This is a genomic window from Halobellus sp. MBLA0158, assembly GCF_041477585.1.
Classification (GTDB): domain Archaea; phylum Halobacteriota; class Halobacteria; order Halobacteriales; family Haloferacaceae; genus Haloquadratum; species Haloquadratum rubicundus.
The window spans coordinates 114103-171423 of sequence record NZ_JBGNYA010000002.1; the positions used below are offsets into that span (position 1 = coordinate 114103).

The following is a 57321-nucleotide window of genomic DNA, read 5'->3' on the forward strand; positions in this document are numbered from 1 at the left end:
CATTTTTGACAAAGAGCATCGCTCCACAGTTCAGTCCAGAGGCAGTGTTGAGTTCCGTCTGAACCTGCGCGTGAAATTCGATATTGAAAAAAATCCCACCATAGGGAAGCGTTATATGATTGTGTTCAGGATCTTGTTTTGCAAACCGAAATGAGGCTCGTTCACACATGCCTTACCACAACACCGATCATCGACTCGACGAAATCGACAGGCGCGTTCTCCACGCGCTCATGGACGATGCCCGTAACACGTCCGCAAGCACACTCGCCGCAGAGGCCGGCGTCTCCGGAGCAACCATTCGGAACCGCATCCACAAACTTGAGGATGCTGGAATCATCCGCGGCTACACCGCTCAGGTCGATTTCGAGCTAGCCGGCGGCAAGCTCACTAACCTCTACCTCTGTGACGTCCCCGTCACCGATCGTGAGGCACTCGCCTACGAAGCACGGGCGATTCCGGGTGTGATCAACGTTCGGACGTTGATGACCGGTCGGCGCAACCTTCACGTCCTCGCCGTCGGCGACAACACCAGTGATCTCCGACGGGTCGCGCGGCGGCTCACGGACATCGGGATCCACATCGAAGACGAAGATCTCGTCGAAGAGGAACTGTTCTCCCCATACGGCCCGTTCGACCCCGACGACGGCGAGCAGACACCCGAAGCGAACGACTTCATCAGTCTCACCGGCAACGCGAGCGTGGTAGAGGTCACGGTCAAGGCCGACGCTCCCATCGCAAACCTCACACTCGAAGATGCGTCTCAGCAGGGTATTCTGGACGAAGAAACGCTCGTCATCGCCATCGAGCGAGACGATCTCGAACTCACTCCCCACGGCGACACCGTCGTCCAACCCGACGACATCGTGACCGTCCTCTCACGAGCCGGTGGCGACGCGGCTGCCCTGTCGGCGTTTCGCAAATCCCGGTCGGAACCAAATACACAGTGAGATGACAGAGTATGCCTGCACTGAGAACGCTGCTCCGACACGTGTTCGGCTCCGAGACTGTCCTGTACGAATGCCGAAACTGTGGTACGTCCCTCGAAGAAGACGCCGAACAGTGCCCCGAGTGTGGCGCGGCAGATATCGCAACGTACCAACTCACGTAATAAATCCATGACAACTCACGTCACCAGTCACGTTCTTGTTCCCGTCGCCAACCCCGAGGATGCACGCGCGACAGCCCTCGCGCTCGAACCGTACGCTCCCGACCGCGTCACGGTCTTGCACGTCATTGAGAAGGGAGAAGGCGTCCCGGACAAGACGCCTGTCGATCAGTCCGAGCAGCTCGCGGACGAGGCGTTTACAGCGTTCCAAAAGATCATCCCCAATGCCGAGACCGCGACGAACTACCGCCGCGACGTCGTGGACGGAATCATCGAAGTGGCCGACGAACTGGACGTAAGCGCCATTATGTTCCGGCCACGCGGTGGCTCTCGAATCGTTCAGTTCCTTGCTGGGGACCGTTCACTCAAACTGATTAGCGAGGCCAACCGCCCAGTCATCGCCTTGCCAGACCCGGACGGCCAAGAGGAGTGAACGCAAACGATAACGAGGGCGTTGTAGATTTCGGCGTGTCGTCAAGACGGCGTATCCGTGTTGAAACGACGAGTGGTAGAAAAAGAGTGTCTGACGGGGAGAGACAGTCTTGGAGCTGGCTCCGCATTCGAGACCACTCTCTACCGGTGGGGATCGACAGCCCAACCTACGAGTACGTTTCTACAGTCTGCGAAAGGTGGTAACGCGACGCTAGCGTCGCCAGAACGACGGTGTGAGAACAATAAGCACAGAGAATACTTCGAGACGGCCGATCCACATGAGGAATATCATATAGAGCTTTGCCTCCGGCGTGAACGAAAGAAAGCTGTTCATCGGTCCGACAATGCCGAATCCGGGGCCGATGTTCCCGAGCGTGGCGATGGCAACACTCATCGCTTCCAGTCCGGACATCGTAACCTCGGGTGTTCGAAAGCTATCGAGGTAGAGGAACATCGTCGAGACCGAAAACAGTCCTAAAAAGAGTAACACGAACACGAAGACGTCGCGAACAGTGTTTTCATCGACCGCCTTCTGATCCAGTCGGATCGGTCTGACCGCTTCGGGATGGATAGACGTGAAAAACGATCGATCGATAGCTTTCTTGACAAGCACCCAGCGAACGATTTTGACCGAACCGGCTGCCGATCCCGCGGAACCGCCGAGAAAGAACGCAAACAGCAGGATCGTCTGTGCAGACGCGTCCCATGTGTTGAAATCCATACTGGCGTATCCCGTCGTCGTCACGATCGCAATCACCTGAAACAGTCCCTGTCGAAGTGCGTTCTCCGGGTTGCCAGGAATCACGCCGACGTTCGCGGGCGTCTGAGCGAGCCCGACGCCCGCAAAGAGCGTCGCCGTGATGAGAAGGCCGAATCCCCCCATTGCGAGGAGATACGAGCGAAATTCCGAGTTCTCGACGAGACGTTGAGGCTCACCTTTGAGGACGTACCAGAACAGTGCGAAATTGGTCCCTGCGATGATCATAAAGAACATTACTGCCCACTGAACAGCGGGTGAGAAAGCTTCGACACTGCGCGCTTCTGGTGAAAACCCTCCGGTGGGCAGCGTCGTAAGTGCGTGGGCAATTGCGTTGTAGAGATCCATGTTCGGCGCGAGGCCGAACAGGTGAAGCGCGTAATACACGACTGCAGCCAAGAGGGTAAACACCGCGTAGATCGCCCAGAGCGCGCGTGCGGTTTCCCGTATTCGTGGTGTGAGCTTCTCGAGAGCGAGCCCAGGAGCCTCTTGATTGATCACCTGGGCACCCCCAACAGAGAGCTCCGGGAGTATCGCGACCATCAAGACGAGGATTCCCATCCCGCCGAGCCACTGGGTGAGTTGTCGCCACATCAGCATCGCGTGCCCATGCGTGTCGACGGATATCTCACCAAGAACAGTCGCTCCGGTCGTGGTGAAACCGCTCATGCTCTCGAACAGCGCGTTGACCGGCTGAGCAACCGTCCCAGTACCCGCAACGAGATACGGCACGGTCCCCGCGATGGGAACAACGAGCCACGCCAGACTCACGAGGAGGAATGCCTCTCGCTTCCCTAGTTCACCACCGCTGTCGATCCGTTCCAGTAGAAAACCACTCCCGACCATGACGACGCTCGTCACCACGAACGGGATCGGATCCTCCCCGTAGTAGAGTGACAACAGCAGTGGAAACGTCGGTGTAATCCCAAGGTACTTGAGTACAGCACCGACGTAGGCCACACTCACCCTGTAATCGACGTGTGTGTTCAGCATCCGGACCAACTTATGGTAGGGATATCAAACGGCGACATATTGTGGTTTCGACATACGGTGGTTGGTCATTTCGTCGGCCGATTCGTCTCATAAGTTGGTGTTTCTTTTCTTGTTTCCTTCCACAGTACCTACTACAAACGGCGATCAACGAGCAAGCGATACTAAGACCATACGAACTACCGTGCTCACAGCCGTGGATTAGAAAATCGTCGATATCGGGAAGTGAGAGCTCATAGATATTCCTTGTATATTGATACGAAAGGGAAGAAACACAGTTTTTTGTACGTCTTAGTACCGGCATGTGTATGGAGCAATTTAGTGATGTCTTCTGAGATTTCGTAGAGAACGACTCAGGAAGGAAGGCGATATGGCTCGAAAGTTAGATTTCAATCAGTACAACCGTATCAGTTACCTCTACGATTACGGCGATGAGTAGCGCTTAGACGCTATCCTGAAAACAGTCCTCAGCGACAGTCAATTGATCTCAAACTCCATCGGTGAGTATAGCCTCTTGAGAGAGAGAGGCGTTTTTGAGCGAGTCGTGTTCAGCGTCTCGTAGTGGCACCAACTCGTGAGTCTCGCCGGAGTGTCTTTCAACGGATTGCTAACCGACCACACGCTGATTGGCCAGTCTACGATGCGACGCCGCTGTACGAACGAAGCTCGCTTGACGGCTTAGAATCAGATATCAGGATCGTCTCGCAGACCTGGTTCAGACACGACCGCCACGAGTCAGTCGAGAACTTCATCTGCGCACTTCCGCTGGCGTATTTCGAATTCGACGCGCATGATCGATACGAAGGGTCGACTCACTACGAGATGGACACGCTCTTTCGCGTCTTCATCCTGAAAGAATGCCATGGGTGGGATCACGAAACAGCGCTGGTCGAGTATCTCGAGTGTTGCCCAGCACTCTGCAAACAGTTGGGCTTAGAAAGTGTACCGGACCAGTCGACGCTGTGGCGCAGCTGGCACAAACGGTTCGCTGCCGAGCTTCGCAGTACAGTTGAGACAGCCGCCCGGACGATTCTGATCAAAGCCCAGAACGCGGGTGTTGCAGTTCCGCGCGAACCAGAACGGCGTCATCCATCCTACAGTGACGAAGAGAACGAATCGGACTCACACGATCAAGCTGTCCTTGACAAAGCGGAAACAATTACGGACCACGTTAGCCGCGTAATCTTCCCGGCATTCTCGCTGGATCGAGGTGAGGGCTGTGAGATCCACGAGAACGCCTACTGGGACTTACAGACGTACCTGGGGCTTCGCGAGAAATTGGCTGCTAATGAAGGGGCTCGCAGTTTCGTCTACGAATCGACTCGGGATCGAACGCCGTTGGGCCACGCCCACCGAGAGCATATTCGTGACCTTTCAGTATCAGGGATTCGAGAGATGTACCGACAGGCCGTTAATAAGCTCCTGAACGAGGTAGCGGAGACAGAGCAGTTCTTTCGGGCTGGCATCGTCGCAATCGACATCACCGAAGCCGATCCCTTCACCGGCGACAGGACCGGGCACGAGGTCGAGATCATCGGGACGAAAGAGAAGACCGACGAATACGCCTACCAGTGGGCCACCGTCCAATTAGTCGGCAACGCCGTCCCGATCGTCCTTGACACGCGGCCAGTTCGGAAGGGTGAGTCCCGCTTAGAAATCGTCGAGGACCTCTTGGATTCTGCCGAGGGGATGGTTCACGTCGATAACGTACTGATGGATCGGGAGTTCGACAGTCAGCACGTCTTGGAGATGCTCAGCCAACGTGGGCTCTCATACGTCGTCCCCAAACGAATGCAAACGAGCGAGAAAGCCCAAGCCAAGCGATTGCTCCAACGAGATCGGGATCGATACGAGACCGACCGCGGGCTCCACCTCGGGAGGAACGATTGGCACGAGACGACGCTGATCTACCGACGGAAAGAGGACTCCGAGCACGACGACCACCGGCAGTACTCAGTGTTCATGACGAATTGTGGGAGTGGGCACCTCACTGAGTACGGGTATCGGTGGGAAATCGAGAGCGGGTACAGATCGATAAAGCGGTTCATGGCTGCTACCACGTCGAAGAATTTCGGGCTTCGTTTCTTCTACTTCGCGTTCGCGTGCCTGCTGTACTCGATCTGGCGAGCCGTCGACTTGCTCGTCCAGGTCGCGTTGACCGGTGAGTACGAGCACTCGCCGATGGTGACGGCAGATAACACACTGACGCTGCTGAAGAAGGAGACTGGAATCGGATAGAGAGATACTCAGTCTGGGTTAGCGCGCAGTCTGAGTGGCTACACTGTTGGATGTCTCGAAAATTCGCCCTTACCATTGGAAGTGTGACAAGAATGGCCGCTTGGAGAGAGAATTGAGGTCGTTTCCGCTGACCAAATCGGCAAAATCCACGCATTACAGCCCTGCTATACCCGTTGTAGTCTCAACTTCCACGGCCCGAGATTTTGTATAGCGATATACGATATACAATTTCCTGTAGTGCGGAATTCCGAGGGCAAGAGACTCTAGACTCCCGAATTCTCCCGATGGGTCGAATACCGAATGTGGTCCTGATTACCCCAATAATCACGACCACTTTGAAGTACCCCGCCGCCGTTGGTGAAGCACGAATGCTGTAATCGCCTCACGACGGCGCTTCCCCTAGGTAGCGTCGCCAATAACGGGGTCCGAGATCTCTTGGGTCTCTTCGGCCGAGCCGACCTCGCCGGCGTGGACAGCCTTCGTGATCGATCAGACGCCTCTGACGGAACGTAGTGAGGCCCGGAGTTGACGGATATCTTTCTCCGCACGTCCCCTTGCTGTTAGAGCAGATATTTAGGATAACTCCAGATCACGTATAATGTTTTTATAGTAGTGGTCCGTGATACGGCATATGAACCGTGAGGCGGATACCAAGAATTCGTCTGGAGTCGCTATTTCTCTTTCAATACCACCTTCAGACCCAGATTTATTCAAACACAAAGCGACGAGCGACGTCCTTCTCTTTTTGATAAACCACCGATTCAGTGACTTCTCACTGCGAGAGCTCGCGACACAGATCGGCCACTCACATCAGTCCGTCCGACGGGCAGTGAACGTTCTCAGCGCGAACGACTTGGTGGTGGAGTCTCCCGAAAGCAACCAGCGACTCGTCCAGATCAACAGACAGCGTCTGTCCATCCCGAACGATCCAATCCTCCGCATACCCCAATCAGAATATCACCAACCGGTCAAAGCTGCGGTCACGGAGCTCCGTGAGAACATCGACGACGTCGTCGGCATCATCCTCTATGGGAGTGTGGCTCGGGGCGAGGCTGACCGACGGAGCGATATCGATCTCTGGGTCCTAACCCGATCTGGACGAGCTGAAAGCCAACGAGAGGCGAACGCGATTGCCCGTGACCTCGAAGACACGGAGTTCGACGGTGACCGATACGCCTACGATATCGATGTCGAGGCCGTCCAGGCGATCCCGGCGTACACCGAGGACATCCGGGAGATCGTCGTGTCAGGCATTCCGGTCTACAAGACGAGTGACTTCGAAACCGTCGAAAACCTCCTCTTGGAGGAAGGGGCCACCGATGAGTAACGGCTCGGATCCGACCGCTGTACTCGCAGCACTCGACCGCGCACAGGATGCCTTCGAGATGGTGGGACGCGGTCGGATAGCGTTCGAGGAGGGGATCAGTGCCGATGAAGACTGGAAGACACAGCTGACGAAAGCGTGTCGCCTCCTCGAAGTCGTTGACACCCTCCAAGCACAGGACGGGTACTATACGGCCGTTATCGAGGTCTGTTTCGGCGCTATCGAACGGTCGATCGAGGCGTACGCGCTCGCGATGACGAACGATACGCTTCAGGACTTTCAGGACCACCAGTTCAGCTACGAGCGTGCCCACCAGATTGGGCTATTTGAGCGCGAGACCGCAGAGGCGATGAAGGACCTCTACAGCGAGAACCGGACAGAGAGTTATTACGGCGGTGGGCGTCCAACCCAAGAACAGGCGGAAGCAATGACTGACCTCGCCAGCGCCGTCCATCAGTTCGCAGTGAGCCAGATCCGGGAAGGCGGCGTCTGTCTATGTGACTGACTACGTTCCTTACTCCACAAGACTATGGACCGGAATTCATCGACGGAACGGACGCCACTGACCTCTCTCACGGAGTCTTTCGAGCGCTACCTCCTGGACAAGGGGAAAGGTCGCGGAGGCGATGGTGGGAACTACCGACGCAACGCAGCCCGCGAACTCAAACGATTCGCCGAGTGGGCCGCCGGCGACCGCGGCGGCGACGACTGGACCGGGATCGTCCCCGACGATGTCGACCGCGAGCCGACCTTCGAGGACCTCGACGAACGCGTCTTCCGCGAGTACGCCCGGCACCTCGGTGGAGATCGGGGACTCAAGCAGAACACGGTACAAACCTATTACCGCTATATCTCTGCCTGGTGTGGCTGGTGCGTCAACGAAGGGTATCTCGAGGCGCATTACGCGCAGCGGGCGAGTGCGATGGCGCCGCTGCCGGAGGACGACGGCCGCAAGCCCGGTGACCAGCAGGCTTGGACGTCTGAACAGCGCCACGCCCTCACCCGCCACGTCGACGAACAGGCTCGCGAGGCCATCGAGCCGTACACGACACTCCCGGAGGATACTGACCCTCTCGACACGCAGCGAGCACGCTACGCGGCGTTGAAGGCGGCTCGTGACCGGGCTCTGGTGTTCGTCCTCGCGTATACCGCCGTTCGGGTCGGGGAACTACTCCGGGACCCGAACGACCCGCGCCGACGCGGTGTTCGCTGGGAGGACCTCTCTCTCGACGACGGGAGTATGGACGTCTACCGGAAGAAACAGCAATGGGACGCTGCGAGTCTTCCCGACCCAGTGATCTCGCCGCTGCGAAGCTATCACCAGTTGATGGACCCGCCGACGGAGCGCTGGCCCGTGTTTCCGACGTTCGACCAACGGACGCTCGCGGAGCTAGTCCGGGAAGAGCTAGCCGAACGAGGAGAACGCCCAGAGGCAATTACTGAGCAGCGAGATGAGTACGCTCGCGACCTCCTGCTGGCGCTCGATGAGGATATTCGGCCGCCATCGATTACAACGGACGGCGCACGGTCGATTCTCCAGCGACTCTCAGAGGCTGCTGAGATCGACATCGACCATCCGAAACACGACTATCTCGCGCCTCACGGCGGTCGACGTGGGATGGGCGAGGTCCTCGTTCGTGCGTTCGGGTATACGGTTGCAGCCCGATATCTCGACAATTCGGAGGAGATGGTTCGCGAGCGGTATTCCCATATTGAGGCCGGGGAACTCGGCGACGTTGCCACAGAAGCGCTCTCAGAAGTCGATGGTTCGGTAAACGACCGCCACGAGTAGCCGATTAGAGAGGGCTCGTCACAACATGGGAGTCGACGGCTTTAGATGCCCCATATGGCGGCGATGCCGGCTGTGGCGACGATAGCAAGCAGTAACTGGAGCGGGCCGCCGACCCGTAGGAAGTCTGTGAATTCGTAGTCGCCGGGGCCGTACACCATGAGATTCGTCTGGTAGCCCACCGGCGTCATAAACGATGTCGCGGACGCAAACATCACCGCGAGCAGGAACGCGAACTCGTTGGCGCCGAGCCGGGCGGCCGCGTCGACGCCAACGGGGATCATCAGCACTGCCGTTGCCACTGGCGTGATGACGCTCGCCAGTACGCCGGCGACGGCGTACAGCACGAACAGGACGCCGATCGGCGGGAGGATGGCGCTGGTGGCGACGATGAACTCCGCGACGACGGCTGCGCCACCCGTAGATTCCAGCGCGATGCCCAGCGGGATGACGCCCGCCAGCAGGAAGATCACGTTCCACGAGACGGCGTCGTAGGCGTCAGCGGTCGTGAGACAGCCCGTGACTACCATTGCGACGACGCCTGCGAGCGCTGCGATCACGATCGGGAGGACGTTCAGTGCGGCGAGACCGACGACGCTCGCGAGGATTCCCACGGCGAGAGGCGTCTTCGACGAGAGGGGGGTGATCTCGTCGATGTCCGCGGTCGCCAGGTGCTCGAGAGCCTGCTCGTCAGCGACCACGAGGTCGCCGGTGTCCGTGAAGTACCGGATCGCCGTCGGTGTCGTCCGCACCAGCAGTAGATCCCCCGCCTGGAGCGTACAGTCGTCGATGTTCGACCGGAGCAGGTCGCCGCCGCGGCGCACGGCGAGAACGCTCGTCTCGTGGTAGTCGTGGAGGCCAGTCTCGGCGACGGTCTCGCCCACGTACGGGGAGTATTCGGGGACGACCGCTTTCGCGAGCGTGCCGTCGGTGGCTGCCGACTCGAACGTCTCTCCGCTCACCGTCTCGCGGGCTCGCTGTCCGAGATCCGCGTCCTCGCGAAGCTGATTGACTGCCTGCAGGGAGCCGTGTACGACCAGAATGTCACCCGCTTCGACGACGCGGTCGGAGTGTGGACCGGCGTAGGCGTCGCCGTCACGGCGTGCTTGGAGGATTCGGATCTCGGGGTGCGCGCTGTCGAACGTCTCGACGGACAGGCCGACGGCAGCGGACTCCGGTCGGACGTGCATAAACGTGAGGTAGTCGTCGAGGTCGAACTCCGCGACCGGGTCGCTGTCCACGGGGACGCGAGCGGGGGTGAGCCGCCAGCCGACGGTCAGCAGATACGTGAGGCCAACCGCGAGCAAGATGGCGCCGAGACCGGTGAACTCGAATATGCCGATGCCGTCGCGGCCATCGATGAGCAGGCGCGCGAAGTCGCTGGCGAGGATGTTCGTCGACGTTCCGACGAGCGTGAGCGTGCCGCCGAGAATGGCGGCGTACGACAGCGGGAGTAGGAGTTTCGACGGGCTCAACCCGGTTTTCTCGGCGAGCCCCGTGACCATCGGGATGAAGACGGCGACGACAGGCGTATTGTTCACGAATCCAGCGATGGGACCGGTCGTACAGACCGTGGCGATGAGCGCGCGGTACTTCCGACCGGCGGTGAACGCCGCAAGGTAGACGCCGAGTCGTTCAACGACGCCCGTGTTCTGGATGCCGGCACTGAGTATGTACATCGCGATGATGGTGACCGTCGCGGGATTTGCAAAGCCCGAGATAGCGGCCCGTGTTCCGACGCTGGTCCACGGTTCGAGGATGACGAGCGCGGCGACGACGCTGATCGCGGTGACGTCGTTGGGTACGACTTCGGTGACGAACGCTATCAGCACGGCCAGGATGAGCAGGAAGACGACCATAACGCCCGACACCTCGAGAATCGGCATACGCGGGACGACTCACGTTGATCCCTTCACTGTTCCCCTCGGCCGGACACTGTCGATCGGAGCATAATTTATGGATCAGTTGGTCGATACAGCTACCAGCGCCGTTCTCGATATTACGGGACGTCACTCCAGAAGCACGATACCTAGATCGCGCTACAGGATGTAAAACGGAACGTATCACTATTTCTGTATGACTCGGCGGCAGGGGATATGATGATCAGAAGCTCGGCGGTTCGCCCGTGACTACGGTATTCGGCCACTCATCAAGTATCGGGAGTTCACATTCCTCTACAAGGCGTGGAATACACGGCTGGATAGCGACCTCTACCATCGATGCAACACGAACGAGACGGTCAATGCAGCACTCAAACAGAAGTTCGGTGCCTTCGTCCGGTCACGTCGGTGGTGGAAGCAATTCCGCGAACTCGTCATCAAGTATGTCGTTTACAACGTGGAGCGAAGCCTCGTTATCTCGCGCGAGGAGTGAGAATATCTCTAATGCTGAGAGGAATGGACTGCTGAATACAGAGGATGTATGCAGCACTTGAATCACCGTTTCGGCCCCTCTGAGTCGAAACCGGGGGGCTACAGCTACACCGCCCCCCAGAGAGCCAGTATTCCGAACCCGACGATGATGAGACCAGCCAGTTGACTCACCCGCCGCATCACAGTCCGGGTGAATCGTGTCCGGAACAGACTCACACCGACGCTCAGCGTGAGCCACCAGAGAGCCGAACCAAGGAAGACACCACCGACCAGTGCGGCGGCGTCGGCGTACGCACCTGAAGTCCCGATTCCGAGCCCAGCGAAGATGCCAACGAAGGCGAGAATCGTCACTGGGTTGGTGATCGTCAGCAGAAACGTCGAGCCGTAGTCTCTGGTAAGTTCACTCGTGTTGGTGGCTGCGGTTGAGTCGTTTGTCGGCTCGGTACGGAAGGACTGGACGCCAAGGTACAACAGCAGTGCCCCGCCGATGATCCGAATCGTCGTCTGGTGCTCCAACAGGAGTGACGAGACGAGTGTGACACCGAAGCCCGCGATAGCACCATACACGGCGTCCGCAGACGCGGCTCCGAGTCCACTGACGAACCCCGAGAGCCGGCCCTTAGAAAGCGTTCGCTGGATACACAGGACGCCAATCGGGCCAACCGGTGCGGCGATGGAGAACCCGAGGACGATGCCCTGTAGCAGAATGTTGATTGTCGCTGTCGTTAATACGCATCACCTCACAGTCGCCTGAACACCGGGGGTGGATAAGTACGTTCTGAATGTCTGCTCCCTCGACAATCGAATCATTGAGGACTCTCGCCTGACTGCTGGATACGCGCTATGTATTCAGCAGGTTTGCTGAAACCTATCACTAATTGAGGATTTCAACAAGGCCCGGATAGTCTTTTCGAGGGGATGCTGGCATAGGATTTCATTCCGACAGCATCACTCCAAACAGTGTTGAACCCGATGCCGTGTTGTGTCGCCCAGCCGAGCACCGCAGAAATGAAGGCCCCGGATTGGCTCATGAACGAGATAGACTCCTCTCGGGGGGTCTCATAGAGAAACGTCGCATTAAGCCTCTTCGACGTATTGATGGTGCCGACACAGTTTGGGCCGATCAAATTGAGAGACCTGGGAACCGGCGCATAACTGATCTCTGCGTAGCACTCTTTTCCGAGTACCGTTTCCCGGTTCGGGTTGATCGGGACCACCTTCCCGTTGATTCGGATAACGTTTTAACAGACAGACAAGTACAGTTAACACCGATGCAGGCAGCACGTTGGTCATCTCAGGCCGGCTTTCTTCTCGCGACGGTTGGCGCCGCCGTCGGGTTAGGTAACATCTGGCGGTTCTCCGCAGTCGTCGGCCAGAATGGCGGCGGTGCCTACCTCGTTCCCTACTTGCTTGCAGCTTTCGTTTGTGCTGTACCGATGCTAGTCTTAGAGCTCGCCATCGGACGCCGCCTTCGGACGGACGTGGTTTCTGCATTCCGTTCTGTGAAGACCGAGTATACGGCGCTCGGCTGGCTTATCCTCGGTGGTGTGCTCCTTATTCTGAGCTACTATCTTGTCCTCACCGGATGGGTACTCGGGTTCTTCGTCTCGTGGCTTGCCGGGTCACAGACGACGTTTGCGCTGTTCACGGCGAGCTGGCTCCCCGTTGCGTACTTCGTCATCGCGACGGCGGTGACTGGTGGTGTCGTCTCGATGGGGGTTCGCGGCGGAATCGAACGAATGTCTAAAATCGTGATGCCGACCGTGTTTGCTATTCTCATCGCACTTGCGCTGTACGCAGTCACGTTATCGGAGTGGGAGCAGGCCACCGCCTTTCTGTTCACTCCCGAGCTTTCGGTACTCACGGACCTTGGAATCTGGAGTGCGGCGTTCGGACAGGTCTTTTTCTCGCTCTCTGTCGGTCAGGGTATTATGCTCACTTACGGGAGTTACGTGGATGAGGAGACGGATCTATTCAGATCGTCGTTAGTGATCACGATCGCCGATATCGCGGCAGCTGTCGTTGCCGGCCTCGTCATCTTCCCGATCGTGTTCAGTTTCGGCCTCCAGCCAACCCTCGGGACGGAACTCGCGTTTACGACGCTGCCGACCGCCTTCGCGACGATGCCGTTCGGGCGAGTAATCGCCATCGCGTTTTTCGGACTGCTATTTTTCGCCGCGTTGTCGTCCGCCGTGGCGCTCCTTGAGGTCGGCGTCGCAGCCGCAGAGAACACGACGCGGTTCTCTCGCCAACGTGCGACGCTACTATTGACAGGTGGGGTGTTCGTGGCTGGGATCCCTTCGGCATTGAGTTATAGTCCCGTAAACCTTGCCGTCGCAGGGCGGCCGATTCTGGACTTGGTTGACGAATCAGTCGGAACATTCGCACTGCCCATCTCGGCACTCTGTATTGTAGTCGTCTTCGTCTGGGTCGCAGATCTCGAGACCGTTCCCGAGGAACTCGGACGCGCCTTCCCCGTGGTTCGCTATCTGCTTCCAGCTGTCCTCCTCACCGTCACCGCCGCTCGGGCTCTTGGAATCGTTCGCCCGGCATGGCGACTCCTCGTCGATCACACGCGAAACGACCCGCTCGGCCTGTTCGTCGCTGCCGCTCTCCTCCTCATCTTTGCAGTGGTTGGGTGGAAACTCCGGGACCGACTCCCTGCGCCTCCCTGTCTCCAGGGCCGACGACGGTAAGCCGAACTAGCGAAAATAATCCGTCCGAACCAAGCTTCCAAGTCAAATGACGAACATCCACGAATTCCTCGATGTCGGGACTATCCAGGTCAGCGCACTCTTTCTGCACGATGCGAAGTGCAGTACCACGCTATTTATGGAGGGTGTGTAGCGTGGCAGTCTCTCGGTCGACGGCGTTCCTCGCTGCCGCAGTTGCGGCAATTGTTTTGGTCGTCGCTATACCGATCCCGGGCTTGTCCGGGGCTGGATCGTTCGCAATCGCGACGATGGCATTCGCCGCCGTGCTGTGGGTAACCGAGGGGCTACCGCTGCCCGTGACTGCGCTCTGTGTGCCGATCCTCCTGACGGTGTTCGGCGTGTTTCCGACGATGGCCGGCGCGCTCCAGGGATTCGCCGATCCCATCATCTTCCTGCTGCTGGCGGGGTTCGTGCTTGCGGAAGCCCTCCAGAAGCACGGCGTCGACCGCCGCATCGCGTACCATCTGATCGCCACGCTCGGCACGTCACCGCGCCGACTCGTACTCGCTATTATGGCCGCGACGGCGGGCCTCTCGATGGTTGTCTCGAACTCCGCAACCACCGCGATGATGGTCCCCATCGCCCTGGGTGTTGCTCGCGAAATCAGTGGTGGACCGATCGTAGACGACTCCGATGACCGCACTCCCACTAACCTTGAGATCTCGCTGTTGCTGGGGACGGCGTATGCGGCGAGCCTCGGCGGCGTCGGTACACTTATCGGGACCCCAGCCAACGCCATCGTCGTCTCTCAACTTGACGCCCACCTCGGATACACCGTCGGCTTCCTTGAGTGGCTTGCCGTCGGGCTGCCGCTGGTCGCTATCAGTCTACCCGTCGCGTGGTACCTGCTCGTCCGCCTGTTCCCCCCCAAGACGACAGACGTCGCAGCCGCGCGCCGTCATGCCGAACAGATGCTTGATGAGTTGGGACCGCTGTCGCCGGCCGGTAGGCGGACACTCGCCGTCACCGCGGCGACAGCCGGCCTCTGGATCCTCGGCGGCCTCGACTTCGCGTTTGAGGGCGTGCTTCCATCAGTGTACTATGATACACTGTTCGGTGGTGCCGGCAGTATCGTCGGTGCTCCTCACCAGGGCGTGCTCTACTACGTGCTCGTCGGCCTCGTTGCCGTCCCTGCGCTGATCGTGGGGGGCTGCGTCGACTGGGAGGATGTACACAGCATCGACTGGGGCACGCTCGTCCTCTTGGGCGGCGGACTCGCGCTTGCGGATGGGCTCGCAGAGACGGACGCGACGCGGTGGCTCGCTGACGCCACGTTCGGGGACCTCGCCGGCGCGTCGATCCTCCTCGTGGTCGTCGCGGTAGTCGCGGTTACGGTGTTGTTGAGCGAGCTCGCATCGAACACGGCGGTGGTCGCTATCTTTGCGCCCGTGCTCATCACCATCGGCCCGCAGTACGCTGGCGCGCTCGGCACGACCGGCGAGGGCGCAGCGGTGTTCCTCGCAATTACGGGTGCGGTCGCGGCGAGCTTCGGGTTTGCACTCCCGGTTGCGACGCCCCCGAACGCCATCGCGTTCGGCACCGGCGCAGTCGGCCGCAAACATATGCTCCGCGCTGGCTGGCGGCTTGACGTGGTGATGGTTATGCTCGCAACCGCTGCGATGCTCGTGACGTTCCGGGTTGCGTGGCCGCTCGTGTTCTGACCGTCAGTGCGCGGTCCAGCCACCATCCACCGGGATGTTCGCGCCAGTGAATTTCACGACGCCACCCTTCGCGGAATCGATTCAGCAGTCTCGTCTCGTGCACTGGCAGGGTCGCAACACGGCCGGATAACCTAGCTCGTTTCACCCGGCGACCTGTGCGATCGCAGCTGCCTCGCGGTAACACGCGATTGCCAGCAGCAGGTACCCGCCGACCAGTAGTGCCCACTCGCGGCGCGTTAGCGACCAGTCTCTCGGGGAACGTACTCGTTCAAACTCCTCTTTCCATCGGGGCCCGGATTTCTGGTGCCACAGCATCACGCCTCGCGTCGCCACGACGAACGCGACGAACGCCGTGATCTCCATCGGGCCGCTTCGTTCGACGATCACTGTTAGTGAAGGTACGATTCGCTCCCCCGTCCCGATGGCAAGCGATCCGGTTCCCCACACGGCGCCGTAGCGGGGTGTCTGTACCACTTGAATGACGTAGCCGAGCGGGGTGTTCACTGACCGGAGAGTATTCGCTGCGACGGCAATTAGCGAGACGGCTACGTTCCACCCAAACAACGTCAGGAACTCCTTCGGAACGCTTCCCGCGTAGTCCGCGGACGCAACGGGGTTCCCACCCCGAAGTAATCCTTGCGGGAGGAAGGAGTAGCTGAGGATCCACGCTGCCGCGAACACACCCGCAACAAGAAGCCACAGAGAAACGAACCGGACGAGGACCTCATCGTGGTTGACGTATTGTCCGGCTCGCCTCGATGCTCGTCGGATTGTCCCAGTTATATTCGATGCTACCATTGGACAGACGGTTGTGTGCTCTCGACAAATACGTTTAGCAGCAAATATTCGCCACAGAGCCACAGGGAGTGGGGAGTATCAGAGTATTGCGACCTGTATAAGCGAGAGCACTACCAACGGGATGTGGAAGGCGGCGTGGGCTACCATCGCTGCTTCGAGGCTCCGTTGCCAGTACAGCCACCCGAAGAGCACGCCTGCAATCGCGTTCAGAAGAATCGTCCGGGCGATGAGTGCTGGGGTTAGGCCGACGGACTGTGCGAGCGCTGGGAGATGGCCGATCCCAAACAGCACTGCAGAGATTATGATCGCGACCCACATTACTCCCGATCCAGGGCCGCCCGACTGACGGCCGGTGAGCACCCAGCCAATGAATGCGAGCGCCGACATGAGTCCGTAGCGGAGCAGTAGCTCCTCCGTGATACCACCATAGAGGAACCTAACCGGCGCATACACGAGGACGTTCACCACCGTCGCGTCGGTCGCCCCGATCGCGGACTGGGGCAGGTCCTGAGCGATGAACGGCGCCAGCGCGACATCAAGAAGCAGGATCAGGAGTCCTCCGATGACGCCGAGGCTAACAGCAAGTAGAACGTCGGGCCGGAGACGTCGCCAAATGTCGTCGCCTGTTCCTGCCCAGCCCACAAGGTACGATGACATATCTACTCCCGGAGCGGTATACGTCCCAACCAGACAGGCGACGGTAAGGAGGAGCAGTGAGTTGACACCCGCAGACACAGCGAGGAGTGGAAGCGATAGTCCGGCCGGGACAGCTGACGCCGGCGTCGTAAGATAGATGTACCCGCTGAGAGCGAGGATCCCGGGTGTACCGGCTAATAACGTCACTCCGAACCGCTTTGGGAAGGAGGCGTGATCGGTTCGAAACATACGACGGATCTCTCAGTGTAACGAGAAAAGTGGTGTCACTGTCGTCGCTTTCGCCGTCGGCGTCGTGAACAGTTACCGTGCCGGACCGTCGTATCGCCCCATCCCGGCGTGGAGATGGCCATCGAGTTGCGTCCATCCCTGGCGGCCGTCCGCGTAGATTGCAGGAGTGGTCCCCGCTTCGAACGTGTTGAAGCTGTTCGAGAGCCAGAATCCCCACTCGTTCCAGGCTTCGAATCGGATTTCGTCGACGGTAACGATCGCTTCGGTTGGCGTATCGTACGTGGCTGCGGCGACTGTCGTGAACACCCAGCATGCGTCCGAATCGTCCCACGCGTACTCACAATCGGACGAAGAGACGTTTCCGAGCGGTGCCAGGAACGATGCGTTCCCGATCGGATACCGCGTGTCGATGTCGTGTTCTACCGACTGTTGCCACGCAATCGAGTACCGAGTCGGGTCGGGGGAGAACTCTTTGTTGGTCATGTTCGCGGGAATCTCGTCAGGGCCAATCTGTTCTCGGTCAAGTACCGAGCCGTTCGGTGCGTACGTCCAGAGGACGTACCGATCTTGGCCGACGAGACGGTCGACGTGGAGTCGAAGCATCGGACCATAGGCGGTCTGGACGATGGATGCATCCCATATCGTCAGCTCCGTGCCGTCGTCGTCGTAGATCTACAGGTCCGATGCGGCGTCAGCGTCTACGTCCGTGCCTGCGGGAAACGGGAGATGGAACGTGGCATTCTCGATCGTCGTATTCGTGCTGATAGACGTCGTGTAGGAGTATGTGGACGTGTGGGAGTACGCGAAATCCGGTGGGAAGAAGAGAAAGCCGACGGCTGCGACCGGCACAAGAACGACAAGGAGAGCAACCCCGATGACGAGAAGTTGCTTTGAGGAAACCATACAAAGAGTACGCTCATATCAAATATAGTACTATTGTGGGTCTGGATAGCACCCGGCAGCATCTGAATAGTCGTTCTGGCACGACAGGAGCTGATTGGGGGCGTTTTCTTTCTTTCGGCGAAGCAGAACTCCCCGTCGTTACCCGCGTTTTCACACGCGGTAATCACTCTCAGTTACCGGTGGGAGACCGGCATCCTGTGGGGTCGGCGGGTCGCGGTCGGCGAGGCGGTCTCCGCCGTAGACGACGATGAGAAGGATAGCAATCAGCACGAGTGGAACTGCCCCAGTAACTTCGGCGAGCAGGTTCAGCCACGGGTCAGGAACACCATTCGGGATGAGTGCTTCCGGGTCAGCGGGATGGAAGATTCCCATCGCATTAACGCCAGCATGGAACACTGCGACGGCGAGCACGCTGCCGCCGGTGCTGTTGTACATCCACGTCCAGAGGATGGAACCAGCAAGGATGGAGACCATCCAGAGGAGTTGCTGGGAGAGCGGCCAGCCGCCGTGGGTGGTCGTCGCGTTCAGGAACAACGGAAGATGCCAAGCAGCCCACGTGACGCCCACGATGACACTTGAGGTCAGCGCGCTGTAGGAGTCCTGCAGGATAGGGAGCATGAAGCCACGCCAGCCGAGATCTTCCTGGCCGCCACCCCACACGGTTCCCCACACCATCGCGAACAGGTAGATGAAGGGCGATTCGAATTCGGTGAGGTCGATTGGGCCGCCAGCTAAGACGAACAGCAAGACGCCCAATGAGAGAATAATCAAGGGGAGGCCGAACGCGAGCGCCCACCATTTCGCACCGATTCGCCACTTGAACATCTGGCCGATCCACTTACGGAGGCTTCCACCGGAAGCCCAGATGACCACCGCCGCGCCGATCGGCGGACCGAATCCGCCGAAGCCGATCAGGATCGAGTGCGTCCAGGAGGCTTCCATCCCCGAATACGCGAGCGCCCCCTGGATCGTCCATGTGAACACATAGGCGATTACAACGAAGCTTAGGAGGCGATGTTGGTTGACCCACGAGCGGAAACTGGCCATACCTCCGATTGGGGAACACATCATAATTAACGGTACTCCCAGGTACCGAGTTTTCGGCACTACACTCTTCTCAACACTTCCCGAACTCTATCGTATGCCTGACAACGTTCTCGTCGCCTTGGACGGCTCCCCGCTTGCCGAGCGTGCATTTATGTACGCACTCGAGACCTTCCCGAACGCCACCATCACCACAATTTACGTCATCAACCCGATCGACTCGGTAATCGATGTAGAGGCCGGTGGCTTGCCAGTCGCAGAGGACTGGTACGATACCGCCCAGGAGCGGGCGACCGAGATTCACACGACCGCGACGGATCTTGCAGCGGACCACGATATTGTGCTCGCTACAGTCACTGAAGTCGGGAAACCAGCGCGTGAGATTCTCGACTACGCTGCCGACAACGGCATCGACCAGATCGTTATGGGGAGCCACGGTCGGTCAGGCCTAGACCGGACGTTCCTCGGAAGTGTCGCCGAGACAGTTACTCGCCGAGCACAGATCCCGGTAACCATCATTGGATGAAATCCTCGACTCGTGTGCCGAGATCAGGATCGGATGAATGCTCGTGGGCCCACCTCAAACGTGAAATCAAACCAACCCATAGGTATCGAGAACGTGGCTGTTACTGAAGCACCACCTCTCTCGACGTGTACGATCCACATTGAACGACGAGGTGGTCGTGGCGACGCGGGAGCACGAGCGCTCGAACGACATCTTAGGCGTCTCTCCGGCGTCCACGATGTCGACGTCTCGTTTCGAACAGGGGACGCCCGGATCACCTACGACGGGAGCATCACCTCAGAAGAAACGATTCGAGACGCTGTCCGCGACCGCCACGTGTCCATTCAGGACGAATCTGAGACAGCAACGGATGACGTGAGCACCCGCTCGGAACTCAGGCGGGAGGTCGTGTTCGTCGGCTTGACCCTCCTCGGGATGGCGGTCGGCCTAGTGACGGGATGGCTCGAAGGTCCACAGCTTCTCATGTGGGCCGGATACGGCGTCGCATACGTCTTCGGTGGCTGGTACGGGCTCAAAGGCGCAATCGAAACGCTCCGGCACCGTGCGGTCGACATCGACCTGTTGATGATCGTCGCGGCACTCGGTGCCCTCTCGATTGGCGCACCATTCGAGGGCGCGATGCTGCTGTTTCTGTTTTCGCTGTCGAACACGCTCCAGCACTACGCGATTGGCCGCTCGCGACGGGCGATCAGGTCACTCGTCGAGATGCGGCCGGACGAAGCCCAGGTGCTACGCGACGGCGAGGAAGTCACCGTTCCCATCGACGACGTCGCCGTCGGTGACGTGTTCGTCGTTCGTCCCGGCGACAGAATCCCGCTCGACGGCGTCGTCACGTCCGGCGAGGGGACGGTCGATCAGGCGTCGCTCACCGGCGAGTCCGTGCCCGTGCCGAAGGAACCCGAGGACGAGGTGTTCGGTGGAACGATCAACGAGAGCGGGAGTCTCGAAATCGAAGTCACGCGGCAGGCCCACGAATCGGCGATCAGTCGCCTCATCCACATGGTCGAACGCGCCCAAAGTGAGAAGGCGCCGACACAGCGGCTCATCGACCGCCTCGAACAGCCGTACGTCCTCGGCGTGTTCGGGCTCACGATCGCAGCGATCGCCATCCCGCTCGCCCTCGGAAGCGAGTTCACTAGCACGTTCTACCGCGCGATGACCCTGATGGTCGCCGCCTCGCCGTGTGCGGTCATCATCTCCACGCCGGCGGCGGTGCTGTCGGCTATTGCCTCCGGTGGGAGGCAGGGCGTTCTGTTCAAGGGTGGCGAACACGTCGAGGCGGCGGCGAACATCGATGCGGTCGCGTTCGACAAGACGGGCACACTCACGCGGGGCGAGACACAGCTGACGGACGTGTTCGTCCGGGACGGCCTCGCGAACGAGTCGCTGACTGCCGACGAGCTGCTCTCGCTCGCAGCTTCCGTCCAGGCACGCTCGGAGCACCACCTCGCCCGTGCGACCGTCTCGAAAGCCGAAGCCCGCGCCCTCGACGTCCCCGACGCACGCCGGTTTCAGTCGGAGGCCGGGAAGGGAGTGCGCGCCGATGTCGACGACGGAACCATCCACATCGGGAATCGGAGTTACGTCGAGACGGTTCTCGAAGACGCTGCGATCGAGGGACTCGAACCCGGTCTCGACAGGCTTCGGACCCTGGAGGCGGAGGGGAAGACCAGCGTTCTCGTTGCCCGCGAGCACGCCGGCAACGCCACGGTACTGGGATGGCTTGCGTTCACCGACACGGTCCGCCCCGGGGCTGCAGAAATGATCGAGGACCTCCGGTCGCTCGGCGTGGAGCACATCGTTATGTTGACCGGCGACAACGAGCGCGTCGCCCAGCAGATCGCTGACGAAGTCGGTATCGACGAGGTGCAGGCGGAACTGCTGCCGGAAGAGAAGGTAGCGACCATCGAAGAGCTAGTCGAGCGATACGAGAACGTGGCGATGGTGGGTGACGGCGTGAACGACGCACCGGCACTGGCGACGGCGACTCTCGGGATCGCTATGGGTGGCGCCGGGACCGACGTTGCCCTAGAGACGGCTGACGTCGTGTTGATGGGCGACGACATCGGGAAGATTCCCTACGTGCTCGGACTCGGTCGCCGGACGCGCCGGACGCTGACAGTCAACCTCGCAATCGCCTTTGGTGCAATTGCGCTGATGGTTGGCACGATTCTGTTACGCGGTATCCCCTTACCGCTGGCCGTGGTCGGCCACGAGGGATCGACGGTCCTCGTGTCCCTGAACGGGCTTCGATTACTCGGCTTTCGAGAATAGGATGTAGTGTCTAGTCACGCTGTCTCGACGGTGAACAACGAGTCGTCGTCGAGGACGACTTGTATGCGACGGTGCCAGGCCTCTGCGAAGGCCCCCCGTTGCTTCTCGCTTGCGGACCCCTCTAGAATTCCCTGGAGATTCCCGATTGCGGGCCCACCGTCAGGAACGTCGCTGACGTGGTAGGTCACTTCGACGGTCTCCTCCGTGTCGGTTCGCCGGAACCGGAAAGTCGGATCCGCCGTGTCCGGGTCGAACGCGTCGAAGACGAGGAGGTCGCGGCGGCCGCCGTAGCCGCCGGCGAGCCCGCTGAATCCGTCGTCTTCGGTCGCGCCAGTGACGTACGAGATGATGCGGCTCATCACGCCATACGTGGCATCGTCCTGCGGGCCGGCCGCCTGCATCTCGATTTCGCTCCGGACTGGATAGTCGTCGGAATACAGAGAGTCGAGCCCCAACTGGACGATCCGGTAGGCGCCCGAGGCAGTCGGACAGGAGTGTCCCGCCTCTTTCACCGCGTCTCTATAGGTGATGACGAACGGGTCGCCCGGTTCGAGGACGCCGAGGGCCTCCGCGACAGGGTCGCGAATTTCGATCGGATCGACGTCGTAGTCTACCTTCCAATTGGTTCTAGTCTGGGTCTCGGCGCTCGCAGTCGAGTTCGATGTCATGAGTGGTGGTGATAATCGCATCTAGTGGTCAGTGGCGAAGCAGTCGCATCCCGTTGAGGATGACAACGAGGACGCTGGCCTCGTGGACCAACATTCCCGCGGCGAGGGAGACATAGCTGGTGAGCACGCCCGCGAGCAGGACGGTTACGGTCAGCACTGCGAGCCCGACGTTCTCGAGGACGTTCCAGCGCGTCGCCTTGCTGAGTTTGACCGCGTATGGGATCCGTTCGAGGTCGTCCGCCATCAGCGCCATATCCGCCGTTTCGATGGCGGTGTCCGTCCCGGCGGCACCCATCGCGATGCCGACGTCAGCGGTCGCCAGCGACGGCGCGTCGTTGATGCCGTCGCCGACCATCGCGACGACGTGTCCGTCGGCTTGGTAGGCCTCGATGACGGTCTGCTTGTCCTCGGGGAGGAGTTCGGCGCGGTACTCGTCGATGCCGACCTCCTCGGCAACGGCGGCGGCCGTCCGCTCGTTGTCGCCGGTGAGCATCACCGTCTCGATGCCGACGTCCTGAAGCGCCGCGACGACGTTAGGAGCTGCCTCCCGGGCCTCGTCCCGCAGTGCGATTGCGCCGATGATGTCCCCATCGCGGATGACGTGGACGACCGTTTCGCCGCGCTCCTCACGCCCGCGGACGTAGTCGGCGATTCGACTAGGGACGTTGATGTCGCGGTCCTCCAGCAGTGCGCGGTTGCCGACAACAACTTCGGTGCCATCGGTATGGGCGATAACGCCCTTACCAGCGACCACGTCGAAATCGTCCGGATCGGGAATCGACTGGAGGCTGGCGTCCGTCTCGTCCGCCTGGGCGACCGCCGCCCCACCGTCCGTCGCAGCAATCGGGCGCTCGCGGGCTGCGTCGACGATGGCGTCGGCGAGGTGGTGTTCGCTCTTCTTCTCGGCGGTCGCCGCGAGCGTGAGGACCTCGTCATCGGCGATACCGAACCCCTCGATGTCGGCCACGGTGGTCTCGCCCTTCGTGAGGGTGCCGGTCTTGTCGAAGGCGACGAGGTCGATCTTGCCGGCGCGTTCGAGGTGTTCGTCGCCCTTCATCAGCACGCCCGATCGGGCGGCGTTGCCGATGGCCGAGACGATGCTGACTGGCGGCCCGATCACCAACGCGCCCGGACAACCAATGACCAACAGCGTCAGCGACAGGATCGCGTTCTGCGTCACTGCATATGCGCCGATGGCCAGCACGATGACGGCCGGCGTGTAGTACTTCGCGAACCGGTCGATGAGACTCTCCGTGGGCGACTGGGCCTCTTGGGCCTCCTCGACGCGACGGATGATACGTTCGAGCGTCGTGTCCGAGCCCGCACCCGTCGTCTGGATTTCTAGCGCGCCCTCCTGGTTGACCGTCCCGGCGTAGACTTCGTCGCCGTCGGCCTTGTGGACGGGCGCGCTCTCGCCTGTGACCGGCGCCTGGTTGACGGCGCTTTTGCCGTCGACGACCTCGCCATCGACCGGAATCTTCCCGCCCGGCTTCACGACGACGACCTCGCCCTCTTCGACCTCCCGGGCGGGAACCTCTTGGAGTTCCCCGTCGCGACGGACGGTGGCCGTGTCGGGCGTCATCTCCAGGAGCTCCTGGAGGGCCGTCCGGGTCTTCCGTATGGTCCGGCCCTCGAGGTAGCTCCCGAGGCTGAACAGGAAGACGACGGCGGCAGCCTCCCAGTACTCTCCGATGACGATGGCACCGATAGCGGCCAGCGTCACCAGCGTCTTGATACCGAGCGTCCGGCTGGTGACCTCGTGGTAGGCGGTCTTGGCGATGTCGTAGCCACCCACAATCGTCGCCAGGACGAGGATGGCGGCGCTTGCCATCTCGAAACTCGTGAGGTAGCCCAGACTCCAACCACCGCTGTACAGCAGGCCGCTCGTCGCCGTGACGATTGCCTTCCGGTGTTTCCGGTAGTACTGCGTGATCGATTGTTTGTTCATGGTGTTAGGCGGGCTGGGGCGTGTAACCCTGGTTTTCGATGGTCTGTGCGAAGGCGTCGGGGTCAGCGACGCTGTCGTCATATTCGATCTCGACGCGGCCGGTCGCGTAGTGGACTTCGACGTGCTGGACACCGTCGATGTTCGACAGGGCGCGTTCGACGGTGCTCGCACAGGTCGGGCAGTCCAAGTCGAGGACACGGAACTGGGTTGTGTCGCTCATTACAGTTTGAGGTAGTGCCCGTACCCCAATAAGTATTTTTTAGATGATATGTTTGAATACGGATATAGGTGATTGGAACAGTCAAACGGGTCGTCTAGGGCTTTCGGTATCACGAATCCAGTAACCTGAGTTCAAAGCAGCGTCCCGCTAGCTTTTCCCGCCTGCTCATACTCAGTTCTCGTATGAGTAGTTCCGGTACCGACCACCGGCTTGAGGACATCGCGGTGCGAGACACGCGGGTTTCGGACGCCATCGACGAACCGATGCGGGCGATGATCCTCGATATCCTCTCTGAGGAGGCGCTGACCGCAACTGAGGTCCACGACCGTTTAGAGGACCGCGGCGTCGACCGCACGGAGAACACGGTTCGTCATCACATCAACGAGTTACGGGATGCCGGTCTCGTCGACGTCGTCCGCTTTGAGGAAGGGCGCGGTGGGACGACGAAGTACTACCACGCGAATACGATCGTCCTCTCGTACTCACTGCCGGCGTCAGCCGATGACGCTGTCGAGGAGATGATCGAGGCCGTTCAGCCCCAGATTGGGGATGCACTCGATACTCTCACAGAAGACCACGACGACGCGATAGCGGAGATCGTCGCAGATATGCAGCCGTGTGAGCACTGTCAGACCCAGAAGTACGAAACCTACGTGCTCCTGACTGTCCTCCGCCGGGCGTTCGTTCGTGCGCACCGAGATTCTTGAGCTTGCGCCCTGTACCGCTGTCAAGATCTCAATTCACCGTATGTATTAGTTATCCGGCGATATCCCTCATACACAGCTGGCAATCCGAGGGGAAGTGCGAAGACCCCGAACCCGAGTAGGATGTATCCGGCTACGTGCCGGCGTCGCACAGCTAGAACTGTCGCGGCGACGCCGACGAACGCAATCAGATAGGCAAGATTACTCCAGAGCACGTTGTACGAGGAGCAGTATAGCCAGCAGACGACCGTGTAGGAGGGAGCGTTCCAGGTCGGCGGATGAAGCTTCGGCCAGAAAAACCGGCAGTATGTCGTCCAGCTGAGCATCGCGAGCGCCGGAAGTCCAGCAAGCCACATCGGTGTTCCGAACGGCATCCAGTCTCCGAATCGTCTATAGCCAGCGAGGAATAGCGCGGGAAAGCCGATAATCCACAGCCAGATGCCGATAGTGTAGGTCATGGGCCAGTGTTCGATCCGGGGCTGTGCAATCGGTAATCGTAGAGACTCGGGCAGCGTCGCCCACGGGAACGAGGGATCGGGAACGGGATTCGTGAGGAACGCGACCAGACAGAGTCCAGTCCCGATGAGGAGCCCGTATAACCCCACCGTCGTGTATCGGTCAAGCCACGCTGGAAGTTGCGGACGGGGAGACTGTTGACGGTGGTCGGGGTAGCCGGTCATCCTTCAGCTTTGATGTCTCGTCGTAATCAGGTATCTCGTTCGAGTGCTTCGCGTCGCTGTTCGTATTCCTCGTCAGTCAGCTCCCCGCGAGCGTAGGCAAGCCGAAGCTCTTCGAGTGCTTGGTCCGAGTCACTCGCAGCTCCCGTGACTGCGCGATAGATGAGGTACCCACCACCGACGAGGGCAGCGAGGAACAGCAGCTGCATCACGATACCGACGATGAACATCCAGCCAGGCATCGTCCCGTCGCCCCACATGTGACCGCCCCACATCCCGCCCATCATCGGACCGAACCCCATCATCCCGAAGCCCATGAAGAACAACGGGAAGATGAATACAGCACCGATGATAACGAGGAGGAGCGTAACAAGTCGCGTATCGTCTGAATTTGTCGGCATATTGTGATCCCTCCGTGAGTTGGGGTTCTCAGATTATACTACGCACTAACTATTCAATGCGGTTGTGCCTTTGACCTGCGTGTTCCACCCGCCACAACTCTTTTGAATACCTACTCACTACGGCTTTGACCCGAACTATCTGAAGGAAAACTGCAATAGATGATCCACACGATGATACATCTATGCAGGTGACGATGGTCGAGGGTATCTTCGAAGCCCTCCGGATCGGTGTCGGATTCCTCTGGACGGCGGCGTGGGCTATCATTATGGGACTCACGATCACGAGTCTGGTCCAAGTCTATGTCTCCAAGGAGCGAATGGCACAGGTGTTGGGCGACGGTGATCTGAGCGGGCTCACCAAGGCGACTGCGTTCGGTGCGGCCAGTAGTGGCTGCAGTTTCGGCGCTGTCGCCATCGGGAAGGGACTGTTCAAGAAGGGAGCGCATACGGTCAACTTTCTCGCGTTCATGTTCGCGTCGACGAATCTGATCGTCGAACTCGGGCTGATGATTCTGATTCTGCTCGGCTGGGAGTTCCTTCTCGCGGAACTGCTGGGCGGTCTCATCCTCATCGCCGTGATGGCGGTGATCGTCCACCTCACGCTCCCCGAGAATCTCTTTGCCGAAGTTCGAGAAACGCTCAACGAGCGCGACCGTGAGGCGGGCGTCACCGAAGACCCGACCTGCGGGATGGAAGGCAAAGACGAATACACGCTCACGACCGACGGCGGTGAGACGCTCAAATTCTGCTCGGAGGGCTGTATGGAGACCTACCGCCAGGAGACGTCGAGTCGCGGCGGGTGGCGTGACGAGTTGCTGTCGTGGGGTGGCTGGTACAAAGTCGGGAATCAGTACCGCAAGGAGTGGTCGATGATCTGGAAAGACATCGTCGCTGGCTTCCTTATTTCTGGGTTCGTCATCGTCTTCGTCCCCCAGTGGGTCTGGAACACCCTGTTCATCCAGGGCGACGGGCTTCTCGTGACGGCCGAGAACGCGATTATGGGTGTCACCATCGCCGTGCTCAGTTTCGTTGGCAGTATGGGTAACGTCCCGTTCGCAGTCGCCCTGTGGGGCGGTGGCGTCAGCTTCGCCGGGATCATCGCGTTCGTCTACGCCGACCTCATCACGATTCCCGTGTTGAACGTCTACCGGAAGTACTACGGCTGGAAGATTATGCTGTACATCTTCGGCGTCTTCTTCGTCACGATGGCGTTCACCGGCTTCCTTATGGAACTGCTGTTCGACGCGCTAGGTATCGTTCCTGATCTGGCGGGCGGCGAGACGGCGACCGAGCAGACGTACTTCGAGCTCAACTACACGTTCTATCTTAACCTCATCGCGTTCGCGCTCTCCGGATTCCTGCTGTACGTCTATCGTCGCGGCCTCGGTGCGCCCAGCCAGTACCGCGACCCCGTCTGTGGTATGCGGACCGATGACAGCGAACCATCGGCGACGCACGACGGCGAGACGTACTACTTCTGCTCGCAGACCTGCAAGGAGACCTTCGAGAAGGATCCGGACGAATACGCCACCGGGCATCCGATGGTGATGGAGGGACATGACCACTAACGGACAGTTCGTCGAGGGTTCTACAGTATCGATTGAGTCCGTCGGTCGTTCTTGGGCACATCCGCTGACGTGACCATACCGAATATGCTCCCGTGACTCTTGAGCGGAGGGAATTGGAAGCCGAATTTATGTTACCCGCCTTTGAATTCCGACTGAATGTACGACCGAATCCTCCTGTCGACTGATGGAACTGTTGCATCTGAAGAGGCTGAAACGCACGCACTCGAGCTCGCAGCCGCCCACGACGCAGTCCTTCATGTGCTCTACGTCGTCGACGAGGATGTCGTGACTGCGTACAGCGGGGACGAGTACGTCGACGAGGCTGAAGGACCCGAACACGGTCTCGAAGAACACGGCGATGAGACGCTTTCGGAACTCCGACACCGAGCCGCAGAGGCCGATGTCGATGTCGAGACGTCGATGCAACATGGCCGCCCCGCTGAGACTATCGTGAACCACGCAGACGACTGTGACGCCGATCTCCTCGTGCTCGGCACCAAACGCCGGCCGGACGAATATCGGGCGTTGCTCGGAAGTGTCACCGACCGCGTTCTCCGATTGACGACGCGTCCGGCAACCGTCGTGAAAACTGAAGTCAGCGAATAGGAAACGACCGCCCTCTACCGTCCATCATCTGGTGTGAGGCGGGCGCGACGGCGGTCGAATTCCTCGTCGTCGATCTCGCCACGGGCGTACCGCTCTTGGAGGACCGCGAGTGCGCTATCCTCGGCGGGGCCGTTCGATTGCGGCCGCGTCCCCAGCCAGTAGATGAGACCGAGGGGGACGACGACGAGGAGTGCCATCCACAGGAGACCGAACAGCATCATCCCCCAGCCCCAGCCACCCCAGCCGGTTATGTGGCCATCGTTCCACATGCCGTCATGCCAGCCCCACATCATTGCATCTGGGACGGTCGCGTGCGTTAGCGCCATTCCGGCGACGACGGCCAGTGCCAGCGCTCCAACGACGATGAGTCCCAGAGAACGAATCCCGCGTGCTTGAATTGGATTTTGCATTGTTGTACTCCCAAAGGGCTCGGCGTGGTTAGCCGAGGATGTATTCGAGGGCGGGGTAGCGCTCGACGAGCGTCTCGCCGCCGACGTCCATCGCGAACGGCATCCACCATCTCGACCGCTCGGAGGACGTCGACGCCATCATCGTCGGTCGGGGCGGTGGGAGCGATTCGAACCTCCAAGCCTTCAACACCAAGCGGGTTGCGAAGGCGATCTTCACCGCGAATACCCCGGTGGTCACCGCGCTTGGACACACCGATGACCGGCTCATCGCGGATCAGGTGGCGGACGTCGCGACGATCACGCCGACAGCCGCCGGCGAGTATATCGTGAACTCCCGCCAAGAGTTCCTTGCGAGTGAGATCGAGCCGCTGGAGCAACAGCTCGACGCCGCGTACGAGACTTTCCAGCAGGACCACGAACACGAACAGGAGCTCGCCGAAGCAGTCGATGAAGCGACCGCACCCGAGGGCCTCCCACCGATTTACTACAAGGTCGCCATCGTAGTGCTGCTGTTGCTATTGTTGGTCATCACCGGGCTTTGGTTGGGGGTGATCTAACCGTGGCAAAAGACTCCGAAATCCACGATCGGGTGAGTCGCGTCGAGGAGATTATTGAACAGCTCGACGCGGACGAGTGCGACCTCGATGAAGGTACTGCACTCCACGAGGAAGGTGAGGAACTCTTGGCCGAAGTGCGAGAGATCCTCGACGAGGGGAGTGGCGAAGTTGTAGAGCTCGAGTAAGCGAGCTGATTCTCAGCTTTAACCAACAGATTCCCCATCGCACTCGGCAAGTGTTGGTTAATACCTTTCTACGAGGGCAACAAGTAATTTGGTTATAATTTACTCAACAAATTTGCAGTTATTGCTGGCCAGAAAGCATTTAGGTATCATCCAGCCACCGCGCCAATATGTACCGGGACTCAGCCGGTGCATACCCATACCCGCATGTATGATCACGAGGTCAGTCACCATCGAGGACATCGATGACCTGTACCTGATGTGGAACGACCACATCAACGCCTCCGCCCTCTATCGCCGCGCCCTCCGCGAGGAAATGGAAGTCCGCGGTGTTGACCCCGATGAACTCCGCGACCTCCTCGAACGGGCCCGCGAGCAGGGCTACACGCTCGAAGAGATCGCAGAAGACACCAACCGCTTCGACGACCTCCAGTCGCTCGTCGAAGAGCAGCAGAACCAGCCCACGGCTGGAGACGCCACTGACGACTAACCCGCTATGTCACAGGATCAGACTCCCTCCGACCCTGAACGTAGCGTCGAAAACCAGTCACCGCTGACCGGGAAGATCCCTCGACAGGCAGCGCTCACCGTCGTCCTCCTGGGCCTGTTCGCTGTCCAGCCGGTCGCCGCCCAGAGTAACGCGGTCTGTAGCGCAGACAACCTCCCGAGTATGATTGAGGGGTTCTTCCAGCTGACCACCGCGCTGGGAATCGTCGGCCTCGCCATCGTCTGGCAGGCTGACTCCCTCATCGAGATGTTCACCCTCAATCCCGAGCAGAAGAAGGGCCTCAAGCGCCACAAGCGCTCGGCGATGAAGTCCGCGGTCGTCCTCGTCGTGCTCGGCCCGCTGTACACCGTCGCCGGGTCGATGATGGGCCTCCCGCTGGCGCAGTGCGTCGACCTCGTCCCCTGGTAACCACCCCGCAGTCCCCGTTGCGAGCCCTATGAACCATCGAGAGCTCTCCGTGCTCATGGCCGGCTTGCTCGCGACGAGCCTAGTCACGGGTATCGTCGCCGCTGACCCGCCGCGACCAGGTACGGAGGGGAACGGGCTCACGGAAAACGAGTCGGCAACGCTGTGGTCACGTGATGCGGACAGCTACATCACGCAAGAGGAGTACCGCCAGCGCTACGGCGAGAACCGCTCCGCTGTCCATCAGGTCGCCAACGGAACGGACATTACGTTCAAACGACCGCCGGCGACTGCGGCGACGTGGACGCGGAACGACTTCGAGGACCTCGACGCCGGCGGCCCAGATACGTCCGTGCATCCACCGCACGCGGACCTCGAGGACGGCGTCTTCATCGAGGATACTCACGCGACGATCTTCGCAGTCCAGCCCTCTACTCGTGGACACCTCGAGTCCGGTGAAACCCCACTGTACATCGCACCGAATGGGACGATGCGCGGGTTCGTTGATTACCGCGTTCGTGTGCCCAACGGGAGTTCCTCCGGCAACACGACTATTTCGTGGTCGCTCACGGAGCACGAGATCGAAGAAGTCCGGTTGAAGAAGAACGGCGAGACCATCGCCGAGCGTTACGGGGCCCATACGCCTGCCCTCGGCTACCAGATCGAGGACGACTGGAGTGCGAATCTCACGCTGGAAGCGGAGATTAGCGTCCGGCTGAAGAAGACCGTCAGAACCGACCTGGGTGACCAGACGGACGTCGACGTTACCTATCGGACGGAAACACGGAACGTCTCCGATTCAATCGCCGTCGAGATCTACGACCTCTCGGCGTACCCCTACTACGCCGAGTATCCGAACGGCGATGCCGGCGTGGCCATCTTCCAGTCGCGGCCGTGGCAGGGGTACACGCTCACGGAGGACGGTGAGGCACGGGTCCGTGGCATCTGGCGGTTCTACACCGCTCGGAACACCAACTGGGACACGCTCGTCCGGTCAAATCGCACGGATAGCGCCACCATCGAGTCAGACGCAATTCCGGTGTACGTCCACGCCTATCCCTCGCGGATCGGGCCGCGTGCCGAGCCGGTCCGAAACGGACCGGAACTCATCGAGACCTGGGGGACTGACCGCCCGTCACCAGTCGGCACCATCGGTGAGAACATCAATATCGACATCGTCAACCAGTCGTACACGACGACGTACGGCGTCGCCGTTCGAGCTGATAACGTCGATCGAGAGGCGCTGCACGTAGCGGGCATCGTCCGGGGCGTGAATGCGTCAATCGTCGGGCCGGACGCCGGCTCCAAGCGACAACTCCGTCGCAGCAATCTCACTGTCGAAGTCATCCAGCAGAATCAGTCGCAAGCGACGCTCAGGGTCGAACTGCGGGACAATCAAACTGGTGCGCCGATCGCGCTCGACGATAGCCGTCAGTATCCAATTGGCGGCACCACCCGAAACGGGTACATCACGGTCGCGGATCAGCGCGTCGAGACCAACGCCTCGGGGGTGGCGATCGTGACCGTCGACGAACCGGGCATCTACACGGCTCGGTACCATCCGGGCTCGTGGCTCGGTCACGACCCGGCGTACGTGAGTGATACCGCGACGGCCCGCTGGCACCCACTCGGGACGATCGACGGCTGGTTTGCGCTGGTGTTTGAGGTCGGCTGGCAGGTCCTGCCGTTCTTCGTGATGTTCTACGCTGGCAAGCGCCTCCTGCGGATGCTCGGCCCAGAAGACATCTTCGGACAAAACCCATGACTCAGGACAATCCCCACCTCAGTAGACGGACCGCCCTCCGAACAGTCGCCGGCGCCGCTCTCGCGAGCGTGGCCGGATGCCTCAACAACGGCGATTCCCCGGGTGGCGGGAACTCAACGCCGTCTGATGAAGGAGGAGTCATCCAGGAAGTCACTGTAGAGGGGACAGAACTCGTCGTTGAATACTCCTCAGAGGAGGAAGTCGACCAGATCAATCTCGTCCAGCCGAATGGGGAACTGTTCGGTCAGCGAGAAACCGCTGCTGGGTCACAGCAGGTCTCTTTCGAGATCGGGACTTCCTACGAGCCTGGAGAGTATACTGTCGTGGCCCTCAGCGGTGAAGAAACGCTAGCTGAGAGTTCCTCAGTGATTCAGCCGGAAATTGGAATTCAAGAGGTCGGTCTTTACCGGAATAACCCTGAGAAGCCGTGGGACGAAGTCTACGGAGACACCGAGACGGATCGGCTAAAGAACGGGGAAGCGTACGTCACCGTCGAAAACACCGGAAGCGGACCAGAAGCGATTGTTGAGTTAATTTTCTCCGGCGATGTTCCAAACCCTGTCGAAGATCCCCGAGGTAGCGGGATGTATGAAACCGAGCAGGTGGTGATCTCGCCGGGAGAAACTACCGACCTGTTCAGTAGTTCGTTCCCGTTTGGTTCCGAATCTGAGGAGGGAATGGGATGCTCCCCGGACGGGAACAGCGGCCAGTTCACGGTCACAGTCCGAACCCAGGTTGGCGGCGACCAGGTATCGAGATCCTTCGATGTACAGTACTCCGGATCCACGGAGATGAGTGACTGCGAGGTTTCAATCACGGAGGCCTAACGATGGTGGACCTGATAGACGTCGTTCTCGAGGGCTTCAAAGACGTCGTCGATTGGTTCATCGGTCTGTTCATGGACGGGCTTCGGTCGGGGTATCAGACGCTGACCGAAGAGATGTTTGGCACTCCGACTCCCCAGACTGACGGGACGTTCATTTTCGGAGAACCAAGTAACGCCCCTTGGCCAGCAATTCAGGAAGGACTCATCGGTGGCGAGATCATGTTGATTTCTCTGCTGCTACTCGTGATGAGCGTTCAGGGACGACACACCATCCGCATCTTCAATATCGGGAGTGCGTACGAGGCTCGGAAGACCAAGAAGACTGCCTGGGTCGGTGCGTTCCTGATCATTACGTGGTACTGGATCGGAGCGCTCGCCCTCTACCTTGTTGATGGGTTCACGATCGCCCTAATGCCGGAGCTGTCCTCGCTAGCCTCTGCTATGCTGCAGTTCATAACGGGGTCGATTACCAATCCCGGTCTTGGTCTCCTCTTTGCTCTTATCGGAGGAATTTCGATGTGGGCACTGGAGGCGCTGTTCTACATCCGGCAGATTCTCCTCTACGTCTACCTGTACGGGATGCCCATCGCGTTCGCCGTTGCGTACGGCAATATCCCTGTCCTCTCTGATGTCGCGATGGGATTCAGCAAACGGTTCGTCCCGTTGGCCATCCTACCCCTGCCTGCTGCGATAGTCCTCAAAGGATACGACCTACTCTACTCTGGAGGGACGTTGACGCCGGGCTCAGCGTTCCTCAAGTATCTCGTTGCGGCTTCACTTCCCCTCGTTGCGCTCTATGTGACGTGGAAGACGTTCAAGTACGCGACCCCGCTGACGGCGAAGGTTCTCGGTGGTGCGACGAAGGGAGCGGCCCTCATCGGCGGTGTCGCCGCTGGGGCCTACATCGGCGGCGCCGGCGTCGCGACGACCGCGGCCCGATGGGGACCGAAGGCCGCTGCCGGACACGCTGTGGCGCAGAAAGCTGCAGCTCGGGGCGCGAATAGCGACGAAGACAGCGGGACGCCGTCCTACCGGCGGACCGAGAACGACCCTGGAAGCTACTAACAATCCATGTCCATCGACCAAGACGCAGCCGCACGGCGCATCATGGACCAGTTCGGTGAGGAGAGTCGCATCCCCTACCTCAACATCGAGGAAGGCGACGTCGGCGTCCTGATCGCCTTCCCGATCGTCGGCCTGTTCATCGCCGGCCTCACCGGCATCGAATCACTCGCCCTGCCGTTCGTCGCGGGTGGCTTCGGGTTCGGCGTCGCGATCGTCTACGTCTCGCCCGACCACCTCAACGCGTGGACGTGGACGAAGGATGTCTACCGCTACGTTAAGCGCCCCCAAATCACGTTCAGCGCCCCGGAGGAAGCCGACAGTAGCACCAACGAGACAGAGCGCAACGAGGGCGGGCTCGCGAACTACACACCGTTCAAGCCCGACGAGCGGACGCAGGACCTCACGAACATCGAACGGGCGTGGCCGGGGGCAGGCGCGATCCAGCGCGCCGACGGCACGATGGAGGCGTTCATCGAGATCGACCCCGGCAACATGGACTTCGCAATGTCCGACGACTGGGCACAGCTCCAGGACGCCGGCGAAGAGTTTGCCAACAAGGAACTGGACTCGAAGCTCAAACTCCACGCCACGACCCGCTCGTTCCCGGTCGAACAGATTACGGAGAACATCGAAAACCGCCTGAACGACGAGGACGTCAAAGAGAACCCCATCTTCCGAGAACTCCTCGAGGAGTATCGGGAGACGCGGCCGAAAGAGATGCGCGACCGTGGAATCCAGCAGATGCGGTACTACATCGGCGTCCAAGTTACCCCGCTGGAGGTCTATGACCGCTTCCGAGACGAGGGGACACCGGCCGAGAAGCTGACGCAGTTCCCCGTCATCGGGTTCCTGTTCAACCCGTTCGTAACCCGTCGCGAGGACCTCACCGACGTCGAGCGCCGCGCACAGATGTTCGAGAAGCTCGACAGCCGAGTCAACGACGTGCGGTCGGAGTTCATCCAGCAGGCCTCAGGGTGGTCCGCTCGGCGGCTCAGCACGGTCGAACTCTTCGTGTTGAATATGGACTTCTGGAACGGCCGCGAACACGAGTACGACGAAGCCGAGCGCGTCGTTCGCGAACAACCCATCATCGGCCACTCGCGCCGGGAGGATGACTACGATGCGTAACCTCGTCCTCCAGACGGGCAGCGGAGCCGTCGGCCAGCTCACAGAGTGGCTCACGAATCCGACCTCAGCTGAAGGGGCGGCCCTCTACATCCTGCTCGCGGTACTGGTCGGTATCGGCGGGAAACTCCTCTGGGACTGGTACACCGAAGACGACGAGGAAGAGGTGGAGTTCTCGGATCTGCTCGACGAGGAGACCATCGAACAGGGCGCGGCCGAACGCCAGCTCCTCGACGACATTGCCGAGTCACACAAGACGGTGACAGCGCCGGCAGCAATCGAGTGGGAGACGCGCGCGGCACGGGTCGGCGAGCAGTGGACGACGACGCTGTACATCGCTGACTACCCGGACTACCCCAACGACGGCTACCTCTCCGAGCTCTTCGAGATGACCGACGTGCAGTTCGACCTGACGGCCCACATTACGCCGAAGAACCAGGAACGGGCGCGGAACGAACTGCAGGATATCGCTGACGACCTTCAGGTGGACGCTGACCTCGAACAGAGCGTGCGGAGTGCCTACCTACAGGAACGCGCCAACGAGGCCGCAGCGACGTACAAGGCCGTCGAGAACGGCGCGAACGTCTTCGACCAGGGGATGTTCATCACGGTCAGAGCCGACGAGAAGGAGGACCTCCGCGACGCCGTCCAGAAGGTCAAGAGCGCGCTCCGCGACGATCCGGCGAACCTCACGCCGAAGACGGCGATCTGTCGGCAGGATCTCGCCCTCCAGTCCGCCGCGCCCATCGGCGACAACGAGTTCGGGCGGACATCGATTGCGCTCGGCGGCGCCGTCGGCGCGTTGCTGTCCTCGCCGCACAACGCGACGATTCTCGAGGAGGGAGGGGTGGAGTTCGGGATTCACAAGGACAACCAGAGCCCCGTGGTCATCGACCCGTTCGCGCGGGACAACGGGTACGCGATGTTCACCGTCGGCGACACCGGCTCGGGGAAGTCGTTCAGTTCGAAGCAGAACTTTATCCGCTCCATCGAGCAGAGCAAGGACCGTATCGGCATCATCCTCGAGCCGTTGAACAACTGGGCGGGCGTCGCCGAAGCCCTCGACGCCAAACGCATCACGGTCGGCGGGACGCTCGGCTTGAACCCCTTGGAGATTCGGGAGACACCCGAGCACGTCCAGCGAGCGATGGGCGAGGACGCGAGCCCGTTCAACGAGAAGCTCGACGACGCGATGAGCTTCCTCACCAACTTCTTCGCGCTTCGGGGCATCTCGCTGGGCGACCGCAGGACCACGCTCGAACTCGGGCTCAAGCGAGCGTACAAGCGCAACGGCATCACCGACGACATCTCGACGCACGACAACCCGAGCCCGACGATTCAGGATATGATGGACGTCTTCGAGGACATGGTTGACGACCCCGAGGAATTCGTCGTCCGGTCCGACGAGGAAGCCGGGAAAATCAAGGAGGACGCGACGTGGCTCCTCGACCAGCTCCGCCCCTTCGAGGACGACGGTCGGCACGCCAATCTCGGCCAAGAGTCCGACTTCGACATTCGCGACGAGAAGGTCATCTACCTCGACCTCGCCCAGCAGGAGGGCAGCGTCGATAGCAGCACGGCGCTGACGATGCAGCTACTCATCTCGCTGGTGTACGAGCGGGCGAAAGTCTCGGAGAAGGAGGTCGTGTTCTACATCGACGAGGCGCGGTACATCATGCAGGACGCCGCGAGCCTGGCGTTTCTTGAAACGGTGTTCCGTCACCACCGCCACCACGACCTCTCGATCCGGCTGGTCACGCAGACGGTCGACGAGTTCTTCGAGCACGCCGAATCCGAGGCGATCCTGGATCAGTGTGCAGTCAAGCAGTTCCACCGCCTCGACGGGATGGACGAGGAGTGGGCCGACGAGTTCGGGCTGAACTACGCGCAGATGCGGTTCGTCCAAGACGCCGTGCCGGGCAACGAGGACGCCGGCTTCTCCGAGGCCCTCGTGGGCGTCGACGGCGAGTGGCGCGGCATCCAAGTCAAAGCGATGCCCAAGGAGAAGCAGGTCATCGACTTCGACCCGACCTCACAGGTCCGGTCCTCCCTGCCCGGCGCCGGCGACGACGCCGTCGATACCGAGATGGAGGAGTTCCAGGAAGAGCTCGAGCATCGAGCAACGAACGGAACGAACGAAACGAGCGAACTGAACGAGGAATCAGACGCCGTCGAAGCTGAGCCAGACGGCGGGTCAACGGAGGACACCAACGATGGCTGAGTACCTGCGCGTCACGCCGACATCAGAGCGGCTTGACCCGGAGAGCATCCCCCGAGTCCTCGACAGCCTCCACAAACTGACCACGCCCGGCTCGTCGGGCCTCGGGGCGAAGCTGAACCCACTCCACAGTGAGACACCACCCCGATTCGAGTTCCTCGCGATCAGTGATGGCCCGGATGACCCGGTAGAGTTCTTCTACGGGGCCGATGCCCACCTCGATACGCTTGAGAAGCGCCTCCGTTCCATCTATCCAGCCACGTTCGACATCGAGCGCGTCGACGTCGACGTCGCTGCCCGGCTCATTCAGCCAGTCGAGTTCACACCGCAGGAGTTCGTCGACCACTACGAGGCCGGGCGGCTGCAGTACGAGTTTGGCCCGGCAGAACAGTACGAGATCGTCGACGAGGAATCATGGGCCTCCGAGCCAGCCGAAGCAGACCCCGTTGTCGACGGCGGTACGGCATCCACGAGCGTCCCCGACCATCACGTTACTGTCGGGGAGTCAGTCCTCGAACTAGCGCCGCCCGATGCACTTCCAGACGACGAGGAAGAGCGGCGGGCCATCGAGAAGCCGACGATGACACCGGCGGGAACGATTCTGGCGCGCCCGGCACAAGACGCTGTCTCGCCGCTCGGGGTTCGGTGGTATGGTGCCGCTTCGCGGAAGCAGGACTGGATGACCTCGCTGACGCCGTTCACAGCGGAGGAAACGAACGGCGATCTCTCGTCCGTCGACGAACCGGGCGCAGCGCTGGCGTCGCTGATAGACCACTTGATGGAGGCGACAGCGCCGACCGCGTTCCAAGTCGTCTTCCAACGGCGTACTAGCTGGCAGTCCGACGCGGAGGTACGGAAAGAGGACCTCGTCGACGGCCGGGATACGTTCTTCCAGGAGGTCGTCGGGTCGTTACTCGAGGTCGAGGAGCAGCGGAGCGACCAGGACGACCGGCAGCTCAGCGAAGCCGTCGAGAAGCGGATCGAGTACATCGACGCGAAGAACGCCAAACGGTCGTTCACGGTCAACATCCGGGCCGTCGGCGTCCCCACCGACGACACCCGCGACGACCTCGATGGCCGGATGGACTCGCTCCTCCCCGTGTTCGACCCGCTTGATGGGCCGTTCTACGAGGTCGAGGGGCAACGCCTCCGGGACAGCGGCTTCCGTGAGAAAACGAAGGAGAAGAAGGCACGGGCCGCTCTCCAGCGCCTCCTCAATCGCGAGTTGACGACAGGCCGGGGGAAGACCCGCCCCGAGCTGGTCCTCAGCGGGACGGAGCTCGCGAACTTCGTCCTCGTCCCCTCCTCCGAACAGTTGACCGTCGAAGGGACGCGGGGAACGAGGGCCGAACAGCAGAGTCGGAACCCGCTCCCGTGGCCGAACCCGGATCTGATCCAGCAGTTCCAGGACGGGATGGCCATCGGCTACGCGCTCGACGAGAACGGTGAGCCACGGCCGGACCCCATCCGGATTCCGCCGGACCTGTTGCCGACGCATTACGGCCGGTTCGCGTCGACGGGCGGCGGGAAGTCGAAGGCCATCATCAACGACGCCCTTTCCCTTCGCGAGTCGACGGGTGGCCCCGTCGTCCTCGTCGACCCGAAGGGAGACGGGATGTGTGAGAACTACCTGCGCTGCCACTACGAACGATTTGGGGGCCTCGACGACGTCTACCACTTCCGCGTACCGGAGACCATCCCCGCGTTCTCGTTCTTCGACATCCGCCCTGCGCTCGAAGCGGGTCGGAACCGAGAGGACGCGATTCAGGACAAGGTCGACCACTTCCACGACATCCTCCGGATGATTATGGGCCGCGAGCAGTACGGGCAGGCGTTCGTCGCGAACGAGATTCTGAGCTATCTGATTAAGGCGCTGTTCGACGAGGAGTACGGGAGCGACGTGTTCGGCTTGGACGACCTCTTCGCCGCCGCGCTCCGGATGCAGCGCGACCAGACGATTCCCCCGGTCTCAGCGGATAACCAGAACATCGAGGAATCGCTGACGCGCCACTTTGCGAAGGACAACCACCAGTTCCAGGTGTCGATGGACGCCGTCGGGAACCGCCTCGACAAGCTCAAAGAGGACGCGCATCTCCGCCGGATCTTCAGCCACGTCCCCAAGCAGAATGACGCCGGCGAGTACGTCGACAACCGGTTCGACTTTCGCGAGTTCCTCGATGAAGACGCCACCATCATCTTCGACCTCGGCGACCTCCGCCCGGAGGCCCAGCGGGCGATCACCCTGCTGCTGTTGAGTAATCTCTGGGACGCCGTGCAGGTGCGCCGACGCGACGGCCAGACCGACTACGAGAACCTCACGAACCTCATCATCGAGGAGGCGGCGCCGGTCGCGTCGACGAAACTAGTCTCCGAGCAGCTACTGCCGCAGGGCCGGTCGTTCGGGCTGAGTATGGGGCTCGTGATGCAGTTCCCTGAACAGGTGCGGAACCGGAACGAGCGGGCCTACGACGAGGTGCTGAACAACATCAAGACGAAGCTCATCGGCAACATCTCGATCGAGCGCGACCTCGCAGAGTCGCTTGCCCACGAGGACCTCTCTCCGACCGAACTCCGCAACCGGATCAACACGCTCCCAAGTGGTGAGTGGATTGCGCAACTCCCGAGTCCGTCGTTCGGCGAGACTGGGCCGCCACCGTTTTCGCTGAAGCCGCTCCCGATTGCGCCGGGCCATCCAGAAAGCGACCAGCCGCTCACAGAGCCCCAGGAAGACCATTTTGAGTCCGTGTCCCGGCCACGAATGGTCGAGCGGACACAGGCCCAGTACGGGCTGACAGAGCCGACTGAGTCGACCACTTCCCCAGAGGAGACTGGCTGGGGGAGTTCGGGGGGTGAAACGACGGGCTCGGCTGCCGACGGCGATGCAGCGACCGACCCGACGCAATCCGCGTTCATCAGCGAATCGACGACCGAAGACGCATCAACGTCGACCACGCAGCCCGAGGCGGACAGCGACCCAGATGGAGACGAGGCAGCGATGAGCCCCCTGTTCGGGCAGACCACCGAGGCGGACGAGGACCCAGCTGGTGACCAAGCAACGCAGCCGGAGAACGGGGCAACGCCCGTTCAGGAAAGCAGCGTGCCCGTCCCCGATGACGAACTCCAACAACGCGGGCTCAGCCGTGATGACGTCCGGTTCCTGAATCGGGTCCTCGACGTGATGAACCGAGAGGACGACGAGTACACGCTACTGGACAGGATGAGCCAGCTCCGGGACGAATACGACGACCTCCATGTGGAGCGGCTCACGGAGCAGGACCTCCTGGACGCGGACTCCGCGGCGGGGCGCAAGTACTACACCGTCCTCCCGGACGGTCGAGACCTCCTCGGGAGAGAATTGAAGGCGGGGCCAGGAGCGGGCGATCTCGGCGAGAAAACGCCACACAAGGTTGGCGTCCGGCTCCTCGAGCTCTGGCTCCAGCAGCGGGACGACGTGGTTCGCGTGGAACCGTACTACGAAACCGACGACGGCACCGTACTGGACGTGGCCGGCATCGACGAGGACGGCGATCTCGTCTGGGGCGGCGAAGCAGAGCTCGCGAGTAACAACCGGCACGCCCCGGTCGAGGATTACGACAAACTCAGCGCGGTGGACACCGACGCGATCTGGGCCTTCAACAATCGCGAGACGGCACTCGACGTCCTGGAGAGCCTTGCCGACGCGGATCGGATCGACGAGCGGGTCAGCGGGCGGGCGGCACGGTCGTTCGCGACCATCAGAGACGCCGTCGACGACCTCGATGCTGCGGGCCTGACCACCGTTCGGGGCTTCAAAAATCTCGATCAAGAACTCAACCAATGACCTGGCGACAGGCGACCCGCGAGGAGATCTACGCCTACTACGCCGAGGAGTTCCCAGGCTATCTGGATGACCTGCCGGAATTCATCACGGCGACCGGCCCGAAACAGTACGCCATCGCCTTCCGTGAGTCCCACCCGGTTCGCAAAGACGAGGTGCCGGACAAGGACTTCATCCGGCGGGATACGTGGCAAACAGATGCGTCGGGCGACCGAACGACGCCCGAATTCGACGACTTCGAGGACATTGTCGAGTTTATTCGGCATCCAGCCCGCAACGACCCGCTGGGGCGGAACGAGTTCGCACTCGCTGATCCGGAAGTACTGGAGCAACCGGACCCACAGCCCGACGCCGTCTACTACGCACTGGATCACTGGGAACGACCCTGGGTCCTCCTCGTCGATATCGACGCGAAAGAGATCGCCCGAGACAGAGCGGAGGAGCTGGTGTCGGCGGATGTCGAGGATCAGGACGACGATGCGCTTCTCGATGCTGCGGGTATCCTCGACGCCGCTCCCGAGGGGTATCCGTACGCCTTCGAAGACATCGACCGCGCCATCGAGTACGGGTTCGAGTTGCGCGACATCTTCGAGGACGATCTCGACGCCGAGGAGACGATGGTCGTCTACAGCGGGCAGGGAGTCCACGTCTACCTGCTGGATACCGACCCGGCGCACCGATACGACGAGCAGAGTCGCGAGGTGTTGAACGACCTCCTCCTCGAGACGTACGACATCCCCATCGACCCCGTCGTGACGGCCGACCGCCGGCGGGTCGCCCGCCTGCCCTACTCACTCCACGCCGACGTCTGCAGCATCGTCCAACCCATCGAGAGCCCGGCGTTCGACGTTCGGTCGGCGACACCCGAGGTGATCGACGAATGAGTCCGAGTACGCCCACCGACGACGAGGACATGACGTATCGGGTTGCGGCACTACCGCTGGAGTACGGTGAAACCCGTATCAACCAGCTGTTTACGCGTGGCTACAACCGATACGTCGTCGACGGCGAGGACCAACCCGAGGACCTCGTGAACGACGTCGAGCGGTTCGGGACGGCAGCGTTCAAAGAACAGGTTCGTGCCGACGCCGCCGAGGAGCCGTTCGTCGACGAGCCGGGGACGCTCGCCGTGCTCGCGACGTTGAGTGCGATCTGTGTGAAAGAACACCCGAAGTTCGAGCACGCGTCACCCCGGAACATCCAGGTGCTCTACGATATCCGGGAGCTGTACGTCAACAATCTCGCCTCCCTCATTCGCGCCCGCGGCGATGGGTTGCTCCAACAGGACATCGCCGACGTGCTGTACAGCAAGGAGCCCGGTGAAGATGGCCCGCACCCGGGCCGGGTCTGTACGGGCATCACGGAGATGCCGGAGTTCGGGGATGGCCTCTACCTCGAAATCCCGATGGCGGCGGCGTCACGCAAATGCCTTGTTCAGGAGGACGAGCCGGCGACGGGAGCTGGCGAGGGCGGGGAGATACTGACGCGAGTGAAAGACAACAAGCTGTACGTCCCAGTCGGTGATTTCGACAGTAAGTATCGGAACTACGCTGAGCGAGCGTTCAAGAAGCTCCTGCGGGTGCAAGAAGACGGCCTCTCCGACGACCAGCTGACGTGGTTGACCACGAACGAGTCGGCGATCACGGAGCGGATCGACCGCTTCCTCGAGACCGGCCATCACGAGCGTATCTGGCGGAACTGGGACCGTGGGGAACGGACGATCCGCGTCCTCCGACGGGCCCTGAGTGACGCACCCGACGACGTGGCGCAAACGGGTGAGTTCCACACGGCGAAAGAGCTCTATCGAGCGGTTACGGCGTACGACGCCGAGGACGAGTGGGAATCCTCTGTAACGGACTGGATATCGAGTCCGAGCAGTCTCGCGAAGACGCTGGCTGACCACGAGTCCCACTCCGCCGTCACCATCGACCGCGACGGGCGCGTCAATACGTACCGAATCGGACGAGCCGGAACCGGCGCCGAACAAATCGAGGTGCGAGAGATCGAGGACCTCTTCGAACTCCCCTGTATGGCAAATATGGAGGAGCGGCTGCACGAGAAGAAGCCCGTCCGGAAGGATCTCTACAACTTCGCACGGATGGTGATGTGGCTGCCGCAGTACCAAGACAGCAGCCTCGACGAAATCGTCGCGGATCTCAAGGACGTCTTCTCCAGGTGGCCGTGGTACGACGAGCAGGAAACTGAGTACCAAGTCCGCTACGAGTTCTCGAACACCATCGACGGCGACACGCCGTTGCCGATGAACTGCGATAACGACGATCTGCAGCGCTACTGTATCGGCCAGGACCAGTGTCCCTACTCGATCTGGGGCAGCCTCCCGTTCCCGGATGAGATGTACGAGCAGGTAGAGGCGGAATCAGCTGGTTCTGTTGAGCAATTCTGAACCACAGACTACCCGAATCTGTGGAACCCTTATATTGTGATAGGACTGGCGACTTTGTGGAATAGAGACAGCAGCTCGACCATCGCGTTGAATCGCAAAGTGGAGAGAATAAAATCAGCGGCGGAGTTGAGATGACCGACAGCAAAGGGATACTCCTCATCGCAATCGTAAGAGAAACCTTCAAACAAGCGTCAGAAGAGTGTTCACCTTAAAAAAGACTATTAAATCAGAGTGAGTCAGGTAGACCAAATGGAGCACTCCGATCTCAATGAAGTCAATAAGCAACAGATCAATCACGCCGGCGCTCGATATACTCCTCAGATTGATCCTGAAGCTCCAAACATACAAGTCTCAGAAGTGCTACAGCCATTCGATGCGTTAGCTTATTCTAATAGGCTGGAAGAGCGGCTAGCCGGTTTAGCTGAAGAATTGGAGGAAGACTGGAATAAAGCACCAGAGGAAGCAAGAGACGCGTTCAGGCGTCGGAAACAGTCACCAGATCGGGTGGTTGAACTTCTGAGGTCGATATCAAACAGATCACCCAGTGATGACAAGACTGAACTCCGTCAGCTTACGCGTGCCACAAGGTTTGCTAAGGACAAGACCAGTAAAGTCAGCCAGAAGCTGCGATCTCGGCATCGGGAGGGAGGTGAGGGGAATCAGCGAGACATAAACAATAAAATATCGCTTAATCAGAACCTGGCCCAATCTTTGGAGAGTGTATCTACCTTTGTCGAGGGGCCGGGACCACCTCTACTACGGGACAAGGCCCTGTTCCTCAAGGGGGAATGGGGAACTGGTAAAACTCACTTTTTGTGTGACCTTGCTGAAATAAGGATGGATTCGGAGCTTCCAACCCTTCTTGTTTTAGCAGAAACCCTTCCAGATGATGATTCTCCGCTTGAAGGTATCTGCCAGTTAATTGACTCAGTGTCAAGTCCAGAGCAGCTGCTTTCCGAACTACAATCACTTGGCGAAGACGTTGGGGAAAGAGCACTTTTGCTGATTGACGGAATAAACGAAGCTGATCGGGAACTGTGGAGAAATGAGTTAGCCTCCGTCGCTGAGCAGGTTAAAAACTACTCTTATGTCGGTTTGGCCCTCAGTTGTCGTACTCCGTTCGACGAGCAGATTTTAACGAGCAAGGCCGAAAACCATCTTGTTCAGGTTGAACACCGTGGGTTCGAGGAGAATGAGTTCGATGCACAGATTGAGTTCTTTGATTACTATGATGTTCCAGCACCCCACGTACCACTACTGACACCAGAATTCTCGCGTCCCCTCTTTCTAAAGATCCTTTGTGAGGCGATAACTCGAAGAGATCAATCTGATCAGCAGGGCTACCTTAGGAGTGTTGCCTCCGGCCAGCGAAGTATGACCGATATTTTGGAACACTTCGCTCGCGAAATAGGAGAAGATATCGAGGCTGACTACGGGCTTAGCCGAAAGGCCTGTTGGAGAATATTGAAGGGGACTTCTACAGGTCCTACCCATCGGTCAGGGATTGCTGGTATCATGGCTGATGAGATGGAGGAGTTCGTTACGAAAGAAGATGCTGTTGATGCAATCAAAAACGAAACTTCTCTCCCAGAGCCAAAAGCGTGGGACTTACTTGACCGAATGATTTCCGATGGTTTACTGGCTGAAACACTCCACCGCAATCAAGGGACGACGGAGGTTGTTCGGTTTCCGTATCAACGATTTGGAGACCACATTATTGCACGCCACCTATTAGCAGAGCATCTCAATACCGACTCGGAAACTGCTGTGCGGCGAAGCTTCTACGTGAATAGGCCATTAGGACAATTATTCGATCTAGAGGGTGATAACCGCCGCTTTGCCGAACCGGGCCTAGCGGAGGCGATTATGGTTGAGTTCCCTCAACGAGTAAAGAGGGTCAATGATATTCCGGACAATGAGCGGGAACTCGCTTTCTACATTCCAAAGAAGCGGAGATATGGCGCACCGCTCAAAGATATATTCTTAGATGGGTTGTATTGGCGGAGCTCGGACTCATTCACCGAACAGACTGACGATCTGGTGAGTTTCTACTTGGAAGAGTTAGACGAAAGGGTTCAGAGAGAAACGTTTGATGTTTTGGTTGGTCTTGCATCTCGTCCCGGTCACCCGTATGATGCGGATCGGCTGTATGGATACTTGGATGATATGGAGATGGCTGAACGCGATGGACAGTGGTCAGAATATCTGCGGCGAACAACCGATTACTCAACTGTCCACAGAATTCTAAAATGGGTGGAAACAGCTCCGGTTGACGAGTTCTCCGAAAACACAGCGCAGAATGCGATTACCCTACTGTCTGTCCTCCTTACAACTACAGATAGATATCTTCGGGATCGGGTTACGCATAAACTGTACTTAGTGGGACTGGCCCATCCTGGACTCCTCTTTGAAGAGACCCTTCGGACCTTCTCTTTTAATGACCCTTATGTCCGAGAACGGATGCTAGCAAGTTGCTATGGAATTGCAATGTCGCTCTGGGCAGACCCGGATGGAGATACTCTAAGGAATGAAATTCCCGGATTTGCAGGAGAACTGGTTGACAGGATGTTTCAGGAGGACTCGGATGACGGCACCAAACATATCCTGTCACGGCAGTACGCTGGAGGGGTCATTGAGCTTGCTAGGAAAGTAGACGCGGGTTGTGTCTCACAGGATGAGGCCAAGCTGACCGACCCTCCGTTAGATCAAATTGAATCGCCGTTCCAAGACCCTGATTCGATTGATGAGGATGACCTCGAAGATGTTGAACCGGCGTTCCATATGGACTTCAGTAACTATACTGTCGGCAGATTAGTGCCAGACAGGGGGAACTATATCGATGATCATCCCGAGTATCAAGCTGTTTTCAAACAGATTAAAAAACGGGTTCGGGATCTTGGATATTCGTATGATGACTTTGAGTCAGTTGATGATGAAATTGATCGGCGAAATAACCGGGGAAGAGATGAGACGAAAGTAGATCGTTACGGGAAGAAGTACTCTTGGATTGCTTACTTTGAGATGTATGGAAAACGTGTGGATGAGGGTATTTTGCCAACTTATGAAGACGAGATACGTCCGCCGGACTGCGATATCGATCCGAGCTTTCCGAATAAAACGAAAGAGTGGAGGCCTGAGTTACCTGAGCTATTTGAAACGGAGTATTCGGAGTATTGTGAGTGGATTTCGGGTGGCCCTAACCCGAGTTATGAAGAGTTGTTTGTGAAAGATACGGTCGATGGTGTGGATGGGCCTTGGGTATTGCTTGATGGGACGATTCGACAAGCTTCCTCGGATGCACTTAGGATATTTACCTTCTTGAGAGGGGTTCTAATCTCTGAGGAAGATGTTTCTGGGTTGAAACAGCAACTGCGAGAAACTGAGTACCCAGGAAATAGAAACATTCCAGATACGCCAGAAGATTACTACACATACGCCGGTGAAATCCCATGGTCTGATCGGTACGGCCCCTATTTCCGTGAAGACGATGGTTCAGCAAAAAGAAACGTAGAGCAAGCTTTTGGCTCTCACAGAGGTAGTAGCAACGGCGTGGAGGTAGAGGTCCCAGTACACGTCTTTGCCTGGGAGTCCCATCACAGCCAGTTAAATCAAGTAAGTGGGATGAGGTTCCCTGCACCTGCGCTGTGTGAACATCTAGATTTGGTTAATCATAATGATACATTCGACTTATTTGATTTAAATGGAAACAGGGCTACGATCTATAGAGAATTCCAATGCGATAACGCACGGTACGATTCTTGGCTACTGTATCTTCGTAAGGACTTGCTAGAAAAGTATCTTGAGGAGACCGAGCAGACAATTGCTCTGCTTCCTTGGGGTGAACGCACTTTGGATCATCAAAAACTTCAGGCGAGATCTGATGAATTATCTGAGCTACATAACAACTATGAGCACATCAATAAGGAGGTTTTCTCATATCACGAAATCATCGGTAATTAGTGAGCAGTAATGAGCAGAAACCCGGCTACCCACCTGCTGACTGTGTACATCTAATTTACCGCCGATTCTCAACCAGAGGTGCGAACAAACATCGGCAGCTTCTGCACCTATCCCCTATATTCAGCAAGCCGGTTGTGAAAGTTCGGTAGATTTCAGCAGACACACTCCTCTCAGTATGTCGAAAATTATACTGCGGACTAGAATCAAGTCCTTCTGAACTCCCGTCGAGCAATTTTCGGCGGCTAACACGGCCGGAATCGAGGGAATAGAGAGTATTTCACGATTCGAGGTGCCGAGCCGAAGAGCCTCGAGAGATATACAACAGGGGAAGCAGCGGTTCCCGGGTATCCAGATACGTCCGAAATTACCTTCGTTATCCCGTCGTCGAGCAATTTTTGAGGTTAAAGTATCATCCCGGAACTCGTCGAGGTACTTTTTACAGCCTCAAATCGGCCCGACAGGGTTCTTCTGCATTTTGAGCGCGTTATTTCGCCTTGCATATCGCGGTTTTTGTCCAAAGAAAGAGGCGATATGCAGTGTGCGAAGGCCGCCGGCTCTCTCAGGCCGAGGGGCCGTCACAGGGAAAGTGGATTCACGAACGTATCAGAATTAGCGCATAGGTTGACAGGGTGCGTTCCGGTGGTGTCTGTTGCCCCGCGAGGGGGTGGCGGGGCGCATCACGCGCCCCCGATAGACGATGGCTTCGGAACAACGCAGCAGGGAACGAGCAGCGGATCACGCAGGAACTACCACCGACGATGAGGCGCCGTGGGCGAATCTCGAGATGACGGTTCCGACCGACCGGGATCACGCGTCGGTCGTCGCCCTCGTGGAGTGTGCTCTCGTCGAGCTCACGCACGAGGCCGTGAGCGCGGTCTTCATCTCCCGGCAGGTCGGGCGGTCGACGCGGACGCAGTACGTCGCCGCCGACGACGTCGGCGAGCAGTTCCAGAAGCGGCACTTCTCCGACCGGCTGGGCTGGCACGAGACCACCGTCCCTCGACGAACCGTTCGCGACGAACTCATCACTCAGCTCACACGGTCGCCCTCGACGCCGGCGGAGCGGTCAGGTGAGAGAGCAGCCAGCGAGCCAGACACTTTCGTCGTGAAGCCAGTTCGAGAGCTCCAGACACCGTAGCGGCTAGACTTAACCAACATCTCCGGCCGATACCGACACAGTGTTGGTTAACGCTGGGGCTGGATCCACTCCCTCGCCCCACCCACCGCCCTGTCCCTCGAGTGAGTGTATCCTGGCGGCCGGCCCGCACGAACGGCCGTCGCGACGGGTTTTATCGGCGCACTGTTCGTCGAGAGTGAGTATGGTCGTCGTCGAGGAGGTCACCAAACTGAGCGAGCGCCGTACCCAAACCTCGTCCGAGGTGTTTCCGGACGATGCGCTGGCGTCGATTCGGGAAGCCGTCGAGGCCGTCCCAGCAAGCGTCTTCGACGGCTCGACGAAACACACGGAGGTCGGCGGCTTCGATGCCGCGATCGCCGACAAGCTCTCGCAGTACGAGTACGAAGGGGACGCCGCCGGCGGCTACAACCCGAACTGCAAGCTCTGGTCGCATCAGGGGTTTCACTACAGCGTCGACCTCTACGACGCCGACGCCCGCATCGCAATCGAGGTCGAGAAGAGCGAGCGGAAGAACGTCAGCGATGACCTCCTCAAGTTCCAGAAGGGGTACCGCACCCAGAAGGACGGCCGGCCGAAGATCGAGTTCGGCTGTCTAGTGGTGCCGGTGAACTACCTTGGTCGGCATAACCTCTACCAGCACAGCCTGACCAAGCTCGACTTCATGAAGGGCGTCCTGTTCATCGACGACGTCGCCGTCATCGGCTATCGAGACCCGCGACCGGACTGATACTGTCGGCCCTGACTGTTTATCTGCGCCAGGAGGCGTGCAGCGCGCAACAGCGGGCGCTGCCTGACCCATTATGCCTGGTCCCGATCCGCACGACGACACGAGTCGCGACTACGAACGGTTCGAGAAAGAACAGCTCGCCCAGGACCGCGACGCCACCAGCGTCGACACAGCGGACATCGACGACACGACGGCCCAGAACCTGGTCAAGGACCTCATCGACACGGACGTCGTCACTCCGGTTCCTGAAGACCAAGTTCTGGTTCACGAGCCGAGCGGCACCGCGTTCGACTCGACAACGCAGTTGGCCGTCTTCCATCGTGGTTGGATGGCCGGCCGCGACGCCGACGCGGAGGCCGAGTGATGCAGCAGACGCTCACTGGCTGCGCGTTCTGCGACGCCCCGCCCGGCACCGAGACTGGCGAGGCCCACACCTGGGGGGAGGACGAACGGGTCACCCACCCGATCTGTGTCGACTGCGCGATTCAGACGCGGCCGGATCCCGACGAGCGCGATCACGTCGCCTGTGACGGCTGTGGACTGGTCGTCGACACACTTGCGGCACTCACCCGGTTCCGGGTCGAACTGGGGCATCTGGAAGGCCCGATACAGCTGTGCGCCCACTGTAGTCCGGGCGGACTCGCGACGTACTGGACGCGCGATCTCGATGAGCATCTCGTCACGGACTGACGCACCGAGCAGTCGTCGACACGAGTGGCACGGCGACCACGGCGGTAGGTCCACTATCTTCAACAGGTGAGGGCTCCTCAGTATACCTATGGACTGCCCCGCGTGCGGGTCTCCCGTCACTCTCGAGGTCGGACCGGACCGGCCGCTTTCGACATCGCTGTCCGACGCCGTCCTCGCAGCGGAAGAGGACGAGCAGATCGAGGTGATCCGAGACTGTTGGGACTGCGGCTGGCACGAAACGCGGGCGCTTCGCATCGCATCGATCGACACGACCGCCGGCGACGAGACTGCCGTCGAGCGAGCCGCACTCATCGACGAGATCACCGATGAGCTCGCGGAGATCGATCAGGTCGCAACGCTCGAGGAGCTCCTTACAGAGGCCCGCCGGCAACGAAGAGCCGACCCAGTGACGACTGATACGGACGGCAATGCCACTGAGTGACTGGATATGTCTGATACAGAGCCCCGCTATGACGTTCGTGAGCAAACCGGGGATCCTGACCACGCATCGGTCGACGATGTGATCGACCTCGTGGTCCACCGGGCGCAGAACCCGCGAACGGAGCACGAGGATACCCATTTCGACAGGACGATGGCGACCGTTATCGATACCTACGGGACTGATCCCGTCCGCACAGTCATCCACCGTATCCTCGTCGACAACGAACCGTTCCGAACCGCCACGAACGGTCTTGAGATGCGTAATGTCGACGGCGTTCGGATTGGGACGGCCGCCAGCTGGTTCCTCGAGGAGCTGAACGCACAGGACGACGGCTGAGACTGGCGGGACGGTCCCGTCAGGGCCCAATGTGCAAGCTCTGTGCAAACGCCGAAACGGTTATCACTCTATGTGCAGAACTTGCACATAGAATGAGCGCTAGTGATGATCCGCGACGGGTCCATTTCCAGTCGCCGGAGTATCTCGTCGACCGGCTGGATGCAATCGCGGAGCTCTTCGACAAGGATCGGACGGATCTGCTTGTCGAGGCGATTCGCGAGTACATCGAAGACACCGCCGACAGCGAGACGTTCCAAGAACTCGTCGCGACGAAGTACTACAACGACCAGCTTGAGTTCGAGACGGTCAAGCAGCTAGTCGGCGCCGAGACCGCCCAACGCCTCCGGCTTCTCAAAGCGGATCTCGAGGATGAACCACTCGATCTCGCTGCCCCCGACGACATCGACGTCTACGATGGCGACGCGACGGCGGTCGAGACCGCAGCCGACGACGAGCAATGAGCGGCCGGCGACTGCGAACGGTCGTCGCCGACACCAGCGCGCTCGTCAGTCTCGCGGTTCCCCGCGCTGACGCGGCCGTCGACACTAACACTCCGGACCCGTTTCAGTATCTACTCACGTCGTGTGACGTATTCGTACCACCAGAAGTGGTCGCGGAACTCGGTGACATCACGCAGTATCAAGACATCCACGCCGCGGCTGCGAACAACGTCCTCGCGGCCCGTAGCCACTACACGGTTGACGACCCCTACAAGCGTGAGGATACACCGGACTCCCGACCGACGTTCGGGCTCGACGACGGCGAAACCGACGGGATCGTCCTTGCGAACGCGCTCGGGGTCGATGGGTTTCTCACCGACGAGTTCGGCGGGACGAACTTCCCACTCATCCACGCCGTACTCCAGGGGCCACGGATCGTCCCGACGCCGCGGCTCATCGTCGACTACGCTCGGAACGGACATCTGAGCCCCGAAGAGGCGCGAACGCTGATCACGACGATTAGCCCGCATCGGAGCTGGGAGAACAGTCCGTACGTCACACAATTGCTCCGCCGTCTCGACGAGTAACCGGTCTCCGAATGGCGATGCCGAACACCTAGCGCCGGCGACGACACTCGAAAGCCCTCGGCCGCTCGGCATCCCGCGACCACCGCTGCGCGCCTCGTGCCTGCGGTGCTTGCGGGGTCGGGGGACGACCGAGACGGCCTCGCCCTTTCTGAGTCCGCCAGGACGGTAGCTGGGTCGCCGAGTGTCGCGGCCGGTTGGACAGGTGTGTACGTCACGGCCCGCCCCGCTCGCCGCTGCCGCCCTCCGCGTCGCTCGCGACCGACCATTCCGGGCTGCCTGCCTGCAGTAGCGGGCGGGCTGCCGGGCTAAAATGAATGTGCCCTCGACGCCAGCGGGAAAGCGCGGGGGGTTGCGCGGCGTGGCTGCTCACCCCCCACGCTTTCTCCGCTGGCCGCTCGCTCCGGGCGGGTCGGCGCGCGGTGCTGGTTGGGGTCGCCGCACTCGGGCGCGCTCTCGCTCGCGCCCGGCAGGGCGCTCGCGAAGGCGCGAGCGAGAGCGCGCAGTCGGTGCTATCGGACGTCGACATCGTCGGAAAACCGCGATGTTAGGGGCATCGCGGTGGCGGCGCGCAAGCGCCTTCAACGGTACAAGGAGTGTACCAATGTCTAGTAACAACTCGAGTCGCAAGGTCGTTACGGTGGATGAACAGGCATTCGAACGAACCGAAGACGCCGGCGTCGACGAGGACGGCTTCGAAGTCGTCGACGACCAGCCGGAGTTCCGGGCGACGGTCCAGCAGGAAACGCAGGCGAAGGTGGATTCCAACCACCCAGACGGCATCGTCCAGGACTTCTCGCACCTGCCCCTCGCGCAGGAAGAGAAGATTCGCGCCCGGGAAGCCGAACTGGAGCACATCAGCGCCCAGGCGGAACTCGGTACCCAGAAGGGCCGGGCGAAGCGGACCCGCGAGGTCGTCACCGAACGGCGGCAGCGCAAGCGGGAGGAACGCACCCCCGAACGGACGGATCCGCGTGAACGTCTCTCCCGAATGGAGCTGGCGAAGGTAAATCAGGAAGCAGACCGGATGGCACAGCGGCTTCGCACCGGTCATAGTCGGGCGGCCGTTTCGCGGGCGCTCGCAAAGCGGGTCGCCAAGGGGCAGGACATCACCAAAGCAGTGTTCGACACGATGGACGCGCTCAAGGCGGCCCCCGGCGCCATCTGCCCGATCGAGGACGTCCCGGACGTGCAGACGGATGAGGTGAGCATCGAAGGTGAAATCGTCCAGCTCTGGGATGCTTCCAGCCCCAAGATCGCTCAAGTGGGCTTGGTCGCGGACGATACTGGGAAAATCAAGTTCACCTCGTGGAAGGCCAGCGAGCCCGCCTTCGTCCAGGAAGGTGACACCGTCCGGATGCGGGCTGTCAAGAAGAACTGGTACGAAGGACGGTGCTCACTCGCCGTGACCTACGACAGTATGATCGTCTTCCCAGAGCGCGACCGCCGCTGGTGGGAAGAGTAGGGGGCTAAGTGCCCTCTTTTTCTGGTGAGTGCCGGACCGGCCCAAACCCCACCGCCCCACCCACCGCTCCGTGCTCGCTCCCTGCGGTCGCTGCGCGCGCAGCCACAACCTCGGCAGGGGCCGTAATCTGTACGTCCACCCCATACGCGTCTTGACATATTGATCGATTCCAAGTGTGTTCTGGACTGCAAGCGAGTACACCTTTCAATCAGTGCTACTACCAGCTGCGGGAGCGGTTTGTCAGCCGGCAGCTATATTTCCGATAACTGTCTTCAGCGCTGGGTGGCAAGGACACCACCTTCCTACCCCACTATGACCGAAAATACGAAAACCTGCCTGTAAACGGTATCTCATTCGCCTCCACGAAACCCATCGAACGACTGATTTCCTAGTCGTCGAGGCACAGCGATTGCTCTGAATGCTTAGAAAGACTTGCTGCCCACGCCCCGTGCTTGAAAGCCTTATCTGTAGGAAAATCAGCCCTATAGGACCCAATAGCCGTGTTATCACTTTCACTCTGTTTCGCGAGTGTTTAACTATCAAGCAACCGTACCTATCCATGTCTCCCATCAGAACACATCTGGAGATAGAGTACAGATGATTCCGGACGACATTATACACCTCGTGGATGGTGCCATCCTCAGTCGAGTCGTGACTACACCACACCTACCGAACTTAATGAGGAATCGCTAAAATGCCGATTCCTGAAAGCAAATTTAATGACTGGCACGGTACCGGGGCTGACAAGGGGTCGGCTGATGCACGGGATAAAACTCGCCGTGCTCTAATGAGCGAACGCTCCCCTCTGGAACAAGCGGACGAAGACTACGAGGTCTATTTACAGGGTTCATATGCAAACACAACACACACACGAGGGTCGAGCGACGTAGACGTCGTCGCGAAAATCACGTCTGCATGGCGCTCCGATCTTGAGGAACTCAGTGAAGAGGAGGAGGAACGATACGATGAGGATCATGATGATGCCGATTATGATCATCGTGATTTCTACGATGATGTGCTGAAGGCACTCAGGATCAAGTTTGGTCGTTCGGCTGTTACTCCCGGTAATAAGGCAATCAAGATCGACAAGGACGAAACATCACTACTTGACGTCGACGTTGATGTGGTCGCGTGCGGTGAGTACCGTGTCTACCGGACATATCCCGAAGGCGGCGACGACAACGCAGAAATCGACAAGGGGATACACTTTATGCCGCAGAACGGCGACAATCGTATAATCAACTTTCCCAAGATCCATCGTGAGAACGGACGGGATATGCACTCAAACTACAAAGAGACGGTCCGTATATTCAAGAACGCACGGTATTACTACAACAACCACTTCGATACGCTTTGGACGATTGATGCTCACTCGTACGGAATCGAGTGTCTCATATACAACGTTCCTGAGAACATCCTAAAGCGAACCAGTCGATCAGACCGGTTCGACGAAATTCTCACCCACTTAGAAGACGCGGACTTCTCAAGCTTCGATCAGGTTTCCGAGATGGAGCCTTTATTTGGAGATAGCAACACTCAATGGAGTACTGATGAGGCAGATGAACTCATAAACCGCCTCCGAGAAATGTGGGAAGACTGGTACGACAAGAGGAAAAATGCACAACTTTTCCACTGACCAAGCGAACCGGCATCAGCGGTATATTCTAATTGGTATCCTTACTGCTGTAATCTATCTGGGCGGAATCAGTGTTTTTGGTCCTATAGTCGGGTTCTCGTTGGGTATTGTCTCGTCATTACTATACATCGGATTCACAAGGTACCTCTGGAAATGGGAGTGGTTACACGATAAGGGGCTGGTCGCTGTTCCAAACTTGAATGGTTCATGGGAAGGATATCTATACACGTCCGCCGACGCGAATCTCATTCCCGACGAACAAATTGTTGACGAGGGACGTCAGATTGAGGGGCTAACAAAACAAGAAACCAGTATTGAGATTAATCAGACGTGGGATAAGATACGTGTATCTTTGAATGGACCAGAGTCGCCCTCGCATAGCCGAGCAGCGACGATTCTAGTTAAAGAAAAGGCTTGGCCGACACTCTCGTATAACTACTGGAATGATGGGAGTACCACCAACGAGGAGCTTGATCCACATTACGGGACTGCTATCTTGGAATACGATGAGGGTCAAGACAAACTTGAAGGCAAGTACTACAACCGACCGGACCAGCGAGGAACCTATGGAATACTGGAACTGTATAGAGTGAACTGAGCAGTCAGTCCGATTTCACGAAGTACATTTCTCCATAGTTCTCACGGCCAGGACCTGTGTAATAGAACCCCTCTAGTACTGTTTCGTCAGAGTCTGTTTTTAAAGCTAAGTCAGCGGTTCCGTAGTGTCTTGTCATCGAAGAGGCTGAATCTGGGTCTGGATCGTTCTCATACTGGTAGTTGAGGCTCGGCCAACGCCCATCTTCAGTCAGTACGGTTGCGCCAGTACTGTCTGACTCGGAATTATCGGTCTCCAGGTGGATACTAATTTTCCGCCATGTCTGGGTGATTTGCAGTGTCGCAGCGACCCGCTGCATTTCCGCATTCGGGTCGTTCGACGCGTGAAGCGCATCATCCGGAATGACTCCTTCATACGAGGTTTTTACGTATCCCGTCCACTCGCCGTTGAAATCAGGAACCTTTGACGCTCCTGTTGCGCGGGCGATTCCGGTCTTCCAGATGAACCGACTGAATGTCGCTGTAAGGAGGGTGAATCCCACACCCCATGAGATCGTAATGCCTGCGACTGCGGGTATTACTGCACTAAGCGTTGTTGAAAGCCATCCCACGGCAAGGGCGGCTGCATAGGCTGCGAATCCAAGAATACCGTATACAGTCGGCCTATTGTCGTTATCCGTTGAGTAGGTATGCATCGCTACTAATCCTCTTCATAGAAGCGTCTGGCCTCTGTGATGAACGCTCTGGCGTGTTCGACATCCCACTGGGTCGTCTCGTCACCAAACAACGGTTGCATCCCATGCTGTACGGTATAGTCAGGGAATCCTTCTTCGGCGTCGGCTTCGAGTTCGTCGAGAATTCCTTCAACTCGATCGCGAATATCATCCTTTGCTATTGTAGCAGTCTCAACGTTTGAGAGGAGGCACTCGATGAAGTATGACGCCGCGTTTTCCTTCTCAATAGCGCCATTCTCTGCGAGTGTATTCCTGAAGTTCTTGAAAATACGAATCGTTGGTTTGTAATTTCCGTTTGTATATTCGTTATACCTAGTGCCCATAATTCGATGACGGCGTGGGAAATTGATGATCTTCGTCCCCTCTGGAGTCCAGAATACAATTCCTTTCATATGGTTTCCTGGCTGGCGTGACCAAAATCGTCGATACTGGAGACAAGGAACGACATCGGCCCCAAGGGGCAACTCATCACTATCCACTTCTATTGCCTTCTCACCACGTTCGACGTTGCGTGTCCCATATTGGGCTTGAAGGGTTCGATACACGCCTTCGGCATGCTCCTCGAACATCTGCTGTGGATTTCGATCGGGGGCATGGCTGACAGCGTGATCAGGGACATGTGAGAAATCCCCGTGGAAGGTGTCCGTCCGAATAACAAGGATGTCTACGTCACCAGAATTGTACACCATAGTCGTGTTCCGGTACGAACCTTGGAGGAGGGTAGCGAA

Annotated in this window: 55 protein-coding genes and 1 pseudogene; 39 read left to right on the forward strand and 17 right to left on the reverse strand. The window is 59.4% G+C overall.

From position 1 onward, the window contains the following. Window positions 1-167: 167 nt before the first annotated feature. The 3 genes from OS889_RS16425 to OS889_RS16435 are packed head-to-tail and all read left to right on the forward strand — an operon-like array spanning window position 168 to window position 1538. Complete coding sequence (locus OS889_RS16425) at window positions 168-947, forward strand: Lrp/AsnC family transcriptional regulator (protein WP_372391876.1); 780 nt, start codon at window positions 168-170, stop codon at window positions 945-947. Between the two features lie 11 nt (window positions 948-958). Continuing rightward, window positions 959-1108 (forward strand): zinc-ribbon domain-containing protein, encoded by a 150-nt coding sequence (locus tag OS889_RS16430; protein WP_372391877.1) that lies wholly within the window; start codon window positions 959-961, stop codon window positions 1106-1108. A gap of 7 nt (window positions 1109-1115) precedes the next feature. Beyond that, window positions 1116-1538, forward strand: a complete 423-nt coding sequence (locus OS889_RS16435) for a universal stress protein (protein WP_372391879.1) — start codon at window positions 1116-1118, stop codon at window positions 1536-1538. Between the two features lie 210 nt (window positions 1539-1748). Here the strand turns inward: OS889_RS16435 and OS889_RS16440 are convergent, their stop codons facing one another. Further along, window positions 1749-3287, reverse strand: a complete 1539-nt coding sequence (locus tag OS889_RS16440) for a TrkH family potassium uptake protein (RefSeq protein WP_372391881.1) — start codon at window positions 3285-3287, stop codon at window positions 1749-1751. A gap of 558 nt (window positions 3288-3845) precedes the next feature. Here OS889_RS16440 and OS889_RS16445 point away from each other — a divergent pair. The 4 genes from OS889_RS16445 to OS889_RS16460 all read left to right on the forward strand — a co-directional run bounded on the left by OS889_RS16445 (window position 3846) and on the right by OS889_RS16460 (window position 8638). Next, window positions 3846-5522, forward strand: coding sequence for a transposase (locus OS889_RS16445; protein WP_372391883.1), 1677 nt, complete (start codon window positions 3846-3848; stop codon window positions 5520-5522). A 631-nt stretch (window positions 5523-6153) separates the two neighbouring features. After that, on the forward strand, window positions 6154-6849 hold the full coding sequence (locus tag OS889_RS16450) for a nucleotidyltransferase domain-containing protein (protein WP_372391885.1): 696 nt from the start codon (window positions 6154-6156) through the stop codon (window positions 6847-6849). Further along, on the forward strand, window positions 6842-7351 hold the full coding sequence (locus tag OS889_RS16455) for a DUF8154 family protein (RefSeq protein ID WP_372391888.1): 510 nt from the start codon (window positions 6842-6844) through the stop codon (window positions 7349-7351). The genes OS889_RS16450 and OS889_RS16455 overlap by 8 nt, the downstream gene beginning before the upstream one ends. 24 nt (window positions 7352-7375) lie before the next feature. Continuing rightward, window positions 7376-8638, forward strand: coding sequence for a phage integrase SAM-like domain-containing protein (locus OS889_RS16460; RefSeq protein WP_372391890.1), 1263 nt, complete (start codon window positions 7376-7378; stop codon window positions 8636-8638). 41 nt (window positions 8639-8679) lie between these two features. Here OS889_RS16460 and OS889_RS16465 read toward each other — a convergent pair whose 3' ends face one another. After that, a complete protein-coding gene (locus tag OS889_RS16465) occupies window positions 8680-10521 on the reverse strand; it encodes an SLC13 family permease (RefSeq protein WP_372391892.1) in 1842 nt (613 codons plus the stop codon). A 194-nt stretch (window positions 10522-10715) separates the two neighbouring features. On the opposite strand from OS889_RS16465, the pseudogene OS889_RS16470 reads away from it, so the two are divergent. Further along, window positions 10716-11008: pseudogene (locus tag OS889_RS16470) on the forward strand (IS5/IS1182 family transposase); the annotation flags it as partial. A 104-nt stretch (window positions 11009-11112) separates the two neighbouring features. Here OS889_RS16470 and OS889_RS16475 read toward each other — a convergent pair. Further along, window positions 11113-11721 (reverse strand): LysE family translocator, encoded by a 609-nt coding sequence (locus OS889_RS16475; RefSeq protein ID WP_372392017.1) that lies wholly within the window; start codon window positions 11719-11721, stop codon window positions 11113-11115. Window positions 11722-11894: 173 nt separating this feature from the next. Further along, window positions 11895-12224 carry a hypothetical protein gene (locus OS889_RS16480; protein WP_372391894.1) on the reverse strand — a complete coding sequence of 110 codons (330 nt, stop codon included), beginning with the start codon at window positions 12222-12224 and terminating at the stop codon, window positions 11895-11897. A gap of 54 nt (window positions 12225-12278) precedes the next feature. Here OS889_RS16480 and OS889_RS16485 point away from each other — a divergent pair, with 54 nt between their 5' ends. After that, complete coding sequence (locus OS889_RS16485; protein ID WP_372391896.1) at window positions 12279-13703, forward strand: sodium-dependent transporter; 1425 nt, start codon at window positions 12279-12281, stop codon at window positions 13701-13703. A 110-nt stretch (window positions 13704-13813) separates the two neighbouring features. Beyond that, entirely contained in the window at window positions 13814-15382 is a 1569-nt protein-coding gene (locus OS889_RS16490; RefSeq protein ID WP_372391898.1) for an SLC13 family permease, read from the forward strand. A 141-nt stretch (window positions 15383-15523) separates the two neighbouring features. Here the strand turns inward: OS889_RS16490 and OS889_RS16495 are convergent, their stop codons facing one another. The 5 genes from OS889_RS16495 to OS889_RS16515 form a co-directional block, all read right to left on the reverse strand. Further along, entirely contained in the window at window positions 15524-16180 is a 657-nt protein-coding gene (locus OS889_RS16495; protein WP_372391900.1) for a hypothetical protein, read from the reverse strand. A gap of 78 nt (window positions 16181-16258) precedes the next feature. Beyond that, window positions 16259-17065, reverse strand: a complete 807-nt coding sequence (locus OS889_RS16500) for a CPBP family intramembrane glutamic endopeptidase (RefSeq protein WP_372391902.1) — start codon at window positions 17063-17065, stop codon at window positions 16259-16261. Between the two features lie 72 nt (window positions 17066-17137). After that, window positions 17138-17668 carry a hypothetical protein gene (locus OS889_RS16505; RefSeq protein WP_372391904.1) on the reverse strand — a complete coding sequence of 177 codons (531 nt, stop codon included), beginning with the start codon at window positions 17666-17668 and terminating at the stop codon, window positions 17138-17140. Between the two features lie 69 nt (window positions 17669-17737). After that, on the reverse strand, window positions 17738-17968 hold the full coding sequence (locus tag OS889_RS16510) for a hypothetical protein (RefSeq protein WP_372391906.1): 231 nt from the start codon (window positions 17966-17968) through the stop codon (window positions 17738-17740). Window positions 17969-18118: 150 nt separating this feature from the next. Beyond that, window positions 18119-19015, reverse strand: coding sequence for a CPBP family intramembrane glutamic endopeptidase (locus tag OS889_RS16515; protein WP_372391909.1), 897 nt, complete (start codon window positions 19013-19015; stop codon window positions 18119-18121). A gap of 94 nt (window positions 19016-19109) precedes the next feature. Between OS889_RS16515 and OS889_RS16520 the strand changes: the two genes are divergently transcribed. Beyond that, entirely contained in the window at window positions 19110-19538 is a 429-nt protein-coding gene (locus OS889_RS16520; RefSeq protein WP_372391911.1) for a universal stress protein, read from the forward strand. Window positions 19539-19631: 93 nt separating this feature from the next. Next, window positions 19632-21812, forward strand: coding sequence for a heavy metal translocating P-type ATPase (locus tag OS889_RS16525; protein WP_372391913.1), 2181 nt, complete (start codon window positions 19632-19634; stop codon window positions 21810-21812). Between the two features lie 14 nt (window positions 21813-21826). Here OS889_RS16525 and OS889_RS16530 read toward each other — a convergent pair whose 3' ends face one another. The 3 genes from OS889_RS16530 to OS889_RS16540 are packed head-to-tail and all read right to left on the reverse strand — an operon-like array spanning window position 21827 to window position 24648. Further along, window positions 21827-22480 (reverse strand): hypothetical protein, encoded by a 654-nt coding sequence (locus tag OS889_RS16530; RefSeq protein ID WP_372391916.1) that lies wholly within the window; start codon window positions 22478-22480, stop codon window positions 21827-21829. Between the two features lie 28 nt (window positions 22481-22508). Further along, complete coding sequence (locus OS889_RS16535) at window positions 22509-24428, reverse strand: heavy metal translocating P-type ATPase (RefSeq protein WP_372391918.1); 1920 nt, start codon at window positions 24426-24428, stop codon at window positions 22509-22511. Between the two features lie 4 nt (window positions 24429-24432). Continuing rightward, window positions 24433-24648 (reverse strand): heavy-metal-associated domain-containing protein, encoded by a 216-nt coding sequence (locus OS889_RS16540; protein ID WP_372391920.1) that lies wholly within the window; start codon window positions 24646-24648, stop codon window positions 24433-24435. Window positions 24649-24830: 182 nt separating this feature from the next. Here OS889_RS16540 and OS889_RS16545 point away from each other — a divergent pair, with 182 nt between their 5' ends. Further along, entirely contained in the window at window positions 24831-25355 is a 525-nt protein-coding gene (locus tag OS889_RS16545) for an ArsR/SmtB family transcription factor (RefSeq protein WP_372391922.1), read from the forward strand. Window positions 25356-25375: 20 nt separating this feature from the next. Here the strand turns inward: OS889_RS16545 and OS889_RS16550 are convergent, their stop codons facing one another. Together OS889_RS16550 and OS889_RS16555 are read right to left on the reverse strand one after the other, a co-directional pair. Continuing rightward, window positions 25376-26032 carry a hypothetical protein gene (locus OS889_RS16550; RefSeq protein ID WP_372391924.1) on the reverse strand — a complete coding sequence of 219 codons (657 nt, stop codon included), beginning with the start codon at window positions 26030-26032 and terminating at the stop codon, window positions 25376-25378. Window positions 26033-26058: 26 nt separating this feature from the next. Further along, window positions 26059-26430 (reverse strand): SHOCT domain-containing protein, encoded by a 372-nt coding sequence (locus OS889_RS16555; RefSeq protein ID WP_372391926.1) that lies wholly within the window; start codon window positions 26428-26430, stop codon window positions 26059-26061. A gap of 182 nt (window positions 26431-26612) precedes the next feature. On the opposite strand from OS889_RS16555, the gene OS889_RS16560 reads away from it, so the two are divergent. Both OS889_RS16560 and OS889_RS16565 read left to right on the forward strand, forming a co-directional pair. Continuing rightward, on the forward strand, window positions 26613-27998 hold the full coding sequence (locus OS889_RS16560) for a permease (RefSeq protein ID WP_372391929.1): 1386 nt from the start codon (window positions 26613-26615) through the stop codon (window positions 27996-27998). A gap of 156 nt (window positions 27999-28154) precedes the next feature. Next, complete coding sequence (locus OS889_RS16565) at window positions 28155-28604, forward strand: universal stress protein (protein WP_372391931.1); 450 nt, start codon at window positions 28155-28157, stop codon at window positions 28602-28604. Window positions 28605-28618: 14 nt separating this feature from the next. Here OS889_RS16565 and OS889_RS16570 read toward each other — a convergent pair whose 3' ends face one another. Then, window positions 28619-28873 carry an SHOCT domain-containing protein gene (locus OS889_RS16570; RefSeq protein ID WP_372391934.1) on the reverse strand — a complete coding sequence of 85 codons (255 nt, stop codon included), beginning with the start codon at window positions 28871-28873 and terminating at the stop codon, window positions 28619-28621. A 281-nt stretch (window positions 28874-29154) separates the two neighbouring features. Here OS889_RS16570 and OS889_RS16575 point away from each other — a divergent pair, with 281 nt between their 5' ends. The 24 genes from OS889_RS16575 (at window position 29155) to OS889_RS16690 (ending at window position 55902) form a co-directional block, all read left to right on the forward strand. After that, on the forward strand, window positions 29155-29571 hold the full coding sequence (locus OS889_RS16575; RefSeq protein ID WP_372392018.1) for an exodeoxyribonuclease VII large subunit: 417 nt from the start codon (window positions 29155-29157) through the stop codon (window positions 29569-29571). Between the two features lie 2 nt (window positions 29572-29573). Next, window positions 29574-29756 carry an exodeoxyribonuclease VII small subunit gene (xseB, locus tag OS889_RS16580; RefSeq protein ID WP_188880228.1) on the forward strand — a complete coding sequence of 61 codons (183 nt, stop codon included), beginning with the start codon at window positions 29574-29576 and terminating at the stop codon, window positions 29754-29756. 208 nt (window positions 29757-29964) lie between these two features. Then, a complete protein-coding gene (locus OS889_RS16585) occupies window positions 29965-30243 on the forward strand; it encodes a hypothetical protein (protein ID WP_008364407.1) in 279 nt (92 codons plus the stop codon). 6 nt (window positions 30244-30249) lie between these two features. Beyond that, complete coding sequence (locus OS889_RS16590; protein WP_372391937.1) at window positions 30250-30669, forward strand: DUF7985 family protein; 420 nt, start codon at window positions 30250-30252, stop codon at window positions 30667-30669. Window positions 30670-30697: 28 nt separating this feature from the next. Next, entirely contained in the window at window positions 30698-32431 is a 1734-nt protein-coding gene (locus tag OS889_RS16595; RefSeq protein ID WP_372391939.1) for a DUF8186 domain-containing protein, read from the forward strand. Beyond that, window positions 32428-33258, forward strand: a complete 831-nt coding sequence (locus tag OS889_RS16600) for a hypothetical protein (protein WP_372391942.1) — start codon at window positions 32428-32430, stop codon at window positions 33256-33258. The genes OS889_RS16595 and OS889_RS16600 overlap by 4 nt, the downstream gene beginning before the upstream one ends. 2 nt (window positions 33259-33260) lie before the next feature. Further along, window positions 33261-34322: a TrbL/VirB6 family protein gene (locus OS889_RS16605; RefSeq protein ID WP_372391944.1), complete on the forward strand. Its 1062-nt coding sequence runs from the start codon at window positions 33261-33263 to the stop codon at window positions 34320-34322. Window positions 34323-34328: 6 nt separating this feature from the next. Then, window positions 34329-35450, forward strand: coding sequence for a TraC-like domain-containing protein (locus tag OS889_RS16610; protein ID WP_372391946.1), 1122 nt, complete (start codon window positions 34329-34331; stop codon window positions 35448-35450). Next, window positions 35434-37668 (forward strand): VirB4 family type IV secretion system protein, encoded by a 2235-nt coding sequence (locus OS889_RS16615; protein ID WP_372391948.1) that lies wholly within the window; start codon window positions 35434-35436, stop codon window positions 37666-37668. Before OS889_RS16610 ends, OS889_RS16615 begins: the two co-directional genes overlap by 17 nt. Continuing rightward, window positions 37661-41485 (forward strand): ATP-binding protein, encoded by a 3825-nt coding sequence (locus tag OS889_RS16620; protein ID WP_372391950.1) that lies wholly within the window; start codon window positions 37661-37663, stop codon window positions 41483-41485. The genes OS889_RS16615 and OS889_RS16620 overlap by 8 nt, the downstream gene beginning before the upstream one ends. Beyond that, entirely contained in the window at window positions 41482-42366 is an 885-nt protein-coding gene (locus tag OS889_RS16625) for a bifunctional DNA primase/polymerase (protein ID WP_372391952.1), read from the forward strand. Before OS889_RS16620 ends, OS889_RS16625 begins: the two co-directional genes overlap by 4 nt. Continuing rightward, window positions 42363-43886, forward strand: coding sequence for a primase-associated protein (locus OS889_RS16630; protein ID WP_256412846.1), 1524 nt, complete (start codon window positions 42363-42365; stop codon window positions 43884-43886). Before OS889_RS16625 ends, OS889_RS16630 begins: the two co-directional genes overlap by 4 nt. A 249-nt stretch (window positions 43887-44135) precedes the next feature. Further along, window positions 44136-47846 carry an NACHT domain-containing protein gene (locus OS889_RS16635; RefSeq protein WP_372391954.1) on the forward strand — a complete coding sequence of 1237 codons (3711 nt, stop codon included), beginning with the start codon at window positions 44136-44138 and terminating at the stop codon, window positions 47844-47846. Between the two features lie 697 nt (window positions 47847-48543). Next, window positions 48544-48984, forward strand: a complete 441-nt coding sequence (locus tag OS889_RS16640; protein WP_372391957.1) for a DUF8030 family protein — start codon at window positions 48544-48546, stop codon at window positions 48982-48984. 181 nt (window positions 48985-49165) lie between these two features. Continuing rightward, the gene (locus tag OS889_RS16645) at window positions 49166-49711 is read left to right on the forward strand and encodes a hypothetical protein (protein WP_372391959.1); all 546 of its coding nucleotides are present in this window, start codon (window positions 49166-49168) and stop codon (window positions 49709-49711) included. Window positions 49712-49784: 73 nt separating this feature from the next. Further along, entirely contained in the window at window positions 49785-50075 is a 291-nt protein-coding gene (locus OS889_RS16650; protein ID WP_256412842.1) for a DUF8069 family protein, read from the forward strand. Next, window positions 50075-50401: a DUF7558 family protein gene (locus OS889_RS16655; protein ID WP_372391961.1), complete on the forward strand. Its 327-nt coding sequence runs from the start codon at window positions 50075-50077 to the stop codon at window positions 50399-50401. Before OS889_RS16650 ends, OS889_RS16655 begins: the two co-directional genes overlap by 1 nt. Window positions 50402-50489: 88 nt before the next feature. Further along, window positions 50490-50843, forward strand: coding sequence for a DUF8105 family protein (locus OS889_RS16660; RefSeq protein ID WP_372391963.1), 354 nt, complete (start codon window positions 50490-50492; stop codon window positions 50841-50843). Window positions 50844-50849: 6 nt separating this feature from the next. Further along, entirely contained in the window at window positions 50850-51179 is a 330-nt protein-coding gene (locus tag OS889_RS16665; protein ID WP_372391965.1) for a DUF8158 family protein, read from the forward strand. Between the two features lie 92 nt (window positions 51180-51271). After that, window positions 51272-51640, forward strand: coding sequence for a hypothetical protein (locus tag OS889_RS16670; protein ID WP_372391967.1), 369 nt, complete (start codon window positions 51272-51274; stop codon window positions 51638-51640). Beyond that, window positions 51637-52206, forward strand: coding sequence for a hypothetical protein (locus tag OS889_RS16675; protein WP_372391968.1), 570 nt, complete (start codon window positions 51637-51639; stop codon window positions 52204-52206). Before OS889_RS16670 ends, OS889_RS16675 begins: the two co-directional genes overlap by 4 nt. Before the next feature lie 601 nt (window positions 52207-52807). Further along, entirely contained in the window at window positions 52808-53668 is an 861-nt protein-coding gene (locus OS889_RS16680) for a DNA-binding protein (protein WP_372391971.1), read from the forward strand. Window positions 53669-54455: 787 nt separating this feature from the next. Then, complete coding sequence (locus OS889_RS16685; protein ID WP_372391973.1) at window positions 54456-55304, forward strand: nucleotidyltransferase-like protein; 849 nt, start codon at window positions 54456-54458, stop codon at window positions 55302-55304. After that, a complete protein-coding gene (locus OS889_RS16690) occupies window positions 55285-55902 on the forward strand; it encodes a Cap15 family cyclic dinucleotide receptor domain-containing protein (protein WP_372391975.1) in 618 nt (205 codons plus the stop codon). The genes OS889_RS16685 and OS889_RS16690 overlap by 20 nt, the downstream gene beginning before the upstream one ends. A 4-nt stretch (window positions 55903-55906) precedes the next feature. On the opposite strand, the gene OS889_RS16695 is transcribed toward OS889_RS16690, so the two are convergent. Both OS889_RS16695 and OS889_RS16700 read right to left on the reverse strand, forming a co-directional pair. Further along, window positions 55907-56554 carry a Cap15 family cyclic dinucleotide receptor domain-containing protein gene (locus tag OS889_RS16695; protein WP_372391977.1) on the reverse strand — a complete coding sequence of 216 codons (648 nt, stop codon included), beginning with the start codon at window positions 56552-56554 and terminating at the stop codon, window positions 55907-55909. A 5-nt stretch (window positions 56555-56559) separates the two neighbouring features. Next, a complete protein-coding gene (locus OS889_RS16700) occupies window positions 56560-57162 on the reverse strand; it encodes a nucleotidyltransferase-like protein (RefSeq protein ID WP_372391979.1) in 603 nt (200 codons plus the stop codon). Window positions 57163-57321: the final 159 nt, after the last annotated feature.

Excerpts from the sequence above, each read along its gene's own strand:
- OS889_RS16510 (WP_372391906.1), bottom strand. The coding sequence starts at position 17,968 with ATGGTTTCCTCAAAGCAACTTCTCGTCATCGGGGTTGCTCTCCTTGTC.
- OS889_RS16600 (WP_372391942.1), top strand. The coding sequence starts at position 32,428 with ATGACTCAGGACAATCCCCACCTCAGTAGACGGACCGCCCTCCGAACA.
- OS889_RS16495 (WP_372391900.1), bottom strand. The coding sequence starts at position 16,180 with ATGGTAGCATCGAATATAACTGGGACAATCCGACGAGCATCGAGGCGA.
- OS889_RS16695 (WP_372391977.1), bottom strand. The coding sequence starts at position 56,554 with ATGCATACCTACTCAACGGATAACGACAATAGGCCGACTGTATACGGT.
- OS889_RS16520 (WP_372391911.1), top strand. The coding sequence starts at position 19,110 with ATGCCTGACAACGTTCTCGTCGCCTTGGACGGCTCCCCGCTTGCCGAG.
- OS889_RS16700 (WP_372391979.1), bottom strand. The coding sequence starts at position 57,162 with ATGTTCGAGGAGCATGCCGAAGGCGTGTATCGAACCCTTCAAGCCCAA.
- OS889_RS16690 (WP_372391975.1), top strand. The coding sequence starts at position 55,285 with ATGCACAACTTTTCCACTGACCAAGCGAACCGGCATCAGCGGTATATT.
- OS889_RS16460 (WP_372391890.1), top strand. The coding sequence starts at position 7,376 with ATGGACCGGAATTCATCGACGGAACGGACGCCACTGACCTCTCTCACG.
- OS889_RS16505 (WP_372391904.1), bottom strand. The coding sequence starts at position 17,668 with ATGCTTCGACTCCACGTCGACCGTCTCGTCGGCCAAGATCGGTACGTC.
- OS889_RS16680 (WP_372391971.1), top strand. The coding sequence starts at position 52,808 with ATGTCTAGTAACAACTCGAGTCGCAAGGTCGTTACGGTGGATGAACAG.
- OS889_RS16565 (WP_372391931.1), top strand. The coding sequence starts at position 28,155 with ATGTACGACCGAATCCTCCTGTCGACTGATGGAACTGTTGCATCTGAA.
- OS889_RS16450 (WP_372391885.1), top strand. The coding sequence starts at position 6,154 with ATGAACCGTGAGGCGGATACCAAGAATTCGTCTGGAGTCGCTATTTCT.
- OS889_RS16655 (WP_372391961.1), top strand. The coding sequence starts at position 50,075 with ATGCAGCAGACGCTCACTGGCTGCGCGTTCTGCGACGCCCCGCCCGGC.
- OS889_RS16640 (WP_372391957.1), top strand. The coding sequence starts at position 48,544 with ATGGCTTCGGAACAACGCAGCAGGGAACGAGCAGCGGATCACGCAGGA.
- OS889_RS16630 (WP_256412846.1), top strand. The coding sequence starts at position 42,363 with ATGAGTCCGAGTACGCCCACCGACGACGAGGACATGACGTATCGGGTT.
- OS889_RS16545 (WP_372391922.1), top strand. The coding sequence starts at position 24,831 with ATGAGTAGTTCCGGTACCGACCACCGGCTTGAGGACATCGCGGTGCGA.
- OS889_RS16440 (WP_372391881.1), bottom strand. The coding sequence starts at position 3,287 with ATGCTGAACACACACGTCGATTACAGGGTGAGTGTGGCCTACGTCGGT.
- OS889_RS16615 (WP_372391948.1), top strand. The coding sequence starts at position 35,434 with ATGACTACGATGCGTAACCTCGTCCTCCAGACGGGCAGCGGAGCCGTC.
- OS889_RS16490 (WP_372391898.1), top strand. The coding sequence starts at position 13,814 with ATGCGAAGTGCAGTACCACGCTATTTATGGAGGGTGTGTAGCGTGGCA.
- OS889_RS16595 (WP_372391939.1), top strand. The coding sequence starts at position 30,698 with ATGAACCATCGAGAGCTCTCCGTGCTCATGGCCGGCTTGCTCGCGACG.
- OS889_RS16645 (WP_372391959.1), top strand. The coding sequence starts at position 49,166 with ATGGTCGTCGTCGAGGAGGTCACCAAACTGAGCGAGCGCCGTACCCAA.
- OS889_RS16685 (WP_372391973.1), top strand. The coding sequence starts at position 54,456 with ATGAGCGAACGCTCCCCTCTGGAACAAGCGGACGAAGACTACGAGGTC.
- OS889_RS16435 (WP_372391879.1), top strand. The coding sequence starts at position 1,116 with ATGACAACTCACGTCACCAGTCACGTTCTTGTTCCCGTCGCCAACCCC.
- OS889_RS16500 (WP_372391902.1), bottom strand. The coding sequence starts at position 17,065 with ATGTTTCGAACCGATCACGCCTCCTTCCCAAAGCGGTTCGGAGTGACG.
- OS889_RS16635 (WP_372391954.1), top strand. The coding sequence starts at position 44,136 with ATGGAGCACTCCGATCTCAATGAAGTCAATAAGCAACAGATCAATCAC.
- OS889_RS16585 (WP_008364407.1), top strand. The coding sequence starts at position 29,965 with ATGATCACGAGGTCAGTCACCATCGAGGACATCGATGACCTGTACCTG.
- OS889_RS16625 (WP_372391952.1), top strand. The coding sequence starts at position 41,482 with ATGACCTGGCGACAGGCGACCCGCGAGGAGATCTACGCCTACTACGCC.
- OS889_RS16570 (WP_372391934.1), bottom strand. The coding sequence starts at position 28,873 with ATGTGGAACGATGGCCACATAACCGGCTGGGGTGGCTGGGGCTGGGGG.
- OS889_RS16430 (WP_372391877.1), top strand. The coding sequence starts at position 959 with ATGCCTGCACTGAGAACGCTGCTCCGACACGTGTTCGGCTCCGAGACT.
- OS889_RS16485 (WP_372391896.1), top strand. The coding sequence starts at position 12,279 with ATGCAGGCAGCACGTTGGTCATCTCAGGCCGGCTTTCTTCTCGCGACG.
- OS889_RS16620 (WP_372391950.1), top strand. The coding sequence starts at position 37,661 with ATGGCTGAGTACCTGCGCGTCACGCCGACATCAGAGCGGCTTGACCCG.
- OS889_RS16530 (WP_372391916.1), bottom strand. The coding sequence starts at position 22,480 with ATGACATCGAACTCGACTGCGAGCGCCGAGACCCAGACTAGAACCAAT.
- OS889_RS16465 (WP_372391892.1), bottom strand. The coding sequence starts at position 10,521 with ATGCCGATTCTCGAGGTGTCGGGCGTTATGGTCGTCTTCCTGCTCATC.
- OS889_RS16535 (WP_372391918.1), bottom strand. The coding sequence starts at position 24,428 with ATGAACAAACAATCGATCACGCAGTACTACCGGAAACACCGGAAGGCA.
- OS889_RS16455 (WP_372391888.1), top strand. The coding sequence starts at position 6,842 with ATGAGTAACGGCTCGGATCCGACCGCTGTACTCGCAGCACTCGACCGC.
- OS889_RS16425 (WP_372391876.1), top strand. The coding sequence starts at position 168 with ATGCCTTACCACAACACCGATCATCGACTCGACGAAATCGACAGGCGC.
- OS889_RS16665 (WP_372391965.1), top strand. The coding sequence starts at position 50,850 with ATGTCTGATACAGAGCCCCGCTATGACGTTCGTGAGCAAACCGGGGAT.
- OS889_RS16605 (WP_372391944.1), top strand. The coding sequence starts at position 33,261 with ATGGTGGACCTGATAGACGTCGTTCTCGAGGGCTTCAAAGACGTCGTC.
- OS889_RS16555 (WP_372391926.1), bottom strand. The coding sequence starts at position 26,430 with ATGCCGACAAATTCAGACGATACGCGACTTGTTACGCTCCTCCTCGTT.
- OS889_RS16660 (WP_372391963.1), top strand. The coding sequence starts at position 50,490 with ATGGACTGCCCCGCGTGCGGGTCTCCCGTCACTCTCGAGGTCGGACCG.
- OS889_RS16670 (WP_372391967.1), top strand. The coding sequence starts at position 51,272 with ATGAGCGCTAGTGATGATCCGCGACGGGTCCATTTCCAGTCGCCGGAG.
- OS889_RS16675 (WP_372391968.1), top strand. The coding sequence starts at position 51,637 with ATGAGCGGCCGGCGACTGCGAACGGTCGTCGCCGACACCAGCGCGCTC.
- OS889_RS16550 (WP_372391924.1), bottom strand. The coding sequence starts at position 26,032 with ATGACCGGCTACCCCGACCACCGTCAACAGTCTCCCCGTCCGCAACTT.
- OS889_RS16610 (WP_372391946.1), top strand. The coding sequence starts at position 34,329 with ATGTCCATCGACCAAGACGCAGCCGCACGGCGCATCATGGACCAGTTC.
- OS889_RS16560 (WP_372391929.1), top strand. The coding sequence starts at position 26,613 with ATGCAGGTGACGATGGTCGAGGGTATCTTCGAAGCCCTCCGGATCGGT.
- OS889_RS16540 (WP_372391920.1), bottom strand. The coding sequence starts at position 24,648 with ATGAGCGACACAACCCAGTTCCGTGTCCTCGACTTGGACTGCCCGACC.
- OS889_RS16590 (WP_372391937.1), top strand. The coding sequence starts at position 30,250 with ATGTCACAGGATCAGACTCCCTCCGACCCTGAACGTAGCGTCGAAAAC.
- OS889_RS16650 (WP_256412842.1), top strand. The coding sequence starts at position 49,785 with ATGCCTGGTCCCGATCCGCACGACGACACGAGTCGCGACTACGAACGG.
- OS889_RS16515 (WP_372391909.1), bottom strand. The coding sequence starts at position 19,015 with ATGGCCAGTTTCCGCTCGTGGGTCAACCAACATCGCCTCCTAAGCTTC.